This window comes from Streptomyces sp. BV286 (assembly GCF_019090165.1).
In the GTDB taxonomy this organism is placed as follows: domain Bacteria; phylum Actinomycetota; class Actinomycetes; order Streptomycetales; family Streptomycetaceae; genus Streptomyces.
This window is the reverse complement of sequence record NZ_JAHRIB010000100.1, coordinates 1-56,781: the sequence shown is the minus strand read 5'-3', so window position 1 is coordinate 56,781 and position 56,781 is coordinate 1. Positions and strand designations below refer to the sequence as shown.

Below are 56,781 nucleotides of genomic sequence, written 5' to 3'. Positions count from 1 at the left end.
CATGCAGACGCTGCCGGCGATGATCTACCTGATCCCGGCGATCCTGTTCTTCGGCACCGGCGCCCCCGCGGGCATCGTGGCCACCCTGATCTTCGCCCTGGCGCCCGGCGTCCGCATGACCGAGCTGGGCATCCGCCAGGTCGACAAGGAACTGGTCGAGGCCGCCGACGCGTTCGGCACGACTCCCGGGAACATCCTGCTGCGCGTCCAGCTGCCGCTGGCCCTGCCCACCGTCATGGCGGGCGTCAACCAGGTCATCATGCTGGGTCTGTCCATGGCCGCCATCGCGGGCATGGTCGGCACCGGCGGCCTCGGCGGCGACGTGAACGAGGCCATCGGCCAGCTGAACGTCGGCCTCGGCTCCGAGGCGGGCGTCGCCATCGTCATCCTCGCCATCTACCTGGACCGCATGACCAGCGCGCTGGGCACCCAGGTCTCACCGCTCGGCCGCCGTACCGCCGCCAAGCTGAGCGCCGCGCAGGGCCTGAAGATCTGGTCCTACCGCCCCAGGCCCACCGTGGCCGTGGTCGGCGTCGTCGTGCTCGCGCTCGTCGCGGGCGGAATGGGCATCTTCGGCTCCGGCGACAGCGAGACCGCAGCGTCCGACGCGGACAACGTCGGCCAGGGCAAGAAGATCAGCATCGGCTACATCCCCTGGGACGAGGGCGTGGCCTCCACCTTCCTCTGGAAGGAGATCCTGGAGCAGCGGGGCTACGAGGTCGACGTCAAGCAGTTCGACGCGGGCCCGCTCTACACCTCCCTCGCGCAGGGCGACATCGACTTCCAGACCGACTCCTGGCTGCCCACCACGCACGAGCAGTACTGGAAGAAGTACGGCAAGCAGCTCGACGACCTGGGCTCCTGGTACGGCCCGACGTCGCTGGAGCTGAGCGTGCCCACCTACATGAAGGGCATCGACTCCCTGGACGACCTCAAGGGCAAGGCCGGCGAGTTCGACGGCAAGATCACCGGCATCGAGTCGAGCGCCGGAATGATGGGCCTGCTCAAGACCAAGGTCCTCAAGGAGTACGGGCTCGACAAGGAGTACGAGGTCGTCGACAGCTCCACGCCGGCGATGCTGGCCGAGCTGAAGCGCGCGTACGCCAAGAAGGAGCCGTTCGTCGGCACGCTCTGGTCGCCGCACTGGGCGTACAGCGAGTACAAGCTGAAGAAGCTCGACGACCCCAAGGGCGCCTGGGGCAAGGGCGACGGCGTGCACACGCTCTCCCGCAAGGGCTTCACCGAGGAGAACCCGGTCGTCGGCAAGTGGCTGAAGAGCTTCAAGATGACCGAGAAGCAGCTCACCAGCCTTGAGGCGGAGATCAACAAGGCGGGCAAGGGCGCGCAGCAGGAAGCCGTGCGCACCTGGCTCAAGAGCAACCCCGGTGTCGTCGACAAGCTGGCCCCGGTCGCGAGCTCCTCGTCCGGCACCCCCGCAGAGGCCAAGCGCCCGGTCGACGTCGCCTGGTTCCCCTGGGACGAGGACATCGCCGTCACCTACCTGTGGAAGGACGTCCTGGCCCGGCGCGGCTACAAGCTGAACCTCAAGCAGATGGACGTCGGCCCGGTCTACACGGGCCTGGCCACCGGCGACATCGACCTCAACTTCGACGCGTGGCTGCCCTACGCGCAGAAGAACTACTGGGACAAGCACAAGGACAACCTGCGCGACCTCGGCACCTGGTACGAGCCGACCTCCCTGGAGATCGCCGTGCCCTCGTACGTGAAGGACGTCAAGTCCCTCGCCGACCTCAAGGGCAAGGGCGACCTCTTCGACGGGAAGATCATCGGCATCGAGCCGGGCACAGGCGAGATGAACCTCGCCAAGACGAAGGTCCTGCCCGGCTACGGACTGGACAAGGAGTACGAGGTCGTCGACGGCTCCACGCCCGCGATGCTGGCCGAGCTGAAGCGCGCGTACGCCAAGAAGGAACCCGTCGCCGTCACGCTCTGGTCGCCGCACTGGGCCTACAGCGACTACAAGCTGACGAAGCTCGCCGACCCGAAGAAGACGTTCGGTGAGGGCAACACGATCCGGACCATCTCCAGCAAGAAGTTCCCCGAGCAGTATCCGCAGCTCACCAAGTGGATCAGGAACTTCAAGATGAGCGAGGACGAACTCGGCACCCTGGAGGCCGAGATCAAGGACCGCGGGCAGGGCCACGAGGAAGAGGCCGTCGCCGCGTGGCTCAAGGAGCACCCGGACATGGTGGAACGCATGACCGGGCAGTAGCCGCTTCGCGGTGGTCGGGGCATACCCGCGCGCGTGGGGGCCGGTTTCGCGACCGGCCCCCACGCGCGCGTTCTTTTCGGGGCGATGTGGCGGGCGCATGAAACGGTTTGCCGAACACCCGTAGGGTGCAGAGAACACATCAGGAACCCGCGAGGCATCGGCGCGTGGCACCGGGAACCGCGCCGCCGTCGCACCTCATGCACCGACGACGCACAGGGGGGAGCCGAAGCGATGGACGAAAGCAAAGAGACCCTTCGAGTGGGCGCGGCCGTCAGGCGGCGCCGCCGGGCGCTGGAGCTCACTCTTGCCGTCGTCGCCGAGCGCAGTGGTCTGTCGGTGCCGTTCCTCAGCCAGGTCGAGAACGAACGGGCCCGGCCCAGCACCCGTTCGCTGGAGCGCATGGCCGATGCCCTCGGCACGACCCGCGTGGAGCTGCTCGCGGCAGCCGACCCGGCGCGCAGTGTCGACGTGGTGCGCGCCGACGACTCCGAGTTCACCCACGAGCCCCGCGTGCGCCCCCTGGTGCGCGGTCACCACCAATTGCACGCCATGGAGTTCTCCGGTGACCAGGACGCCGGCCGTGAGTTCCAGCACCGCAACGACGAGTTGATGTACGTGGCCGACGGTGCCGTCGAGGTCGAGGCGGAGGGCCGCGCGTACCGCCTGGGACGGGGCGACACCCTGTACCTGACCGGCGGAGTGCGTCACCGGTGGCGGGCCACCGAGGAGGACACCCGTGTCCTCGTCGTCGCCGTCGCCGACCACGTCGAGGCGGTGGACCATCCCGGCCGGTGAGCGGCGTGCCGGGGGCCCGCGCCCGCACCCCGGCCCGGGCGTGAGAGTGGTGTCGCTGGTCCCGTCGCTCACCGAGGCCGTCGCGGTGTCGGCGCCGGGCGCCCTCGTCGGGGCGACCGACTGGTGCAGCCACCCCGCCGGACTCGACGTCGTACGCGTCGGCGGCACCAAGAACCCGGACGTGGAGCGGATCGCCGCGCTCGCTCCCGACCTCGTCGTGGCCAACGAGGAGGAGAACCGGCAGCCCGACCTGACCGCGCTGCGGGACGCGGGCCTGGAGGTGCTCGTCACCGAGGTACGGGACGTGCCGGGTGCCTTCCGTGAACTGGAGCGGGTGCTCGCGGCGTGCGGGGCGCGCGGGCGGCCGCGCTGGCTGGACGAGGCCGAGGAGGCCTGGCTCGACCCGCCGTCACCCGCGGTCCGGCTGCGTGCGGCCGTACCGGTCTGGCGGCGGCCCTGGATGGTGCTCGGACGGGACACCTTCGCGGGTGACGTGCTCGCGCGGATGGGCGTCGACAACGCCTACGCGGCACACGCCGAACGCTATCCGCGGGTGTCCGCCGACGAACTGCGCGCGGCGGACCTGGACCTGGTCGTGCTGCCCGACGAGCCGTACCGCTTCACCCGCGACGACGGGCCCGAGGAGTTTCCGGGGGTGCCCTGTGCCCTCGTCGACGGGCGCCATCTCACGTGGTACGGGCCGTCGTTGGCGCAGGCACCGGACGTGCTCGCGAGGGCGCTGCGAGCAGCCGTCCGCTGACCAGGCCGCGGACCGTGTGCGTGGCGGCCACGGCCCAGGCGGCGAGCAGCAGGGTGTAGAGGGCGACCGTGAGTCCGTCGTAGACCACGAGCCCCGTGTGCCGTGCGAGTCCCTCGGCGCCGGTCACACACGTGCCCACGGGGAAGGTGAACGCCCACCAGGTCATCGTGAAGCCCATGCCCCGGCGCCGGGCCCGCAGCACCATCGCGCCCGCCAGCGCGAGCCAGAACAGCGCGAAACCCATGACCGGCACGCCGTAGAGCACCGCCAGGACCGCGAAGCCCTGCTCGTACGGGGCGGGCACGACGCCGGGAGCGACGACGGCGAACTTGTCGACGGCCGTCGTGGACTGCCCCAGCGGACCCAGTACCAGGAACAGCGACGGGGTGAGTGCGAGCGGCAGGGGGCCACCCGTGAGGAGACGCGCGAAGATCATCGGCAGCGTCACCAGGGTGGCCAGCAGGCTGAGGCCGAACATCGCCAGGCAGGCGAGAAGCAGGGTCTCGCGGGGCTGGCCGGCCGGCAGATGCGGCACGAGCAGCGGGCCGAGCGCGGCGGAGACCATCGGGGCGACCAGGGGGAGCAGCCAGACGGGGGTGACCTGGGAGGGGTCCACGCGATGGCGTACGACCATCAGGTACGGGACCGCCACGGCCGCTGTCAGGGCGATGAGGGTGCCGGTCGTGAACAGGACGGCGTCCAGGGCGACCGCCGCCGGTGTGCCGATCCAGTCCCGGCCGACCGTGAGGGCGCCGCCGCCGACGGCGAGCAGGGCCATCGCGAGGCAGCCGTAGAACGGGGCCGTCGCGGGGTCCAGGAGGTGGGCCCTCGCCTGGTCCCGGTGGTGGGTCCAGTGCGCGGCCCTGGCCACGAGCAGGGCGGTCAGCAGGGCCAGGGAGAGCGCCCAGAACGCCGTGCAGAGGGTCCGCAGGCCCGGGATGCCGATCGGGAGGCCGGCGCCCGCCGTGGCCACGATCGCGGTGCCCATGACGGTGGCGTACCAGTTGGGGCCGAGGTGGCGGACGGCCCGGGCCCGGGGGTGAGGGCTCCGGCCGATACGCGTGCCCGAGTGACCGGAGTGATCCGAGTGACCGAAGCGGTCGACGCGGTCGGTGTGGTCGGCGTGACCTGTGGGTGTGGGGAGGGGGCGGGCGGCGGTGACCATGACTTCACGGTGCCTGCCGGGCGGGGGCCTCACCAGGGAGTACGGGTCTATGGGGGGCATAAGGTGGGCTTATGAGTCGGGATGGCGGGGCGGGCGACCAGGGAGTTCGTGGAGCGGGGGCGGGCCCGGGCGGCGGGCTGGCGCACCGGGTGCCCGACCTGGGCGCGCTGGAGCTGCTGCTCGCCGTGGCGCGGCTCGGGAGTCTGGGGCGGGCGGCCCGGGAAGTCGGGATCACGCAGCCGGCCGCCAGCAGCCGGATCCGCTCCATGGAACGGCAGTTGGGCGTCGCCCTGGTGGACCGGTCGCCCAGGGGGTCGCGACTCACCGACGCGGGCGCGCTGGTGACGGACTGGGCCCGGCGGGTGGTGGAGGCGGCGGAGGCGTTCGACGCGGGCGCGCAGGCGTTGCGGGACCGGCGGGACTCCCGGCTGCGGGTCGCCGCGAGCATGACGATCGCCGAGTACCTGTTGCCCGGGTGGCTGATCGCGTTGCGGGCGCAGCGGCCGGACACGGCGGTGTCGCTGCTGGCAGGCAACTCGACGGTGGTCGCCGAGCGGGTGATCGGGGGTGAGGCGGACCTCGGTTTCGTGGAGGGGGTGTCCGTGGCGGGCGGGCTCGACTCGGTCGTGATCGGGCACGACCGGTTGATGGTGGTCACCGCGCCCGGGCATCCGTGGGCGCGCAGGCGGAAGGCGCTCGGGGCCGAGGAGCTCGCGGCGACGCCGTTGATCCTGCGGGAGAAGGGGTCGGGTACCCGGCAGGTGCTGGACGAGGCGCTCGGCGGGCTGGCCCGCCCGCTGATCGAGCTGTCCTCGACGACGGCGGTCAAGGCGTCCGTCGCGTCCGGGGCGGGGCCCGCGGTGCTGAGCGAGCTGGCGCTCGGCGAGGAGCTGTCCGCCCGGCGGCTCGTCTCGATTCCCGTGGACGGCGTCCGGCTGAGCCGCGACCTGCGGGCCGTCTGGCCGGCGGGGCACCGACCGACGGGACCCGCACGGGACCTGCTGACACTGACTCGCTCGTAGGCGCGGCCGGGGGCTGTCCGTACCGCGCCCATCGCCTGCCGAACCCGGAACCCACAACCCGGAACCCGGAACCCACAACCCGGAACCCGGAACCCGGAACCCACAACCCGGAACCCGTGAGCCGCGAGCCCTGGAAATTACGGTGGCGCCGAGTCCCGCTCCCGGCCCACCATGCGGGGCATGACTCCAACCGCTCCGCCGGCCGCAGGCGTCCGTACGCCGTGGGAGGAACTCCCCGAGGCGGTGCGCCGGGCCGTCGCGGACGTGCTCGGCGCACCCGTCGTCGAGGCCGTCACCCAGACCGGCGGCTTCTCGCCGGGAGCGGCGGCCCGGGTCAGGACCGCCGAAGGGCGGCGGGGGTTCGTCAAGGCGGTGACCGGCGCGGTGAATCCGCACAGCGCTCCCATGCACCGGCGGGAGGCGAGGAACACCGCCGCACTGCCCGCGGACGTGCCCGCACCGCGACTCCTCGGGACCTACGACGACGGGACCTGGGTGGCGCTCGTCTTCGAGGACGTCGAGGGGCGCCAGCCGCATGTGCCGTGGAACGAGAGCGAGTTGGAGCTGGTGCTCGACGCCGTGACGGAGCTGAGCCGCGCGCTCACCCCGTCACCGGTGGCTGTTCCCCCGGTCTCCGAACGTCTCGCGGGCGCCTTCCTCGGCTGGCGGAAGATGCTCGACGCCGGTGACGAGGGGGAGGGCCTGGACCCCTGGATCGTACGGAACCTGTCCGCGCTCGCCGAACTGGCGTCGCCCTGGAGGGAGTTCGCCTCGGGTGACACCCTCGCCCACGGCGACCTCCGCGCGGACAACATCCTTCTCACGGACTCCGCCGCCCGGCGCGTCCTGTTCGTCGACTGGCCCCACGCCCAGCTCGCCGCCCCGTGGTTCGACCTCCTGGGGATGCTGCCGTGCGTCCGCGCGCAGGGCGGCCCGGATCCCGAAGAGACGTTCACCGCCCACCCGTTGGGCCGGGAGGCGGACCCGGACGGTGTCACGTCCGTCCTCGCCGCCCTCGCGGGCTACTTCGTGCACCAGTCGCGGCAGCCGGCGCCACCGGGCCTGCCGACCCTCAGGGCCTTCCAGGGAGCCCAGGGCGAGGCCGCCGTCGACTGGCTCAGGAAGCGGCTCGGACCAGCCCTGACATGACGCGCGGGTCCTCGCCCATCTCGGGATGCCACTGGACGCCCAGGACGAAGCCGGCGTCGGGAAGCTCGATGGCCTCCACGGTGCCGTCCCCCGCGAACGCCGAGGCGAAGAGCCCGGTGCCGAGGCGGTCCACGGCCTGGTGGTGGTAGGTCGGCACGGACTCCTCCTCCGGCACCAGCGCGGCGTACAGGGACCCGGGCACCGGCTTCACCGCATGCCGGTCGAAGACCCCCACGGCCCTGGTGTGCCCGTCGATGTGCTGGACGAGCGTCCCGCCGAGCGCGACGTTCAGGAGCTGCATCCCGCGGCAGACACCGAGGAGCGGGGTGCCGCGGGTCAGCGCGGCATCGATCAGCGCGAGTTCCCAGGTGTCCCGCCGACGTGCCTCGGGGCCCGTCCGGGGGTCGCGCTCGGCGTCGTACCGCGACGGATCCACGTCGGGGCCGCCCGCGATCACGAGCCCGTCGAGGCGGGCGACGGCCGCCGCGGCGAACGAGGGATCGTCCGGCGGCAGCATCGCGGCGAGCCCGCCCGAGGCCTGCACCAGCCGGGGATACCCGGCAGGCAGCAGCGCCGCCTCCAGCTCCCACACGCCCCAGCGCGCGGAATCCAGATACGTGCTGACTCCGATCAGCGGCCTGCCGCCCACCCTGTTCTCCTTCTGCCGGTTCAGTTGCGTTCCAACTCTGCCTCGGCCGCGGCGAGCGCGGCGAACTCCTCCTCCGGTGCCTTCGCCACCAGGTGCTTGCGGCTGTAGAGACCGAAGTAGGCGAGCGCGACCACGTACACCAGGAGCGCGATGACCGCCGCCGTCACGTCCACCAGGAACGTCGCCACCAGCGCGGAGCAGGCCAGGACCAGCGCCACCGAGGAGGTCAGCACACCGCCGGGCGTACGGTAGGGCCGCTCCAGATCCGGCTCGCGGCGGCGCAGCACGATGTGGGACAGCGACATGAGCGCGTACGAGATGGTGGCGCCGAACACCGCGATGTTCAGCATGCGGGCGCCGTCGCCCGTCGCCGCGGCCAGCGAGAAGCCGATCGCGCCCGGTACCAGCAGACCCAGGTACGGGGCCTTGCGGCCGCTCGTCAGGGACAGGAAGCGGGGCAGGTAGCCGGCCCGGGAGAGGGCGAAGAGCTGGCGCGAGCCCGCGTAGATCAGCGAGAAGAACGAGGCCACCAGGCCCGCGAGGCCCGCGTAGTTGACGACGCGGCTCAGCGCGGTCGCCTCGCCGTCCGGCTGGAGGGCCTCGACGAGCGGGTTGCCGGCCTCCTGGATCGCGGCCGAGCCGCGCGCCCCGGCGGCGGCGAAGAAGGTCAGCAGGGCCAGGACGATCAGGATGCCCATCGACCAGCGGATCGCCCTCGGCAGCGAACGGGCCGGGTCCTTCGTCTCCTCGGCCGCCAGCGGTACGCCCTCGACCCCGAGGAAGAACCACATGCCGAACGGGAAGGCGGCCCAGATGCCGAGCAGGCCCATGGGAAGCCACGAACTGGAGCCGAAGGCGCTCGGATCCACCGCGATGTCGTCGAGCCGCGAGGCGTCGAAGTCCGGGAACGCGCCGACCGCGAACACCAGCAGCGCCACCACCGCGATCCCGGTGACGACGAAGCTGAAGCGCAGCGCCTCGCCGACCCCCCACAGGTGGATGCCGATGAAGATCACGAAGCAGGCCAGGTACACGGGCCACCCGGAGGTGAGACCGAACAGGCCCAGCGACTCGACGTAGTCGCCGATGAAGATGGCGATGGCGGCGGGCGCGAGGACGTACTCGATGAGGATCGCCGTGCCGGTCAGGAAGCCGCCCCAGGGGCCGAGCGCCCGGCGCGCGAAGCCGTAGCCGCCGCCCGCCGTCGGTAGGACGGAGGAGAGCTCGGCGAGCGCGAAGACCATGCACGTGTACATCAGGCCCATGAGGACCATGGCGATCGCGAGGCCGCCGAAGCCGCCCTCGGCGAGGCCGAAGTTCCAGCCCGAGTAGTCGCCGGAGACGACGTACGCGACGCCGAGACCGGTCAGCAGCACCCATCCGGCGCTGCCTCTGCGCAGGGTTCTGCGCTCCAGATAGTCGTCCGCCTCTCCGGCGGCACGAGGCTTGGTGGAATCCACGGACATGGACGGCTCCCCACGGGGCGGCGATACGCAATGGAACGGATCCATACCTTTGCGGGCTGCGTGGCCAGAAAGCAACACCTGTGCGCTACGTGACCGTTAAACGGTCCTCACAGCGGCCGCCCGACAGGGGGCGGTGTCACGTGAGGAAGCCGCGCAGCAGGGCGGCCGTGCCCGCGCAGTGCTCGCGCATCATCTCCCGCGCCCCGTCCGCGTCACCGTCGAGCACCGCCTCCACCAGGGCGGCGTGCTGGCGCTGCGAGTGCTCCAGGTTCCGCACGAGCAGCGGGATGCAGTCCAGGAGGTCGTTGACGGACGCCCGTACGCCCGCGTACTGGGCGCTCAGCGTCGGTGAACCGCACAGCTCGGTGAGCGTGAGGTGCAGCATGGTGTCGAGGCGCCGGTAGTCGGCGAGCGGGGCCTCGCGCGTGCGCGTGAGGGCGTCCCGCAGTCGTGTGGCCTGCTCGTCGTCCAGCCCGTGCTGGGCGCACAGCCCGGCCGCACCCACCTCCAGCACCTCCCGGAAGCGGAGCACGTCCTCGACGTCGACCGCCCCGATGCGCCGGCGCAGCTCGTCCTCGCCGGGCGTCACGGTCCGCGGCAGCACGAACGTGCCCCCGTACCGGCCGCGCCGTGCCTCGACCAGGCCCTGGTCCTGGAGGACCTTCAGCACCTCGCGCAGTGTCACCCGGCTGATGCCCAGGCGGTCGGCCAGCTCCCGCTCCGACGGCAGCCGCTCGCCGCCCGGCACCAGGCCGAGCCGCACGACCTGGAGGATCTGCTCCAGGGCCTCCTCGAAGCCGTTGCCCGCCCGCACCGGACGCAGCACCGGCGTCAGGCGGTCGTCGACCTGCGGAGCCTGTCGGTCCGCGTTCGTCTGCGACATCTGGCCGTACCCCCTTCCCAAGCAATGGTTCTCCGCAATACCTTATGGCTCTCGGCTGACCCAAGGAGGCCTTTCCCGTGGCAGACCGCACACCATCCCTCAGTGTCGAAGAACTGCACACCCTCGTCGCGAGCGGCGAGATCGACACGGTCGTCCTGGCGTTCCCCGACATGCAGGGGCGGCTCCAGGGCAAGCGGTTCGCCGCGCGCTTCTTCCTCGACGAGGTCCTCGACCACGGTACGGAGGGCTGCAACTACCTCCTCGCGGTCGACACCGACATGAACACCGTCGACGGCTACGAGATGTCGTCCTGGGAGCGCGGCTACGGCGACTTCGCCATGCATCCGGACCTGAGCACCCTGCGCCGCGTCCCCTGGAACGCGGGGACGGCGATGCTCGTCGCCGACCTCGCCTGGAACAACGGCTCGCCCGTCGTCGCCGCGCCCCGCCAGATCCTCCGCCGCCAGCTGGAGCGGCTCGCCGAGCACGGCTTCACCGCCCAGGTGGGGACCGAGCTGGAGTTCATCGTCTTCAAGGACACCTACGAGCAGGCCTGGGACGCCAACTACCGGGGCCTGACACCGGCGAACCAGTACAACATCGACTACTCGGTGCTCGGCACCGGCCGCATCGAGCCCCTGCTGCGCCGCATCCGCAACGAGATGACCCGGGCGGGCCTGACCGTCGAGTCCGCCAAGGGCGAGTGCAATCCCGGCCAGCACGAGATCGTCTTCAAGTACGACGAGGCCCTGGTCACCTGCGACCAGCACGCCGTCTACAAGACGGGCGCCAAGGAGATCGCCGCCCAGGAGGGCGTCTCGCTCACCTTCATGGCGAAGTACAACGAGCGCGAGGGCAACTCCTGCCACATCCATCTCTCGCTCACCGACGCCGACGGCGCCAACGTGATGGCGGGTGACGGCGAGGGCGGAATGTCGCAGGTCATGCGGCACTTCCTCGCCGGACAGCTCGTCGCGCTCCGCGACTTCTCCCTGCTGTACGCGCCCAACATCAACTCCTACAAGCGGTTCCAGCAGGGCTCGTTCGCGCCGACGGCCGTGGCCTGGGGGTACGACAACCGCACCTGCGCGCTGCGCGTGGTCGGCCACGGGCGCTCGATGCGGTTCGAGAACCGGCTGCCCGGTGGGGACGTCAACCCGCACCTGGCCGTCGCCGGCCTGGTCGCGGCCGGCCTGTACGGCATCGAGCACAAGCTGGAGCTGCCGGAGGCGTGCACGGGCAACGCCTACACCGCGGGGTACGAACACGTGCCGACCACCCTGCGCGAGGCCGCCGAGCTCTGGGAGAACAGTCCCGTCGCCAAGGCCGCCTTCGGTGACGAGGTCGTCGCCCACTACCGCAACATGGCGCGCGTCGAACTGGACGCCTTCGACGCCGCGGTGACCGACTGGGAGCTCCGCCGCTCCTTCGAACGCATGTGAAAGGTCCTCCGTTGTCGCACACGCCCTCCCCGTCCGGAGAACACGAGCTGCTGGTGCTCGATCCGGCCACCGAAGAAGTCGTCGCCACCGTCCGCGGCGCCGACGCGGCGGACGTCGACGCGGCCGTCGCACGGGCCACGAAGGCCCAGGTCCGCTGGGCCGCCCTCGCACCCGGCGAGCGGGCCCGGCTGCTGCGCCGGTTCGCCGTCGTCGTCGACGAACACCTCGAAGAGCTGGCCCAGCTGGAGGTCCGCGAAGCGGGACACGTCGTCGGCAACGCCCGCTGGGAGGCGGGCAACGTCCGGGACCTCCTCGACTACGCGGCCGGGGGAGTGGAGCGGCTCACCGGGCGCCAGATCCCGGTGCCGGGCGGCCTCGACGTGACGATCCTCGAACCGCTGGGCGTCGTCGGGGTCATCGCGCCCTGGAACTTCCCGATGCCGATCGCGGCATGGGGCACGGCTCCGGCGCTCGCCGCGGGCAACGCGGTGATCCTCAAGCCCGCCGAGACGACCCCGCTGACCGCCCTTCGGCTGGCCGAGCTCGGCCTCGCGGCGGGCCTGCCGGAACACCTCTTCCAGGTGCTCCCCGGGGCGGGCGCGGTCACCGGCAACGCGCTGGTCGAACACCCCGGAGTCGCGAAGATCGTCTTCACGGGTTCGACGACCGTGGGCAAACAGGTGCTCGCCAAGGGCTCGGCGCTCCTCAAGCGCGTCACCCTCGAACTCGGCGGCAAGAGCCCCAACATCGTCTTCGCCGACGCCGACATCGAGGCCGCCGCCGCGTCCGCCCCCATGTCGTTCCTCGACAACTCCGGCCAGGACTGCTGCGCCCGCACCCGCATCCTCGTCCAGCGCTCGGCGTACGACCGCTTCCTCGAACTCCTCGCCCCCGCGATCGAGTCCGTCGTCGTCGGCGACCCGGCCGACGAGAAGACCACCATGGGCCCGCTGATCTCGGCGGCCCAGCGGGACCGCGTACGGTCGTACGTCACCGACGACCTGGCCGGAATCCGGGGCACCGCCCCCGAAGGCCCCGGATTCTGGTTCCCGCCCACCGTCCTGACCGGAATCGAGCCCCACGCGCGCGTGGCCGTCGAGGAGGTCTTCGGGCCGGTCGCCGTGGTCCTCCCCTTCGAGGACGAGGCCGACGCCGTCCGCCTCGCCAACGCCACGGACTACGGCCTGGCCGGCTCCATCTGGACACGCGACGTGGGCCGCGCCCTGCGCGTGTCGAGCGCCGTCCGCGCCGGGAACCTGTCCGTCAACTCGCACGCCGGGGTCCGCTACTGGACCCCCTTCGGCGGCTTCAAGCAGTCGGGCATCGGCCGTGAGCTCGGCCCCGACGCCCTGACCGCCTTCACCGAGACCAAGAACGTCTTCATCAGTACGGAGGGCCCCGCACAGTGACCGAATCGACCGACGCCATCGTCTGCCGCCGCCTGGTCGGCCGTACCGCTGTCATCACGGGTGCCGGGAGCGGCATCGGCCTCGCCACCGCCCGCCGGCTCGCCTCCGAGGGCGCCCATGTCGTCTTCGGTGACGTCGACGAGACCCGGGGCAAGGCCGCCGCCGACGAACTCGGCGGGATCTTCGTCAAGGTCGACGTCACCGACGCCGAACAGGTCGAGGCGCTCTTCAGGGCCGCGAACGACACGTACGGATCCGTCGACATCGCCTTCAACAACGCGGGCATCTCCCCGCCCGACGACGACTCGATCCTGGAGACCGGCCTGGAGGCGTGGAAGCGCGTCCAGGAGGTCAACCTCACCTCGGTGTTCCTGTGCTGCAAGGCCGCGATCCCCTACATGCGGCGACAGGGCAGGGGGTCGATCATCAACACCGCCTCGTTCGTGGCCCGGATGGGCGCCGCGACCTCCCAGATCTCGTACACCGCGTCCAAGGGCGGCGTCCTCGCCATGTCCCGAGAGCTGGGCGTGCAGTTCGCCCGCGAAGGGATCCGGGTCAACGCCCTGTGCCCCGGGCCGGTCAACACCCCCCTGCTCCAGGAGCTGTTCGCCAAGGACCCCGAGCGGGCCGCGCGCCGTCTCGTGCACATCCCGCTCGGGCGGTTCGCGGAGGCCGACGAGATCGCCGCTGCCGTCGCCTTCCTCGCGAGCGACGACTCGTCGTTCGTGAACGCCACGGACTTCCTGGTGGACGGGGGGATCTCGGGCGCGTACGTCACGCCCCAGTAACCCCCAGCAGGCAGCAGGCGACCCCGCACCGGGACCGCACGCCGGCACACGGTCCCGCGCCCCCTCGGGGCGCGGGTACCGCACCGGTGTTCGTCGAAGCCCCCTAGAGTGCCTGGATGAGCATGACGCCTCCGCCCGGCTGGTACCGGGACCCCTCGGGCCCGCACGTGGAGCGCTGGTGGGACGGGACCGCCTGGACCGAGCACCGGCGTACTCCCGAGGTGCCGCAACCCCAACCGCCGCAGGGACAGCCGCAGTTCGCGCCGATGGCGCAGACGGTGGTGACAGCGCCCGGCGGCGGCTCCGGGCGGGCGAGGACGATCGCCCTCACCACCGCCGGGGCCGTCCTCGTCGCCGCCATCGTCACGGGCGCCGTGATCCTGAACGGGGACGACGGCGACCCCGAGGCACGGACCGCGCCGACGCCCACGGCATCCGCGCCGACGAGCGGGCCGCCCTCACCCTCTCCCTCGGAGTCCACCTCGGAACCCTCCGCCGACGACCCCGCCGTCGTCGTGGACGAGCTCAACGGCATCACCCTGCCGCTGCTCGACGGATGGGCCAGACCCGAGAACGTCACCGACACGGACGTCGTGATGACCACACCGGGAACGTACGACTGCCCGGGCGACGACGGCCTCTGCCGCCACGGCACCGTCATCTCGCGCACGGTGACCGCGAACGACGAGAAGTCCCCCGAGGCCCTCGCCAAGGACGACATATCCGAAGCGGCCGACCGGGCGTTCGACCGCAACAAGGTCGACGAGCGCCCGTACCACGGCATCACGTCCCACCGGCTCGTCGAGCAGGGGCCGGTCGCGGTCGCGGGGCGCACCGGCTACTTCGTGCGCTGGCGCGTCAGGACCGAGGCGGGGCCCGGAGGGTACGTCCAGTCGACGGCGTTCCCGTCCAGCGTCGGCTCGGAGTCGCTGGTCATGGTGCGGTACGTCTTCGACGCGGGCGAGGAGGGGCCGCCGCTCGCCGACATGGACCGGATCACCAAGGGGATCCGGCCGGTCGGGGACGAGGGCACGGGTGGCGGAGTGGGCAGCAGCATCGGGCCCACCCGATAGCGCGACCGCCCCCGGCCCCCGCTCCGCTCGTCGCCTGTCGCGCCGCTAGAGGAACGTGTGGCCCTCGCCGCGATACGTCGGCACGGTCGCCGTCACCGTGTCGCCCTCGACGAGGTGCAGCACGGCGAACCGCTCGCACAGCTCTCCGGCCTTCGCGTGCCGGAACCACACCTTGTCGCCGATCAGCAGGTCGTCGGCGGGCGAGCCGAGCAGCGGCGTCTGCACCTCTCCGGCACCCTCCTGGGCGTCGTACCGCAGGCCCTCGGGAAGGTACGGCACGGGCAGCCGGTCGGGGCCCGGGGCGCCCGACGCCGGATAGCCGCCGCCGAGGACGGTCACGACACCGACCCCGGGCCGGCGCACGACGGGCTGCGCGAAGAGCGCGGCCGGACGCCCGCTGAACGACGTGTAGTTGTCGAAGAGACGCGGCACGTACAGCCCCGACCCGGCCGCGATCTCGGTCACCGAGTCCTCGGCCGCGGTGTGCTGGACACTGCCCGTGCCGCCCCCGTTGACGAACTCCAGGTCCGGCGCGACGGCGCGAACGGCCCGCACGACGTCCGCCCGGCGCTGCGCCAGCTCCTTGCGGGCCGTGGCCTGCATCAGCCTGATCGCACGCGAGCGCAGCGGGCGCCCCCGCAGGGCGTCGCCCACACCGGCGATGTGCCCCTCGTACGCCATGATCCCGACGAGCCGGAAACCGGGCCGGCGGGCCACCGCACGGGCCATCTCGGCGACCTGGGCCGCGGAGTGCAGGGGCGAACGACGGGCACCGACCCGCACCCGGCCGCCGAGCATCCTGAGCGCGGTGTCCAACTCCAGGCAGACGCGCACCACTTCGCGGCCGCCGTCCCGGGCGTCGTCGATGAGCTTCAGCTGCGCCGGGTCGTCGACCATGACGGTCACGGCGGCGGCGAGCTTGGGATCGCCCGCGAGCTCCGCGTACGCCGTCCGGTCGGCGGACGGATAGGCGAGCAGTACGTCGTCGAAGCCGGAGCGGGCCAGCCACAGCGACTCGGCGAGCGTGAACGACATGATCCCCGCGAAGCCCTCCCGGGCCAGCACGCGTTCGAGCAGGTTCCGGCAGCGCACGGACTTGCTCGCGACGCGTACGGGCTTGCCCGCAGCCCTCCGGACGAGATCGTCCGCGTTGGCGTCGAATGCCTCCAGGTCCACGATCGCGACGGGTGCGTCTAGGTGAGCGGTGGCCCGGTCGTAGCGGGCCCGGTCTGCGGCGCGGGCAGTCATGGGCGAAGCCTGCCAGACCTGATTACCGCAGGGTAGGGGGACGTTCCGGGCAGATGCCGCGGGCCCGCGGACTGGTTCCCCCTCGCACAGCGTCAACCCGTAGAGTGACGCGCACGCAAGCGGGGAACGGATCCGGAGGGGTTCCTTCGGCGAGTCGGTCGCCCGGGGGCGAGGAAACAGGGGGGTGCATGAGTACGGAAGCGCGCCGTGCCTCCATCCCTCCGCGCCCGTCGACGCCACCGGGACCGCCCGGGGCGCAGAGCGACCGGGAGCCGTCGCCCGAGCCCGGCGACCCGAACAAGCGGCCGCACCCTGAGCGCGAGAGCGGGCCGGCCGCCGAGGGGCCACGGAGCCCCGGCGCCCCGCAGGGGCACGGTCCCGCCGGACCCGCCAGGCCCCGGGGCGCCTCGTACGGATCCGGTGGCGCGGGCTTCGGCGCGGGTGCTCCGGACAGGAACCACCCCGGCACCACGGCTCCGCAGCCGGCCGAGGAGTGGACCACCGCGGCGCCGCCCGGGCGCGAGCGCGGGAACACCGTCGCGAGGCCGGGAACGGCAGCGGCCCGGCCCGGTCAGGCCGCGGCGGGAACGCCGCCACGACACCCTGCCGGAGCGCCGCCGCGACCGCGTACGTCCGACGGAGCCGGTCCCCGGGACACGCCCCCGGCCGCCTCACCCCGCTTCCCGAACCTCCGCCCCGCCGGAGACCGACGCCAGACGCCCGGGACGCCTCCGCCTCCCGCGGCCTCGGCCCGCTTCCCGGACACACCGCCCGGCGGATCGCGCATCCTCCCCGGCACGGACGGGCCGACGCCTCCCCGGCGTACGACGACCGAACCGCACGCCTCGACGGGAGGCCCGGCGAGACCGGGTGTCCCGCCGCGTCCGGCCACCGCGCCGGGGGCGGCTCCGGCGCGCACCGCTCAGGGCGATTCCCCGCCGCGCCCGGCGGCCGAGCGGCATGCCTCCAGGGGCAGCGCCGAGGGTGAGCGCATCCCGCCGCGGCCGATGCGTGAGCCGTACGGCTCCTCGGGGAGCGCCCCAGGTGCCCGGATCCCCTCGCGTCCGGTGAGCGGCCCGGGGCCGAACCCGGGGACGGCTCCGAGGCGGGACGATCAGCGGCACTTCCCCCCGCGGCCCACGAGTGAACCGGGCGCCGCCACCCGGGGCACCCGGGGGCCGGATGTTCCGCCGCGCCCCGCGGGCGCGCCCCGCTCCTCCATGACGGACGGCGAGAAGGGGCAGTCTCCTGCCCGTCCCGCCGCCGAACCCCGGACGACCGGCGGCAACGCCCCGCAGCGGCCCGGCACAGGCACCGGCACCGGCCTGCCCCTGCGCCCCTTCGCCCCGCCGCGACCGGGCACCACGGCGTCCCGCCCCGGCACCGACGCACGGCGGGCCGCACCGCCTTCCGGCCCGGGTACCGAGGAGCGGCGGGCCGCACCGCCGTCGGGCCCAGGCCCCGGCCCCGGTGCAGGCGCTGGAGAGCGGCACGTCACGCCGTCGTCCGGCTCGGGCGCCGGCGAACGGCGCGTCGGCACACCGGCCGGTTCCGGTGCGGGGGAGCGCCGCGTCGCGCCGCCGTCCAGCCCTGGCGCCGGCGAGCGCCGCGTCGCGTCACCGGCCGGTCCCGGTACCGGGGAACGACCGGCCGTCAGGCCACCGCTGCCACCCCGCCCGAGCACCTTCCACCCCTCCGCCCGGCGCACCGCGGTCTCCACGGACGCCCCGCCGGAGACCACCACCAGGCTCCGGCCCGTCCCCGCCGACCCGCCCGCGGCACCGAGCACGTCACCGTCCGGCATGCCGATGACCGGCCCCGGCGAGCCCTTCTCGGGCCCCGCCCGGCACATCCCCGAGCCTCTGGACCCGACACACCGGCACCACGTGCCCCTCGCGCCCCCGGACACGTACGACGAGGAGAACCCGCCCCCGCAGCCGGTGGCCCCCAGGCGGCGCGGCAGCGTCGTGGCCGCCGCGGCCTGTGTGGTGCTGGGCCTCGGTCTCATCGGTGGTGCGGTGACGGGCAGTTGGCTCACCGGCGACAGTTCGGGGGCGTCGGGGAAGCCGGACGCGTTCACGGCGGCCGGCGACCTGTGGCACAGCATCCCCGTCGACGAGCTCTTCCCGCCCACGGTCGACGGCGAGGGCGCGGGCCCCGGCAGCGCCGACCGCACCTGGACCCGGATCGCCGTGGCCCCCGACAGCGGCTGCAAGGACGCCTTCGACCCGCTCCTGCGCAAGGCCCTCGCCCCCGCGGGCTGCCTGCGCCTGCTGCGCGCCACCTACACGGACGCGACCCGCAGCCATGTCACCACGGTCGGCCTGCTGTTCACGAAGGCGGACTCCGCCGCGATGGGCGTCCTGCACCGCCGGTTCGAGGAGCAGGGGCTCGACCGCCGACGCGACCTCATGCCCCGCCCGTACGCGGCGAAGGGCACCGTCGCCGCGGGCTTCGGCGACGCGCAGCGCGCGTCCTGGACGCTGTCGGTCCTGACGGACGCCCCCGTGGTCGCGTACGCGGTGTCCGGCTTCGCCGACGGCCGCGCCGTCGGCGAACCGCAGCCCGCCGAGGACGCGATGAAGGCCGACGCCACCACGACCCCCGCCCAGGCCGGACTCGGCCACGACGCGCAGGGCCTCGCCGACCGCGTCGAGCGAAGCCTCCGCAAGACCGTCAACTCGGCCACGGAGAAGCCGTCATGACCCGGAAGCTCCTTCGCGCGAAGGGATTCCTGGTCGCCGTGACGGCCGCCGGCCTCGCGCTTGTGCCCTCCACAGCCGCTCACGCCGACGAGATCCGTGCGAAGCAGTGGGCCCTGGAGGCCATGCACACGCAGGAGGCCTGGCGGACGACCAAGGGCGAGGGCATCACCGTCGCCGTCCTCGACACGGGCGTCGACGACGAGCATCCCGACCTGGCGGGCAACGTCCTCGCAGGCAAGGACATGGTCGGTTTCGGCGCCGGTCGCGGCGACCGTCCGTGGGCACGCCACGGCACGGCGATGGCCGGCATCATCGCGGGCCACGGGCACGGCGCGGGCAACGCCGACGGAGTCATGGGCATAGCCCCCGAGGCGAAGATCCTCCCCGTCCGCGTGATCCTTGAAGACGGCGACTCGGCCCGCGGCAAGGCCCGCAACACCCGCGGAAACGCCCTCGCCGAGGGCATCCGGTGGGCCGCCGACCAAGGCGCCGACGTCATCAACCTCTCCCTCGGCGACGACTCCAAGTCCGCCCATCCGGAGGCCACCGAGGACGCCGCCGTCCAGTACGCCCTCAAGAAGGGCGCCGTCGTGGTCGCCTCGGCCGGGAACGGCGGCGAGAAGGGCGACCACATCTCGTACCCGGCGGCCTACCCGGGTGTGATCGCCGCGACCGCCGTCGACCGCTACGGCACCCGCGCCTCGTTCTCCACCCGCCGCTGGTACGCCACGGTCAGCGCCCCCGGCGTCGACGTCGTCATCGCCGACCCCGACCGCAAGTACTACGAGGGCTGGGGCACCAGCGCCGCCTCGGCCTTCGTCTCCGGCGCGGTCGCCCTCGTCAAGGCGGCCCACCCCGGCCTGTCCCCGGCCCAGATCAAGCAACTCCTGGAGGACACGGCCCGAAACGCCCCCGACGGCGGCCGCGACGACTCCCGGGGCTTCGGCTTCGTGGACCCCGAGGCGGCCATCAAGAAGGCCGCCGGGCTGAAGCCGCAGGGTCTCACCGCGGTGGCCGACGCCGACAGGTACTTCGGCAAGGGCCCGGACACCGCCGAGGAGGACGAGCCCTCGACCGGCTGGGCCGGCCCTCTGGCGGGCAGCGTCGGCGGCGTGCTCCTCGTCGCCGCGGTCATCCTCTGGAGAGGCAGCAGACGGCCCCGTCACCCCGACGCCGACTGAGGGCACGGGTCTCCGGGACGACTCCGGCGGCCGCGGTCCGTCGCATGTCCCGCCTGCCCGCCCCGTGGCGCGTCAGGCTCCCGCGAACACGGACACGGCAGCCCTCGCGGCCCCCTCCACCAGGGAAATCCCCTTCTCCTTGGTGGAGTTGCCGTCGGACAGCACCGCGACGAGGTACTCGCGCCCGTCCACGGACACCCGGCCGACGCTGTTGATGACCCACAACCCGGTCGCACTGCGCGGCAACCAGCCGTTCTTCAGGGCGGACCCGGCCTCGCCCGCGGCCGACACCCCCCAGTCCTGCCCCGCGGCGATGTCCCCCATCAGCCCCCGCAGATACGCCCGGGAGCCCTCGTCGAGCGCCGACTCGTCGCCGAACACCTGCCGCAGCAGGACGAGTTGATCGGCGGCCGTGGTCCGGGTCAGCCCCCACAGCGGCCCGTCCCCGCCCTTGGTGCCGCCGAGCCCCAAGCGTTCGTTCGCCTCCGCCAGCCCCTCGGCCCGCCCGATCGCCTTCCACAGCGCCGTGGCGGACGCGTTGTCACTGTCGCGGATCATCGCGGCGGCGTACGTCCTCTCCTGCGCGGTGAGCCCACGACCCGCGTCCTGGGCCCGCAACAGCAGGGCGGCCAGGATGTCGACCTTCACGATGCTCGCGGTGTCGAACGCCCCGTCCCCGTACCCCGCGCTCTCCCCGGACTCCGTGTCCAGCACCGCCACCGACACCCGCGCCCCTGCCTCGACAGGAACAGCCCCCACCGCTCGGGCGAGCAGCGCATCCAGGTCGGCCGTGGGAGCCGGAGCAGGGGCCGAGGTCCGGGCAGGACCGGGTGCGGACGTGCCTGCCGTCGCCGATTCCACTGCCGCCTCCCACGCTCCGGGTGCCGCCGAGGAGGATACGAGCTCCCCGGAGTCGTGCGCCTGCGCCGTCACGTACACCGCCCCCGCGGCCATGGTGCCCAGGAGGACGACGGAGGCGACCGCCGCGTGGGCGAAGGGCCTGTGGCGGGACGGGCGGTCGACGCGCCCACCGGCTCTGTGCGGGAACATGGCGCGATCGTGGGGCCCGCCCCTGTGCGCCGCGTCGGCCGCGCGTGAACAGAGGATCGGAGACCGCTGAGAAATCGGTGAGACCTGCCGACGTCCCCCCTCCGGCACACACCGGGCGTGCGGCCGGCCGACGGCGGCCCACCGGCGGAGCCGGCCGGACGCCACCGATAGGGTCGGTTCCCGTGGCGAACAAGAACATCCCCGACTCCGGCTTCTCCGACGACGACGGCTCCGCCGACCCCCGGCTGAGCGCGGCGCTCGCGGCCTGGGCCGAGGACAGGTCCGCGCACGGTCCCGTCCTGGCGGCGCTCAGGGACGCGCGACTCCTCGTCCCCGTCGTCGCCGTGCTCGGCGAGGTCGAGGAGGACGAGAACGGGCTGCGCCACGAGAAGACCAGCGACATGGCGGTGCCCACCCTCAAGGCGGGCGACCGCACCGCGCTGCCCGCCTTCACCTCCACCGAGACACTGGCCCGCTGGGACCCGGCGGCCCGCCCCGTCGCCGTACCCCTGCACCAGGCTCTCCAGGCCGCCGCGCACGAGAAGGCCGACACGGTCGTGCTCGACCTGGCAGGACCGGTCGCGTACGAACTGACCGGACCGGCCCTGCTGGCGCTCGCCGAGGGGCGTACGACGACGGACCCGCTGGCCGACCCGGCCGTGGTCGCCGCGGTACGCGCCGCGGTCGCCGCCGAGCCCGCGGTACGCCGTGCCCATCTCGGCCCCGGGCAGGCCGACGGCACCCTCGCCCTGGTACTGGACCCGTCCGCCGCCCCGGCCGAGACCGCCCAGGCGGTCGCCCGGCGCCTCGCGGACGACGACACACTGAGGGCCCGCCTGGTGCGCGGCCTCGACCTGGCACTCCTGCCGGCCGAGGCGACGCCACCGGGCGAGCCCCTGTACGTACGTCGGTAGACGCGGACGCCGACGGATCCGTACGCCGGCGGTTCCCCGGAGCCCGATGGGCGCGCCGTGCGCGCGCCCGGGAGCCACAGGGCGAGGAGGGTGGAGAGGTCAGCCGAAGACCGGGCCCGTGTACTTCTCGCCCGGGCCCTGACCCGGCTCGTCGGGGACGAGCGACGCCTCGCGGAACGCCAGCTGCAGCGACTTCAGACCGTCGCGCAGCGGAGCCGCGTGGAAGGAGCTGATCTCGGTCGTGCTCGCGTCGAGCAGTCCGGCCAGGGCGTGGACCAGCTTGCGGGCCTCGTCGAGGTCCTTGTACTTGTCGCCCTCCTCGGTCAGACCGAGCTTCACGGCGGCGGCGCTCATCAGGTTGACGGCGACCGTGACCAGGACCTCGACCGCGGGGACCTCCGCGATGTCGCGGGTCATGTCGTCGAAACCGGGGGACTCAGGAGGGGTGTCACTCATGCCCCACACGATAGGCCCAGGCCCGGCGGCCCGGGCCCGCGGGAGACCGCGAACGGTGCGTGCACACCGATTAGCACCACCCCCGGGGAGCTGCTAACCTTGTGTAACGACCGGCCGGACACTCCTGTGCCCGGCCCGCAAGTGGAGGCTCCGATCTCCCACCCGACCATCCTCCGGGAAGGCGGGTCACCCGGTCAGGCGGCCACCATCGTTCCGTACGGACGATGGAGCTGCTGGATATGCGCCCCGCGGTTGACCGTGGCGGTGCTCCGGTAATCCTTGGAGCCACCGCCTGTGTCCCGTCCGGGGCATTTTTCATGCGCCTCGGTGGTTGGTCCAGTGAAAAGACGTACGCGAGCTGTCTGCCAGACAGCCGTGTGGTGCTATCCGAGGAGGATCCATCAGCGCCGAGCCCCGCATCAACGACCGGATTCGCGTTCCCGAGGTGCGACTTGTCGGTCCCAGCGGCGAGCAGGTCGGGATTGTTCCGCTTGCCAAGGCCCTGGAGCTTGCACAGGAGTACGACCTCGACCTGGTCGAGGTCGCCGCGACCGCGCGACCGCCGGTCTGCAAGCTCATGGACTACGGCAAGTTCAAGTACGAGTCGGCCATGAAGGCCCGTGAGGCGCGCAAGAACCAGGCGCACACGGTCATCAAGGAGATGAAGCTCCGGCCGAAGATCGACCCGCACGACTATGACACCAAGAAGGGTCACGTCGTCCGGTTCCTCAAGCAGGGCGACAAGGTCAAGATCACGATCATGTTCCGTGGTCGCGAGCAGTCCCGGCCGGAACTCGGCTACCGACTGCTGCAGCGTCTCGCTTCGGACGTCGAGGACCTCGGGTTCGTCGAGTCCAACCCGAAGCAGGACGGCCGAAACATGATCATGGTTCTCGGTCCGCACAAGAAGAAGACCGAGGCGATGGCCGAGGCCCGCGAGGCCCAGGCGGCACGCAAGGCGGAGGCGAAGGCCAACCCGGGCAAGTCGCAGAACCACGCGGACGACGACATCCCCGAAGGGGAGATCGCCGACTCCGAGGTCGCCGAGGCCCCGGCCGAGGCTCCCGCCGAGGCCTGATCCCGGGGCGCGAGTCCCGGAGGGTTTCCGGACGCGAGTCCGGGGACGTCAACCGATACACATGACGTTCCGTTGTGCCCGGTTTAACGACCGGGCACAGGAGCGCCACCGACGAGGAGAGTACGGCGCCATGCCGAAGAACAAGTCGCACAGCGGTGCCAGCAAGCGCTTCAAGATCACCGGCTCCGGCAAGGTGCTTCGCGAGCGTGCCGGCAAGCGCCACCTGCTCGAGCACAAGTCGTCGCGCGTGACGCGCCGCCTCACCGGCAACGCCGAGATGGCCCCGGGCGACGCCAAGAAGATCAAGAAGCTTCTCGGCAAGTGACGTCCCGGCGCCCAGGCGCCGTACGTCAGAACCGGGACCCCATCGATTTCGGACCGTGTGACAACCACCACGGTCCCGCTACAAGGAGTTAAAAAGTGGCACGCGTCAAGCGGGCAGTCAACGCCCACAAGAAGCGCCGGGCGATCCTCGAGGCGGCCTCCGGCTACCGCGGTCAGCGTTCGCGCCTGTACCGCAAGGCCAAGGAGCAGGTCACCCACTCCCTGGTCTACAACTACAACGACCGCAAGAAGCGCAAGGGCGACTTCCGTCGGCTGTGGATCCAGCGCATCAACGCTGCGGCCCGCCAGAACGGCATGACGTACAACCGCCTCATCCAGGGTCTGAACGCCGCCAACATCGAGGTGGACCGCAAGATCCTCGCGGAGCTGGCCGTCAACGACGCCAACGCGTTCGCTGCGCTCGTCGAGGTCGCGCAGAAGGCGCTGCCGTCGGACGTCAACGCGCCGAAGGCTGCGTGACGCTGGCGCTGGCCTCGGCCGGATCCTGTGTGTGGGCTCGCTTGCCGTAAGGCTGCGGGCCCACATTTGTTTTCCTTGTCGCCGCGCGTACGGCCGGCCGGTCCGGCACCGCCGGAATCCGCCGCCGTGGCCGGGCGCCGCCGCGGCGGGAGTACGGGGCGCCCCCTCGGCGCGGCAAGCGGTACGCCCGACCCCCGCCCGTGAACCGAAGGTGAACCGATGTCCAGCGGCCCCGAGCTGATCTCCCCCCGCTCCGCGCGTGTCTCCGCCGCCCGGCGGCTGGCCAGGCGGAGCTTCCGGGGCAAGGAGCGCCTGTTCCTCGCCGAGGGCCCGCAGGCCGTGCGCGAGGCCGCCGGACACCACGGGGAGAGCGGCGCGACACTCGTCGAGCTGTTCGTGACGCCGGACGCCGCCGAGCGGTACGCCGACATCGTGGGGGAGGCCCGGGACGCGGGCGCCCGCGTGCACCTCGCCGCCGACGACGTGATCGCGGACATCTCGACGACCATCACCCCGCAGGGACTCGTCGGGGTCTGCCGGTTCCTGGACACACCGTTCGACGAGATCCTCAAGGCCGGGCCCAGGCTGGTCGCCGTCCTGGCACACGTGCGGGACCCCGGCAACGCGGGCACCGTCCTGCGGTGCGCCGACGCCGCCGGCGCCGACGCCGTCGTCCTCACCGACGCGTCCGTCGACCTCTACAACCCCAAGTCCGTGCGGGCGTCGGTCGGTTCGCTGTTCCACCTGCCCGTCGCGGTCGGCGTACCCGTCGAACAGGCCGTGCAGGGCCTCAAGGACGCCGGGGTACGGATCCTCGCCGCCGACGGCGCGGGCGAGGACGACCTGGACGACGAGCTCGACAACGGCACCATGGGCGGGCCGACCGCCTGGGTGTTCGGCAACGAGGCGTGGGGGCTCCCGGAGGAGACCCGTGCACTGGCTGACGCCGTCGTGCGCGTACCGATCCACGGCAGGGCGGAGAGCCTGAACCTCGCGACCGCGGCCGCCGTATGTCTCTACGCGTCGGCCCGCGCGCAGCGTGCCCCCCGCGCTCGTTCCTGAGGGGGTCCGTTCCGTCACTCCCAGCTAGTAGGGTGACGGGCTCGGGGAGGCGCCCCCAAGCTCTCGGCCGCGTTCGAGCAGGGAGGCACCCCCGATGCCAGAGGAGAGGTGGGGTACGGGGATGAGTGTCGGCACGAGCGGTGCGAAGAGCGCACTGCGGGCGCACGACGTACGGAGCGCTCCCGCGTCCCGGCACGCCGACCCCGCCGAGCTCGGCCTCGACCCCGACGAACTGCCCGACGGCCTCGTGATCGCCGACGAACGCGGCAGGGTCGTCTGCTTCAACGCCGCCGCCGCCCGGATCACCGCCACCCCCGCCGCCGACGCCCTCGGGCGGCATCTGGAGCGCGCCCTGCCGTTGGAGGACCTCGAAGGCCGCCGCTGGTGGCAGCTGACCGACCCCTACGGCGGCCTCGCGATCCGCGTCGGACAGCCCGAGCGCAATCTGCTGCTGCCGGGAGGCCGGGAGGTCCTCGTCTCGGCCCGGTACGTCCGGGTGCGGCCCACCGGCCCGGTCCGCCGGGTCGTCGTCTCGCTCCGCGACACCGAGGCCCGCCGCCGCACCGAGCGCAGTCACGCCGAGCTCATCGCCACGGTCGCCCACGAACTGCGCTCGCCGCTCACCTCCGTCAAGGGCTTCACCGCGACCCTGCTCGCCAAGTGGGAGCGCTTCACCGACGACCAGAAGAAACTGATGCTGGAGACGGTCGACGCCGACGCCAACCGCGTGACGCGCCTGATCGCCGAGCTCCTCGACATCTCCCGCATCGACTCCGGGCGCCTCGAAGTGCGCCGCCAGCCCGTCGACATAGGCGCCGCCGTCGGCCGCCACATCCAGGCGTACGTCGCCTCCGGCCAGTTGGCCGACCGCTTCCTGCTGCGCATCGGCCAGCCGCTGCCCGACCTTTGGGCCGACCCCGACAAGGTCGACCAGGTGCTCAGCAACCTGCTGGAAAATGCGGTGCGGCACGGCGAGGGAACCGTCACCATCGACGTAGAGCCCGCGCCGTCGCCCCGCGAAGGGGAGGACGCCGGCACGTCGGTCACGGTGAGCGACGAGGGCCCCGGCATCCCGGAGGAGTCCATGAACCGCGTCTTCACCCGCTTCTGGCGGGGCAGCAAGCGCGGCGGCACCGGCCTCGGGCTGTACATCGTCAAGGGCATCGTCGAAGCCCACGGCGGCACCATCACGGTGGGCCGCGCCCCCGAGGGCGGGGCACTGTTCCGATTTACGTTGCCCGTGAGCACCCCGGCGTATCTGCAGTGACGCCGAAGAGGCCCCACGGGCGCATTCGCACACCTCACCCCCGTTAGACTCGGCCTCTGGCACCTTTGCGTCCCCCCTTCAGGGACAGGGCGTCCCGAGAGTCGCGACGGGGACCTTTGGCCAACCAATCGGAAGCACGGGAAGAGATGTCGGCACCGAACAAGTCGTACGACCCTGTTGAGGTCGAGGCACTGAAACCGGAAGAGATCGAGCGCATGCGGGACGAGGCGCTCGCCGCCTTCGCCGCCGCCGGCGACCTCGACACGCTCCAGGAGGCCAAGGTCGCCCACACCGGCGGCGCCTCGCCGCTGGCCCTCGCCAACCGCGAGATCGGCGCACTGCCCCCGCACGCCAAGGCAGCCGCGGGCAAGCTCGTCGGCCAGGCCCGCGGCGCCGTGAACAAGGCGCTCGCGGCCCGCCAGGTCGAACTGGAGGCCGAGCGCGACGCCCGTGTGCTGGTCGAGGAGGCCGTGGACGTCACACTGCCCCACGACCGTGTACCGGCTGGTGCCCGGCACCCGCTGACCACCATGATGGAGCGGGTCGCGGACGTCTTCGTGTCCATGGGATACGAGATCGCGGAAGGGCCCGAGGTCGAGGCGGAGTGGTTCAACTTCGACGCCCTGAACTTCGGCCCGGACCACCCGGCCCGGCAGATGCAGGACACCTTCTTCGTCCAGGGCCCCGACGGCGGTGACCCGGACGGCGAGTCCGGTGTCGTGCTCCGCACGCACACCTCGCCCGTGCAGGCCCGCGCCCTGCTCGACCGGGAGCCGCCCGTCTACATCGTGTGCCCCGGCCGCGTGTACCGCACGGACGAGCTGGACGCCACGCATACGCCGGTCTTCCACCAGATCGAGCTGCTGGCCGTCGACGAGGGCCTGACCATGGCCGACCTCAAGGGCACCCTCGACCACATGGTCCGGTCGCTCTTCGGCGCGGACATGAAGACCCGGCTGCGACCGAACTTCTTCCCGTTCACCGAGCCGTCCGCCGAGATGGACATGCTCTGCTACGTCTGCAAGGGCGAGTCCGTCGGCAACCCCGACCGCCCCTGCCGCACCTGCTCCAGCGAGGGCTGGATCGAGCTCGGCGGCTGCGGCATGGTCAACCCGCGCGTGCTGACCGCCTGCGGCGTGGACCCCGAGAAGTACAGCGGATTCGCCTTCGGGTTCGGCATCGAGCGGATGCTGATGTTCCGCCACAACGTCGAAGACATGCGAGACATGGTCGAGGGTGACGTCCGGTTCACCCGGCCGTTCGGGATGGAGATCTGATGCGGGTCCCGCTTTCCTGGCTGCGGGAGTACGTCGACCTCCCCGCCACCGAGACCGGCCGCGACGTGCAGGCCAGGCTCGTCTCCGCCGGCCTGGAGGTCGAGCGGGTCGAGCGGCTCGGCGCCGACCTCAAGGGGCCGCTCGTCGTCGGCCGGGTGCTGACCATCGAGGAGCTGGAGGGCTTCAAGAAGCCGATCCGCTTCTGCACCGTCGACGTCGGCACCGCCAACGGCACGGGTGAGCCCCAGGAGATCGTCTGCGGCGCCCGCAACTTCGCCGTCGGCGACAAGGTCGTCGTGGTCCTGCCCGGCGCCGTGCTGCCCGGCGACTTCGCGATCGCCGCGCGCAAGACGTACGGCAAGACCTCGCACGGCATGATCTGCTCCGGCGACGAGCTGGGCATGGGCGACGACGGAAGCGGCGGCATCATCGTCCTGCCGCCCGAGTACGAGGTCGGCACGGACGCGATCGAGCTGCTCGAACTGGTCGACGAGGTCCTCGACATCGCGGTCACGCCCGACCGCGGTTACGCCCTGTCGATGCGTGGCGTCGCCCGCGAGGCCGCCACCGCCTACGGGCTGCCGCTGCGCGACCCGGCGCTGCTCGACGTGCCGGGACCGAACGCGTTCGGTCACCCCGTGGAGGTCTCCGACCGGCAGGGCTGCGACCGCTTCACCGCGCGCACCGTCACCGGTCTCGCGCCCGAGACGGGCTCCCCGATCTGGCTGCAGCGCCGCCTCCAGAAGGCCGGCATGCGCCCGATCTCGCTGGCCGTCGACATCACCAACTACGTGATGCTGGAGCTCGGCCAGCCGCTGCACGCGTACGACCGCTCCCGGATCCAGGGTGCGATCGGCGTGCGCCGGGCCGAGGCGGGCGAGAAGCTCACCACCCTCGACGGCACCAAGCGCACGCTGGACGCCGAGGACCTGGTGATCACCGACGACCGGGGGCCCATCGGCCTGGCCGGTGTCATGGGCGGCGCCAACACCGAGATCGACGACACCGAGGGCACCACCACCGAGGTCGTCATCGAGGCCGCGCACTTCGACCCGATCTCCATCGCCCGCACGGCCCGCCGCCACAAGCTGGCCTCGGAGGCGTCCAAGCGCTTCGAGCGGGGCGTCGACCCGGAGGCCGCCGCGGCCGCCGCCCAGCGCACGGTCGACCTGCTGGTCCTCCTCGCGGGCGGTACCGCCGACGCCGGTGTCACCCAGATCACCGCGCCGTCCGCGCCGCACACCATCACCATCCCGGCGAACCACCCGGACAAGGTCGCGGGCGTCGACTACGGCCGCGAGACCGTCGTACGCCGTCTCCAGCAGGTCGGCTGCGACGTCTACGGTCAGGACGAGCTGATCGTCACCGTCCCGTCCTGGCGGCCCGACCTGAGCGACCCGAACGACCTCGCCGAAGAGGTCATCCGCCTGGAGGGCTACGAGAACCTGCCCTCGACGCTGCCCAGGCCCCCCGCGGGCCTGGGGCTGACCGACCGGCAGCGGCTGCACCGCCGGGTCGGCCGGGCGCTGGCAGGCGCCGGGTACGTCGAGGCGCTGAACTACCCGTTCATCGGGACCGAGGTGCTCGACCAGCTCGGCGTGGAGGCCGACGACCCGCGCCGCACCCTCGTGCGGCTGGTCAACCCGCTCTCCGACGAAGAACCCGCGATGCGTACGACTCTGCTGCCGGGTCTTCTCGGCGCGCTGCGTCGCAACGACGGCCGCGGTTCGCACGACCTGGCGCTCTTCGAGACCGGTCTGGTCTTCCGGCCGACGGGGCAGGAGCGGAAGGCCGAGCGGCTGTCCGTCGACCGTCGTCCCACCGACGAGGAGATCGCCGGGGTCGACGCCGCGCTGCCGCGTCAGCCGCGTCGCGCCGCCGTCGTCCTGGCGGGAGCCCGCGAGCAGGCCGGCTGGTGGGGCAAGGGACGCCCGGCGGACTGGGCGGACGCCGTCGAGGCCGCTCGCACCGTCGCCCGTGAGGCCGGCGTCGAGCTGACCGTGCGCGGTGACCGGCACGCGCCCTGGCACCCGGGCCGCTGCGCCGCGCTGTACGCCACGGTGGACGGCGAGGAGACGCTCGTCGGTCACGCGGGTGAGCTGCACCCGCGTGTCATCAAGGCGCTGCACCTGCCGGAGCGCAGCTGCGCCATGGAGATCGAGCTGGACCTCCTGGAGCGGGCCGGCGCCGGCGCTCTCCAGGCGCCGCGCATCTCCGCCTTCCCCGTCGCCACGCAGGACGTCGCGCTGGTCGTCTCCCGGGACGTCCCGGCCGCCGACGTGGAGGCCGCGCTGCGCGAGGGCGCGGGTGAACTCCTCGAGTCCGTCCGGCTGTTCGACGTGTACGAGAGCGAGCAGCTCGGCGGGGACCGGAAGTCCCTGGCGTACGCGCTGCGCTTCCGGGCCGGCGACCGGACCCTGACCGTGGACGAGGCGTCCGCGGCGCGGGACACGGCGGTCGCCCTGGCGGGCGAGCGCACGGGGGCCGTCCTGCGGAGTTAGCTCCGCAGGCAGTGGCGGGGGACTGCGGGTTGTCGGTCGGGTGCGGGTGCATTTCGGCCGGGCGCGCAGTTCCCCGCGCCCCTTTCGGGGCTCCCGCCCTGAGTTCAGTGGAGTCGGCTTCGCCGGTGGTGGCGGGGGCTGCGCGCTGTCTGTAGTCACCTCACTCTTTTGGGTGACAAGTGCGGGTGATCCGGTCCGGCCGGGGCACGCGGTCGACAGAATCGACCCGGCCGAAGAGGCCGGTGCCTGCGCTGAACAGGGCCTAGGGGGGCCATCGGCATGATCCGTACCAAGGCTGGGGCTCCCCGCCGGGCCCGGCCCGGGGGGAGCCGTCGGACACGATGGCTGCAATCCGTCACCCGTGCGCTGAACCGGGCTCCGGCCCGCGGTCTCGGCCGCTCCCGCGCCGGCCGGCTGCGCCGCGGTGAGGTCCGCCGCATCGGCCGGGACCGACAGCGGCTGCGCCGCGTACTGGCGATGGGGCTGCCCACCGCCTGGGGCGCGGCGGCGATCACGTACAAGCTGGCCTGTCCGCTCGCCCAGGAGAACGCCCTCGGTGCGCGGATCGTCACCTGCGCCGTGTTCTTCACGGTCGGTACGGGCCTGATACTGCACGTCCGGCGGGGACTGCTGCGGGAGTTGCGACAGATCCGCAAGGTCGCGGGGGCCACCCAGGGTGTACTCCTGCGTCCGCTCCCGCCGTGCGTCGACGGACTGGGTGTCGCGGCCGCCCAGTTCTCCGCGGACCGCCGCGCCGGCGTCGGGGGCGACCTGTACGAGGTGATCGGCACGGAGCACGGCGTGCGGGTCGTGATGGGTGACGTCCGCGGGCACGGGCTGGCAGCCATCGGGACCGTCGCTGCCGTGCTCGGCAGCTTCCGTGAGGTCGTCCACGACGAGCCCGAACTCCCCGGTGTGCTGCGGAAACTGGAGCGCGCCATGGGCAGGCACCTCCGGGAGCGCGCGAAGGCCGAGCACCCCTCGTCGGGACTGGACCCCGACAACCCGGTCGCCGAGGAGTTCGTCACCGTGCTGCTCCTGGAGATCGGCCGCGACGGCGAGGTGCGTGCCCTGAACTGCGGTCACCCGTGGCCGTATCTGCTGCGCGGCCCCGGGGAGCCCGCTGACGTACGAGGGCGGGTGGAGCACCTCGCGGCCGACGACCCCCTGCCTCCCCTCGGGCCCTTCCCGCTCCCGGCCGAGCTGCCCGTCGTGCGCTACGGGCGTCTGCTGCCCGGCGAGGCGCTGTTCCTGCACACGGACGGTGTCGAGGACGCCCGTGACAGCCATGGCCGGTTCTTTCCCCTGACCACCGCGCTGACGGAAGCCGCCCGCACTCAGCCGGTCTCCCCTCAGGCCGTACTGCGCACCGTCTTCACCCGACTGCTCGGGCACGCGGGGGGACCACCCTCCGACGACGTGGCCGTGCTGGTCCTGCGCAACGACCGGGCGAGGGTGCCGAGACAACAGAGCGAACCCATGGCCCACCAGGTCAAGTGACGGTTCCGCGCCCACTGTTCGGCTCCCCGAAGGGCGCGGGGAACTGCGCGACCAGCCACAACCGACCCGCAGCCGACGGACAACCAGCAAGTGCCCGGCGCAACCCGGTGGAGCGAACCGGTTGAGCGATCCGGCGGAGCCGTCCGCCCTGCCACGGAGTGTCGGGCAGGCAGCTGGGCGGACGGCGTGAATCCGGGCCGCCGCACTGTACGAGGGGGAGCCGGCGGCCCGGCCGGCCTCTTGCGAGGCATTTCAGTCAACCGGGTCACAACTCTCCGCAACAGCGCGCGTACTGCCCGGATTCGGGCACTCCGTTCACACCCCGTGTGATGAGGGAGGCGCTACGTTGAACAGCACCGTCGGCACCCGAGCCACCGGATGGCCTTCATGCAGCCCAACACTCTGCTCGACGCGATCCTCGACGAGGCAGGGATCTCGCACGCGGGACTCGCCGCCCATGTGAACCAGGCGGGCCGGGCGCGCGGTCTCGCGCTCCGGTACGAACACACCGCCGTGGCTCGGTGGCTGAAGGGCCAGCGGCCCCGTGGCCAGGTGCCCGACCTGATCTGCGAGGTGCTCGCCTCCCGGCTCCAACGGCCCGTCACGCTCGACGACATCGGACTCGGGGTGCCCGGCGAGCCGGCCACCCCGCACGGCACGACACTCTCCGGTTTCGTCGAACGCGCGACCGCCCTGTGGCGCTCCGACGAACAGCAGAGACCGCACATCCTCGGCGCCCCCGCCGTCACCGGCACGCCCGCCGTGATGCCGGTGTGGGAGTGGGAGAACCCGCCGGAGGACGTGGACGTCTCGCGCGGCGGACGGCACCGCGTGAGCATGTCCGACATCGAGATGCTGCGCGCCGCCCGCGCCCACTACGAGCAGATGTACCGCAAGGCGGGAGGTGTCGCCACCCGTACCCGCATCGTCGGATTCCTCAACTCCGAGACCGCGCCGCTCCTCAGAGGCAGTTACACCGACGCCACCGGCCGTCAGCTCCACCGCGCCACCGGCGGCCTGGTGGCGATCGCCGGCATCTGCGCGTACGACTCCGACGCCCACGGTCTCGCCCAGCGCTACTTCCACCAGGCGCTCAGGCTCGCGAAGGCCAGCGGGGACAGGGGACTCGGGGCCTACGTCATCGCGCTCCTCGTCAACCAGGCGCTGTTCATGCGGGAGAACCGGCAGGCGGTGGCCTTCGCCGAGGCCGCGCTGCGCGCCGCGGGACGGCACATCACTCCGGCGCTCGCGTCGGACCTCTACGCGATGCAGGCGAAGGCGTACGCGCACCTCGGCGACGGCAGCAGCGCGCTGTCCTGCATCCGGCGCGCCGAGCAGGCCGCCGAGCGCATCCGGCGCGGGTACGAACCGGACGAGACCGGCTATGTCCAGCCGGGCCTGGTCAATGTGCAGGTGGCGGAGGCCTTGCTGAGTCTGGGCGACCTTGTAGCCGCGCGGGAGCACGCCGCTGCCGCCGTGGACAACCCGGCGCACGACCGGGGCAGGGTGCACCGGCTCGCCATGCTCAGCCAGATCGAGCTGCGCCAGGGCAACGCCGACAAGGCGGTCGTCACCGCGGTCGAAATGGCGGAGCGCGCCCGGGGAATGGAGTCCCAGCGCCTGCGCGACAGACTGCGCGCGGTACGCGAACACCTGGTCGCCAACGGGTGTGCGGGCACCACCGAGGCCGCCGAACTCATCGACGGAGCTCTGCGCGTACCGCTCTAGTGCCGTGGAACTAGGAAGTGGCCGTGGGGGAACACTCCGGGAAGAGACCCGGAGGATCGCGTGAGACGACACCCCCACCGCTGACGGAGGCCCGGAGCCCTCCGCGGTGGTACAACTCTGCGCCTACCGCTGCGCTGCGAGCGGCCCGCTGTGAGCCTGCTGTGCGGACGCTCCTGCTGCGATATTGCCATCTACTCGGCGGAAGGTGGCAGAACCGTGCAGTGGACGAAACTGAACGAACAAACTGTGTACGCAAACCGCTGGTTCAGCGTCAATCTCGCAGATGTCGAGCTGCCGGACGGTCGGCACCTCGATCACTTCCTGATACGGCTGCGGCCCGTCGCCGTGGCCACTGTGGTGAATGAGGCGAACGAGGTGCTGCTTCTGTGGCGGCACCGCTTCATCACCGACAGCTGGGGATGGGAGCTTCCCGCGGGCGTCGTCGAGGACGGTGAGGACATCGCCGTCGCGGCCGCCCGCGAACTGGAGGAGGAGACCGGGTGGCGACCGGGACCCCTGCGCCATCTGATGAGCGTCGAGCCCTCCAACGGGCTCACCGACGCCCGGCACCACATCTACTGGGCCGACGAAGGCGCGTACATCGGACACCCCGTGGACGACTTCGAGTCCGACCGTCGGGAATGGGTGCCCCTCAAGCTCGCCCCCGACATGGTCGCCCGCGGCGAGGTCCCGGCCGCCAACATGGCAGCCGCACTGCTCCTCCTGCATCACCTGAGGCTCGGGCAGGACGCTCTGCCCTGATCCTGCCCGCAGCGCCCACGGGCCTAGCGGCCCAGAGCCTGCCAGACCGCCACGGCGAGTGCGCCCACGGCCGTGACGACCGCGACCGCGCGCAGCGGCCAGCGGGTGTGTTCGAGTGAGACGACCCGGGTACTCAGGTCGTCGAGCTCCTTGGCGGTCTGTTCGGCGCGATGACTGAGCAGAGTCATGCCGCCCTCGACGCGGGCATGCGCCACATCGAGGCGACGGCGTAACTCCGCGAGTTCTCCATGGACCACGGGATGCTCCGGGTCGGCGGTCACGTGTCCGCTCCTTTCCGTAGTCGTCACATCCCCTACCTGCGCACGGAAAGTCAACTCGCCTGGTGGACGCGTGGGGAGCGTGTGCGAGGGGCATATGCGGGCCCGCCGCGCACACGGTGTGTGAATGCGGCGGGCCCGGCCCCCGAAAGAGAGCCGGGCCCGCGGAGGCCTGCCGGTCGTACGGACAGTAGTCACGAGCCCTGACGGGGCGCGGGGAACTGCGCGACCTGCGACTGACAACCCGCAGCCGGTCAACGGCCTTCGGGGGTCAGGGGTACGTGTAGAAGCCCGAGCCGGACTTGCGTCCGAGGCGTCCCGCGTCGACCATGCGCTGGAGCAGCGGCGGGGCCGCGTACAGGGGCTCCTTGTACTCCTCGTACATGGAGTACGCGACCGACGCGACGGTGTCGAGGCCGATCAGGTCGGACAGCTTGAGCGGCCCCATCGGGTGGGCGCAGCCCAGCTCCATGCCGTTGTCGATGTCCTCGCGGCTCGCCATGCCGGACTCGAACATCCGGATCGCGGAGAGGAGATAGGGGATCAGCAGCGCGTTGACGACGAAGCCCGAGCGGTCCTGCGCGCGGATCGCGTGCTTGCCGAGGATCTTCTCGACCAGGGACTGCGCCCGGCTGATGGTGCCCTCGGAGGTGGTGAGGGCCGGGATCAGCTCGACGAGCTTCTGCACCGGGGCCGGGTTGAAGAAGTGGATGCCGATGACCTGGTCGGGGCGCGAGGTGGCGACGGCGAGCTTCACCAGCGGGATGGAGGAGGTGTTCGAGGCGAGGATCGCGTCCTGCCGGAGCACCACCTGGTCGAGCACCTGGAAGATCTCCGTCTTCACCTGCTCGTTCTCGACGACCGCCTCGATCACCAGATCGCGGTCGGAGAACTCACCGAGGTCGGTGGTGAAGGACAGCCGTCCCTGCGTGGCGTCCCGCTCCTCCTCGGAGATCTTGCCGCGCTCGGCCGCCTTGGAGAGCGAGTTGTAGAGCCGGGTCCGGCCAATCTCCAACGCCTCACCAGTGGTCTCGGCGACCATCACGTCCAGACCGGCGCGGGCGCACACCTCGGCGATGCCCGCTCCCATCTGGCCGCAGCCCACCACTCCGACGCGTTCGATGTCGGTCACATCGTCCCTTTCGCTCACTGTTCACGGGCCCGGCAGGTTCCCGTTGTGCGGTGCCTGCCAACGCCACGCACGTTACTCCGGATCTGCACACGAACGACCGGCCGGGTCGGGCATGCTGTGCGGGGTAAACGGTCCGTGACCAGGCGGACCCACTCTGTTTGGGGTGTGCGGCATGGGGCGTATGTCACGACGGGGCTTCGCGGCGGCCGCGGCGGTCGGACTGTCGGGGCTCGCCACGGCGGGACTGGCCGTGGCGGCGGAGGTCTCCGGGGGCGGCGGCGGGGCCGACGCGCCCGCGCGCCGTGCTCGCACGGGTGCGCTGCGCGGGATGTGGCTGGCGACCGTCGCGAACCGTGACTGGCCCTCGAAGCCCGGCCTGACCGCGGCCCAGCAGCGCACCGAACTGCTCGCGCACCTCGACACGGCCGTCCGGCGCCGGCTGAACGCCGTGATCTTCCAGGTGCGCCCCACGGCCGACGCCCTGTGGCCCTCGCCGTACGAGCCCTGGGCCCAGTACCTCACCGGCGTACAGGGCAGGGCGCCCGGTTGGGACCCGCTCGGCACCGCCGTGAAGGAGGCCCACGCGCGCGGGCTCGAACTGCACGCCTGGTTCAACCCGTACCGCGTCGCCAACCACACCGACCCGACGAAGCTCGTCGCCTCGCACCCCGCCCGCAGGCACCCCGACTGGGTCGTGCCGTACGGCGGCAAGCTCTACTACAACCCGGGCCTGCCCGAGGTCCGCGCCTTCGTCCAGGACGCGATGCTCGACGCGGTGAAGAAGTACGCCGTGGACGCCGTCCACTGGGACGACTACTTCTATCCGTATCCGGTCGCGGGCCAGGTCTTCGACGACGACGCCGCGTACGCCGCACACGGCGGCCCGTTCCCGGACCGGGCGGCCTGGCGGCGCGACAACATCGACCGGCTGGTCCTGGAGACGGCCGCCCGGATCCGGCGGATCCGGCCCGGCACGAAGTTCGGCATCAGCCCCTTCGGGGTGTGGCGCAACGCCGTGACCGACCCGCTGGGCTCGGACACCCGGGCCGGCGTCCAGACGTACGACGACCTGCACGCCGACACCAGGAAGTGGGTCCGGGAGAACTGGATCGACTACATCTGCCCGCAGCTGTACTGGAACATCGGCTTCACCGCCGCCGACTACGCGAAGCTGATCCCCTGGTGGGCGCAGGTCGCGCGCGGCAGCGGCACCGAGCTGTACGTCGGCGAGGCGCTCTACAAGGCCGGCGACCCGGCGCAGCCCGCGGCCTGGCAGGACCCGGCGGAGCTGTCCAGGCACCTCACCCTCGCCAAGGGGTATCCGCAGGTGCGCGGGCACGTGTTCTTCTCGGCCAAGGAAGTGGCGGCCGACCGTGTCGGGGCCATGGCGAGGGTGGTCGCCGACCACTACCAGCAGCCGGCGAGGCACTCACGCTGACCTATCGGGCGGTGTCCTCGTGGTGCTGGACCACACAGTCGGGGCCGGGCGACATCAGGCTTTCGTGACCGTCCCCGAAGCGGACCCGGTAAGGGGGACTCCCCTTCGTCCCGAGCACCTCGATGACTTCCGCGACCCGGTCGTGCTGCCCGACGGTCCTGCCGTGCACCAGCAGATGGTCGCCTACGGTTGCTTGCATCCGGGGCCTCCTCGTTCCGCACGGGAGTGGCGATTGGTGGCCGCAATTCTACGGCGGGTGGCACGGGTTGTGACCGGCTCGTACGTGCCGCTCAGCCCCGTGCCCGCTGGGTGACGGCGATGCAGACGAGTACGGCGGCGGCCGTCAGCGGGGCCGCCGGCGTCAGGTGCTCGCCCAGGAGCAGCACCGACCACACCAGTGTGAGCAGCGGCTGCGCCAACTGCAACTGGCTGGCCTTGGGGATGCCGATCGCGGCCATGCCGCGGTACCAGACGACCAGGCCGAAGAACTGCGAGCCGACGGCGACCCACAGGAGGCCGGTCACGCTGTGCGCGGTCAGCGACACGGGCTCGTACGACAGCGCGATCGCGGCCGCCGGCACCGTGAGCGGCAGGCACAGCACCAGCGCCCAGGCGATGACCTGCCAGCCCGGCATCACGCGGGCCAGCCGGCCGCCCTCGGTGTAGCCCGCGGCGCAGACCAGCAGGGCTCCGAAGAGGTAGACGTCCGCGCCGGACAGGGCGCCGCCGCTCTGCTGCACGGTGAACGCGATCACCACGGCGGCGCCCGTGCACGCCGCGCCCCAGAACGTGCGGGAGGGCCGGGTGCCGACCCGCAGGGCCGAGAACACGGCGGTCGTCAGGGGGAGCAGTCCGACGACGACCGCGGCGTGCGCGGTGGTCGACGTCTCCAGAGCGAGCGTGGTGAGCATGGGGAAGCCGAGGACGACCCCGGCGCCGACGACGGCCAGCCCCGCCAGGTGGGCGCGGCCGGGCAGCGGGACGCGCAGGGCCAGGAGGCAGCCGCCCGCGACGACCGCGGCCAGGACGCTCCGCACGGCCACGAGCGACCAGGGGCCGAAGCCCTCCAGGCCCCACGCGGTGGCGGGGAAGGTGAGGGAGAAGGCGGTGACGCCGAGCGCGGCCAGGACGGTCCCGGTCCGGGGAGCGGGCTGGGCCGGGTGCCGGTCCGCGGCGGGCCCGTTCGTCCCCGCGCCGTCAGGCACGATGGGCACCGCTATCGAAGTCTGTGCGGTAGCGCTATTCTCTGCTCTCATGCATGAGCGTAGCAGTGTCGGTGAACTGGCGAACCAGCTGAAAAGCGAGCTGGACCGCTACTCTCCAGGTGGAAAGCTGCCGTCGAGTCGTGCGCTCGTCGAGAGGTTCCGGGTGAGTCCCGTGACCGTGTCCCGGGCGCTGGCCCAGCTCTCCGCCGAGGGGCTCGTGGTCACCCGGCCCGGGGCGGGGGCGTTCCGTGCCGAGCCCCGCGACGCCGCGCCCGCCGCGGGGGACACCTCCTGGCAGGAGGTCGCCCTCAGTGCGGACGCCGCGTCCGAACTCGTCCCCCGCACGGTGGACGCCTCGGGCGTGCTCGTCTCGCTGGCCGCCCCGGCGCCGGGGGTCGTCGAGTTCAACGGCGGCTATCTGCATCCCTCGCTGCAGCCGGAACGGGCGATGGCCGCGGCGCTGTCCCGGGCGGGCAGGCGCCCGGGAGCCTGGGGCCGTCCGCCGACGGACGGGCTGCCGGAGCTGCGGGAGTGGTTCGCGCGGGGCATCGGCGGCGCCATCACCGCCGCCGAGGTGCTGATCACGGCCGGCGGGCAGTCCGGGCTGACCACCGCGCTGCGCGCCCTCGCCCCGCCCGGCGCTCCGGTCCTCGTCGAGTCACCCACGTATCCCGGCATGCTGGCGATCGCCCGCGCGGCAGGACTGCGGCCCGTGCCCGTGCCCGTCGACCGGGACGGTGTGAAGCCGGCGCTGCTCGCCGACGCGTTCCGGGCGACCGGGGCCCGGGTCTTCGTCTGCCAGCCGCTGTTCCAGAACCCGACGGGCGCGGTGCTCGCGCCGCAGCGCCGGGGTGAGGTGCTGCGGATCGCCCGTGACGCGGGCGCCTTCGTCGTCGAGGACGACTTCGTACGCCGTCTCGTGCACGAGGACGCGGGCCCGATGCCGCGTCCGCTGGCCTCGGACGACCCCGACGGAGTCGTCGTGCACGTCTGCTCGCTGACCAAGGCGACCTCGCCGAGTTTCCGGGTGAGCGCCCTGGCCGCCCGGGGGCCCGTCCTGGAACGGCTGCGGGCGATCCAGGTCGTCGACACGTTCTTCGTACCGCGGCCGCTCCAGGAGGCGGCGCTGGAACTCGTCGGGTCGCCCGCGTGGCCGCGCCATCTGCGGGCCGTGTCGGCCGAGCTGCGCAACCGGCGCGACGCGATGGCCGCCGCCCTGCGGCTGCGCCTGCCGGAGCTTTCCCTGCCGCACATTCCGTCGGGCGGCTACCAGCTGTGGCTGCGCCTGCCCGACGGCACGGACGAGCCGGCCCTCCTCGCGGCCGCACTGCGCGCGGGCGTGGCCGTCACCCCCGGCCGCCCCTACTTCAGCGCAGAGCCCCCGGCGCCGCACCTGAGGCTGAGTTTCGCCGCGGTCGCCGGGACGGCGGAGATCACGGAAGGCGTACGGAGACTGCGTGTGGCATATGACGAGGTCAGCCGGGTCTGAGGCGGACCCGGCCCGAGCGGGCGCCGGACCTCGGGTGATCCACCGGCGGTGAGTATTCCGTGCACGCTGCCGATCGCCTCTTGACCTGCCAGGTTCCGGCCCTCACCATCGCCGCATGCATGTTCGGGTCACGCTGATCGCCGCCGCCCGCGGCAACTCGTTGCTCGCCGAGCGCTTCGACGACGACCGGCCACTGGACCAGGCGGGCTGGGGCGAGGTGCAGCGCGTCGCCCACGTCCTCGTGCCGTTGGCGGCGGCCGAGCTGCGGTACTGCTCGCCGACGCCGCGCAGCCGGGCCACCGGCGACGCGTTGGGCCTCGCGCCGCTCGTCCAGCCCGCTCTGCGGGACTGCGACATGGGCCGCTGGCGCGGGCTGACCCTGGGCGAGGCGATGGCCCGCGAACCCGAGGCCGTCGACGCCTGGCTGGCCGACCCGTACTCCGCGGCCCACGGCGGAGAGCCGCTGGCGGCGTTCGTGCAGCGCGTGGGCGGCTGGCTCGACACCCGCCCCGTCGACGACGGCGGCCGGATCGTCGCCGTGGCCGAGCCCGCCGTCGTACGCGCGGCGCTCGTCCACGCCCTGAAGTCCTATCCGTCGACGTACTGGAACCTCGACGTCCGACCGCTGTCGACGGCCACGCTCACCGGCCGGGCCGGGCGCTGGAACCTCCGGTTCGACGCTCAGTCCGAACGCGTGTAGTCCTCCCCTGCCGGGGGCGGCGCGCCGCCCCGCGTCCGCGCCGTGACGGACCGGACGCCGACGCGGTCCCGTGTGTAGTCCGTCGTGAGCAGCAGCTGCTTGGCGGGTCCGCCCACCCGCCACACCGTCCGCCACCGGTCCGCGTCGTGCACGGTGAACTCGCCCCGGTACAGGTCCGCCGCGCACGGATGGTCGGTGAGGTGCCGCCCCGAGCTCAGGTCCAGCCCGTGGAAGGGGCGGCCGTCGGCGAACCGCACGTCGGCCCGGCCGGCCCCGTCGCCCGGGAGGAACCTCAGGGTGCGCTCGGCGGGCCGGGCCACGCCCTGCCACACGAAGGTGCCGGACTCGCGGTGAACGAGCCCGGGCCCGCCGTCGTCCGGCGGCTCGAACACCGTGGTCCCGCCGAAGATGCCCGAAGCCCCGCTCGCGAGATCCCGCACCGAACGCTCCACGCGCCAGGTGCCGGCCAGGTACGCCAACACATCGCCCACCGGCCAGAATTCGGCCATCCCTTCCGCCTCCCCGGCCTCTCCTGTCCAACCCATTGACGCACTCCTGGCTCCTACCTATCTTGCCGTTCGAAGTATTGATCACCGTCCGGTATATCGAACAACTCGTTTGCCTCTCGGAGCCGCGGAGGATCCATGTCCCATGCCCGCACCCGCACTCGCCGGAGACTGACCCTCACGGCCGCCACCCTGCTGGCCGCCTCCTTCCTCGTCCCGGCCCCGGTGAACGCCGCCGCCGAGGACGCGACCGACTACGCGATCACCGTCGACCCGAAGACCCCGGGCGCGACGATCGACGACACGATGTACGGCGTCTTCTTCGAGGACATCAACCGGGCCGCGGACGGCGGGCTGTACGCGGAGCTCGTGCAGAACCGGTCCTTCGAGTACTCCACGGCCGACAACCGCTCGTACACGCCGCTCACCTCGTGGGTGACCGCCGGCACCGCGAAGACCGTGGACGACGCAGGCCGCCTGGGCGACCGCAACCGCACCTACCTCGCCCTGGACGGCGGCTCGTCCGTCACCAACTCCGGCTACAACACCGGGATTCCGGTCGAGAAGGGCAAGGTCTACGACTTCTCGGTGTGGGCCCGCGCGGAGGGTGCGGCCGCCCTCACGGTGACCCTGCAGGACGCCGACGGCGAACTCGCCCGGGCCCGGCGCGTCACCGCCCGCGGCGGCTGGGCCAAGTACACGGCACGCCTCACCGCGTCCCGCACCAGCGCCACAGGCCGCCTCACAGTGGCCGCGGGCGGCCCGGCCGCGCTCGACATGATCTCGCTCATCCCGCGCGACACGTACAAGGGCCACGGCCTGCGCAAGGACCTCGCGCAGAAGATCGCCGCCCTCGATCCCGCCTTCGTCCGCTTCCCGGGCGGCTGCCTGGTCAACACCGGCAGCATGGAGGGGTACGACGAGGCGTCCGGCTGGGAGCGTCAGCGCTCGTACCAGTGGAAGGACACCATCGGCCCCGTCGAGCAGCGCGCGACGAACGCCAACTTCTGGGGATACAACCAGAGTTACGGCCTCGGCTACCACGAGTACTTCCAGTTCTCCGAGGACATCGGGGCCATGCCGCTGCCCGTCGTGCCCGCCCTCGTCACCGGCTGCGGCCAGAACCGCGCCACCGACGACGACGCGCTCCTCGAGCGGCACATCCAGGACACCCTGGACCTCATCGAGTACGCCAACGGCCCGGTGACCAGCGAATGGGGCAGGAAGAGGGCGAAGGCGGGCCACCCGAAGCCCTTCCGCCTCACCCATCTCGCGGTCGGCAACGAGGAGAACCTGCCGAACGAGTACATCGACCGCTTCAAGCGGTTCCGGGCGGCCGTCGAGGCGAAGTACCCCGAGATCACCGTCATCTCCAACTCCGGCCCGGACGACAGCGGTTCGACGTTCGACACGGCCTGGAAGCTCAACCGGGAAGAGAACGTCGACATGGTCGACGAGCACTACTACAACAGCCCGGCCTGGTTCCTGCAGAACAACGACCGCTACGACTCGTACGACAGGAAGGGACCCAAGGTCTTCCTCGGCGAGTACGCCTCGCAGGGCAACACCTTCAAGAACGCCCTCTCCGAAGCCGCGTTCATGACCGGCCTGGAGCGCAACGCCGACATCGTGAAGCTCGCCTCGTACGCCCCGCTGCTCGCCAACGAGGACTACGTGCAGTGGCGCCCGGACCTGATCTGGTTCAACAACCACGCCTCCTGGAACTCGGCCAACTACGAGGTCCAGAAGCTCTTCATGCGCAACGTCGGCGACCGTGTCGTCCCGTCGAAGGCGACCGGCACGCCGTCGCTGAGCGGGCCCATCACCGGCGCGGTCGGCCTGTCGACCTGGGCGACGAGTGCCGCGTACGACGACGTCAGGGTGACCGGCGCGGACGGGACGGAACTCCTCGGCGACGACTTCTCCGGTGACGCCTCGAAGTGGACCCACACGGGCGGCGGCAGCTGGAGCGTCCAGGACGGGCAGTACGTGCAGAGCGACGCGGCCGCCGAGAACACCATGGTCTCCGCGGGCGACCCGGCCTGGCACGACTACGACGTGCACGTGAAGGCCACCAAGAAGTCCGGCAAGGAGGGCTTCCTCGTCGCCTTCGGCGTCAAGGACACCGGCAACTACTACTGGTGGAACCTGGGCGGCTGGAACAACACCCAGTCCGCCGTCGAACAGGCCGTGGACGGCGGCAAGTCGACGCTCGTCACCAAGGCCGGGTCGATCGAGACGGGCCGTGCCTACGACATCGACATCAAGGTGCGCGGCCGCCAGGTGACCCTCCTCCTCGACGGCAAGGAGTGGGGCAGCTTCACCGACGACAAGCCGGCCGAGCCGTTCCGGCAGGTGGTGACGAAGGACAGGAAGACCGGTGACCTCATCGTCAAGGTGGTCAACGCCCAGGCGGCGGACGCCCGTACGGCGATCGACCTCGGTGGCGCGAAGGTCCGGCCGAAGGCCGAGGTGACGACGCTCGCCGCCGCGCCCGACGCCGTGAACACCGAGACGGCCACGGCCGTCGCGCCGGTGACGTCCACGTTCACGGGAGTGGCGAAGAAGTTCACGTACACCTTCCCGGCGAACTCGGTGACGTTCCTGCGCATCAAGAAGGGCTGACCCGGCGGGCGGCGCGGGCTCCCCAAACGGGCCCGCGCCGCCCCCACTTCGGAGCGGCCCGCGCGCGAAAACACCTTGCGGAACCTCCGTCCCCGCTGTCACGATCCCTCGCATGATGAGTCGAAAGGCGGACACCGCCACCGTCCGGTGAGCGCGGTCCCGGGTCCCGCGCAGGGACCACCCCGAGGCGCGCACCCCGCGCGCCGCACCACCCTCCCTCAGCCCGCATCCCCCGCAGAGCGCGTGGCGTCGGCGCGTCTTCTGGCGCAGGAATGGCTCACGCACGGCCTGTCCACCCGCCCGGCCGACAGACCCCGGGCCGAGGCGGCCGTCACCGCCCTGTACCGCCTGATCGGCAGCCCCGCGCCCGAGTTCGTGTGGGTGCGGTCGCCGTGGGCGGCCCTGTCGATCGTCCTGGACGACCCCCTCTCCTTCCCTCCGGTTCGCATGGCCGGCGACTCCATGCCCCGACGGCCGGACGACTGGCCTGTGGCGGCACGCCTGGCGTCACAGGTGATGCACCTGCGCCGGCGCATGGACCACCGCACGGGACGCCGGTCGGCGTGGTGGGGCCGCAGGACACCGATGGCCGTGCGTACCGAGGACGCCCTTGCCTCGGGCGTGCCGGTGAGCGGTGTGGTCGAAGGTGTCGTCCACGACGCGCTGCACGCGACCCTGCACGACTGCGTCCGGGCCCCGCTGCGGGCGGAGTTCCTGCCCACGACCGGCGGCACGGACGGCGTGACCTGGTACGGCCAGCACGACGCCCACTGGATCGCCCACTACGACGTCCACGAACGCGTCGGCCTGACCGTCCACCGGCCCGCGGACCGGTCCCACCTCGACCACTGGGCCGAACTCGCCCGGTCCACCGGCTGGTGGTGGCCCGGCGAAGGCGTCTGCGTCATGGCCGAGCGCACCACCGAGGTACACACCGAACCCCTCCCGAACGCCTTCCACGGCGAGCTGAGACTGCACCGCGACGACGGCCCGGCCGTCCGGTACGGGGACGGCACCGCGACGCACGCACTGCACGGCACCCGGGTCCCGGCCTGGGTGATCAACGCCCCCACGGCCGACCGCATCCACGCCGAGCGGAACGTGGAGGTCCGGCGCAGCGCCATCGAACGGATCGGCTGGGGCGCCTACATCGAGCAGGCCGCCCTCCGGCACGTCGCCACCGCCGCCGACCCCGGCAACACGGGCTCGGACCTGCACCTCTACGACGTTCCCAGGGAGCTGTGGGGACGCCCGGCGCGCCTCCTGCTCGTCGTCAACGGCTCGGTGGAGCCCGACGGCAGCCACCGCCGCTACGGCCTGAGCGTGCCCTCCCACTTCGACGATCCGGTGGCGGCCGCGGGCTGGTCGTACGGCCTGTCGGGCGAGCAGTACGCCCAGCTCGTCCGCCGGACCTGACCCGTTCCCGCCCCGGTCCCGGAACCGTCCCGGCCATCCCGGTTCTTGCCCCTCCCGGCCCTTCCCACCACCAGAGGTGACACACATGCAGACGACCATGACCCTCGCCGACCTCACCGACCGCACCGGCCTCGACGTCCTCGGACATCTGGAACGCCAGGTCACCATCCCCGTCGTGGACGGGCTCCAGGCCCAGGGCGACCTGATCGTCGTCCCGTACGCGTTCCTCGCGCACAGCGTGGACCTGGACCCGGCCCTCTCGTCCACCCGCTGGCAGGACGTCCCCGCCGAGGGCGTCGAACTCCTCCGCAGCGCCGCCGGAGGGAACCCGCACACCCTCGTCGCCGACCCCGGCACCTGCCGGTTCACCACCGACGTCCGTGACCCCGTGGGGCTGGCTCTCGGCGCCCTCGAGACCACGGCCGTCGCCTACCTCGTCCACCCCGAACACGGCGGCACGGGCATCGCGCCCGGCCGCTACGTCGTACGACGCCAGCGCGAACGGGCCATGGACCGCTCGGGGTGGCGCGGGAACCGGATGGTCGCCGACTGACGCCCCGAGCGTCACGGACCGCGGGCAGGACGGCCGGACCGGTGACGCGGCCAGGTGTCCGCGTCGCCGGCGTCCGGCGCAACTCCGGGCGCCGGACGCTCAGTTCGCGTCGTCCCCCGGCCCGGTGGCCAGGGACCGCAGGGCATGCAGATGGCCCTTGAGGGTGCCGACGTAGACCGTGCCGTCCACGACCGTCGGCGAGCCCACCCGGTCACCGGCCGCGAACTTCCCGTGCGGGGCGCCGGTGGCCGCGTCCACGGAGTACAGGTGGTGGTCCCACGAGCCGAAGTGGACCAGCCCGTCGGCCACCGCCGCCGAGGACGCCACGGCCCCGTCGGCGCGCACCCGCCACCGCAGCTCACCGCTCACGGCGTCCACCGCGTAGAGGTGGTGGTCCCAGCTGCCGCAGTACACCAGGCCGTCGGCGACCGCGGGGGAGGCGGTCGCGTAGTGACCGGTGCGGTACTCCCATCGCCGTCGGCCGTCGCGGGCGCCCACCGCGTACAGGCTGCTTCCGCTGCTGAGGAAGACGGTCTCCCCGGACACCGCCGGCGCCGACGCCTCGTTCCACTCGTGGCCGGTGGTGAACCGCCAGCGCCTCTCCCCGGTGGCCGCGTCCACGGCATGGAGACCCCTGTTGTCGCGCTCCCCGCCGACGTGCGCGTACACCACGCCGTCGGCCACGGTCGGGCAGCCGAGCACCTCGCCGCCGGTCAGCTCCCATCGGCGCTCCCCGGTGGTGGCGTCGAGGGCCAGCAGACCGCCCCCGCCGCCGACGTGCACCACCCCGTCGGCCACGGCGGCCCGCGCGCTCACGGGCGCACCGGCGGCGGTCTTCCAGAGCTGCCGCCCCGTGAGCGCGTCCAGCGCGTACACGGAACCCGTCGCGTCGTCGCTGCCGAAGTGGACCACCGAGCCGGCCACCACCGGGGCCCGCGGACTGATCCGCTCATGACCGGTGACGAAGCTCCACCGCTGCTGCCCGGTGAGCGCGTCCAGCGCGTACAGCTTCGGTCCGCTGCTGACGTGCACGACGCCGTCCGCCACGGCCGGCCTCGACATACCCCCCTGGCCCGTGGAGAAGCGCCACCGCTCCCGCGACTCCGGCGATCCCATCCGCCCCACCCCGTCTCCGCCCCGTGGACCCGGTCGCGGCCCACCGGCATGATCCCCCACCGGTGGCGGGTAGAGAAGAAGGCGTTCAGGGCCCCGACCCGCCCTTCGACGAGGCAGGATTGCATAGATCTGCAGCGGAACGTATAGTCATGCCATCCAAGAGGAGGGTTCCATGGCGGTACGTGCGGCAGTGGCCGGAGCGAGTGGGTACGCGGGCGGGGAACTGCTGCGTCTGCTTCTGGTGCACCCCGAGATCGAGATCGGCGCCCTGACCGGCAACTCCAACGCGGGGCAGCGGCTCGGTGCCCTGCAACCGCATCTGCTGCCGCTGGCCGACCGCGTACTCCAGGAGACCACGGCCGAGGTCCTCGCGGGGCACGAGGTCGTCTTCCTGGCCCTGCCCCACGGGCAGTCCGCCGCCGTCGCCGAGCAGCTCGGCCCGGACGTCCTGGTCGTCGACATGGGCGCCGACTTCCGGCTGAAGGACGCCGCCGACTGGGAGAAGTTCTACGGCTCGGCGCACGCCGGGACCTGGCCCTACGGCCTCCCCGAACTGCCGGGTGCCCGCGCCGCGCTGGAGGGGTCCAAGCGTGTCGCGGTGCCCGGTTGCTATCCGACGGCCGCCTCGCTGGCGCTCTTCCCCGCGTACGCGGCCGGGCTCGCCGAGCCCGAGGCCGTGATCGTCGCCGCGTCCGGGACCTCGGGCGCCGGCAAGGCCGCCAAGCCGCACCTGCTCGGCAGCGAGGTCATGGGCTCCATGTCCCCGTACGGCGTCGGCGGTGGCCACCGGCACACCCCCGAGATGATCCAGAACCTCGGCGCGGCCGCCGGTGAGCCCGTCACCGTCTCCTTCACCCCGACCCTCGCCCCGATGCCGCGCGGCATCCTCGCCACGTGCACCGCGAAGGCCCGTGAGGGCGTCACCGCCGAATCCGTCCGGGCCGCGTACGAGAAGGCCTACGCCGACGAACCGTTCGTGCACCTGCTGCCCGAGGGCCAGTGGCCGGCGACCGCGTCCGTCTACGGGTCCAACGCCGTTCAGGTGCAGGTCGCGTACGACGGGGCCGCGGGGCGCATCATCGCGATCAGCGCCATCGACAACCTCACCAAGGGCACCGCGGGCGGTGCCGTCCAGAGCATGAACATCGCCCTCGGGCTCGACGAGGCCACCGGCCTCTCCACGATCGGAGTCGCACCGTGAGCGTCACCGCCGCCAAGGGGTTCACCGCCTCGGGCATCGCAGCAGGCATCAAGGAGAACGGCAACCCCGACCTGGCCCTCGTGGTCAACAACGGGCCCCGACTGGCCGCGGCGGGCGTCTTCACCTCCAACCGCGTGAAGGCCGCCCCGGTGCTCTGGTCCGAGCAGGTGCTGAAGGGCGGTCAGCTCTCCGCCGTGATCCTCAACTCCGGTGGCGCCAACGCCTGTACGGGCCCCAAGGGCTTCCAGGACACGCACGCCACCGCTGAGAAGGTCGCCGAGGTCCTCGGGCAGAACGCCGGCGAGGTGGCCGTCGCGTCGACCGGGCTCATCGGCCTGCTGCTCCCGATGGACAAGCTCCTGCCGGGCGTTGACAAGGCCGCGGCCGCCCTGTCCGAGCACGGCGGCGAGAAGGCCGCCATCGCCATCAAGACCACCGACACCGTCCACAAGACCTCGGTCGCCCAGGGCGACGGCTGGACCGTCGGCGGTATGGCCAAGGGCGCGGGCATGCTCGCCCCCGGCCTCGCCACGATGCTGGTCGTCCTCACCACGGACGCCGACGTCGACAGCGGCGCCCTGGACAAGGCCCTGCGCGCCGCCACCCGTACGACCTTCGACCGGGTCGACTCCGACGGCTGCATGTCGACGAACGACACCGTCCTGCTGCTCGCCTCCGGCGCCTCGGAAGTCACCCCGGAGTACGCGGAGTTCGCCGAGGCCGTACGGAAGGTCTGCGACGACCTCGGACAGCAGCTGATCCGGGACGCCGAGGGCGCCGGCAAGGACATCAAGGTCGAGGTCGTGAACGCGGCGAGCGAGGACGACGCCGTCGAGGTGGGCCGTTCCATCGCCCGCAACAACCTCCTCAAGTGCGCGATCCACGGCGAGGACCCCAACTGGGGCCGGGTGCTGTCCGCGATCGGCACGACGTCCGCCGCCTTCGAGCCCGACCTCCTGAACGTCGCGATCAACGGCGTCTGGGTCTGCAAGAACGGCTCCGTCGGCGAGGACCGCGACAAGGTCGACATGCGCTACCGGGAGGTCCACATCGTCGCCGACCTCGCCGCGGGCACCGAGACCGCCACCATCTGGACCAACGACCTCACCGCGGACTACGTCCACGAGAACAGCGCCTACTCGTCATGAGCACCACGCGGAAACACACCGCACTGCCCAAGGCCCAGATCCTCATCGAGGCACTGCCCTGGCTGACCCGGCACAACGGCAAGACGGTCGTCATCAAGTTCGGCGGCAACGCCATGATCGACGAGGACCTGAAGGCCGCGTTCGCGCAGGACGTCGTGTTCCTGCGCCAGGCCGGGCTCAAGCCCGTCGTCGTGCACGGCGGCGGACCGCAGATCAGCGCCGCCCTGGACCGGCACGGCATCGTCAGCGAGTTCAAGGCGGGCCTCAGGGTCACCACCGAGGACGCCATGGACGTCGTACGCATGGTGCTCGCCGGACAGGTCCAGCGCGAGCTGGTCGGGCTGCTCAACCAGCACGGACCGCTGGCCGTGGGACTCACCGGCGAGGACGCGCACACCATCACCGCCACCAGGCACCAGCCCGAGATCGACGGGGAGTTGGTCGACATCGGGCGGGTGGGCGAGATCACCGCGATCGACACGGGCGCGATCGAGGCACTGCTCGCCGACGGCCGGATCCCGGTCGTCTCGTCGATCGCCCGTAGCCAGGACGACGGACATGTCTACAACGTCAATGCTGATACGGCGGCTGCGGCACTCGCTGCGGCGCTGGGCGCCGAAACACTGATGGTCCTCACGGACGTCGAGGGCCTCTACGAGGACTGGCCGAACTCCGACGAGGTCATCAGCCGGCTCACCGCTAGGGAGCTGGAGAAGCTGCTGCCCGAGCTGGCCAGCGGCATGGTGCCGAAGATGCAGGGCTGTCTGCACGCCGTTCGCAACGGCGTGAACACCGCCCGTGTGATCGACGGCCGGGTCCAGCACTCGATCCTGCTGGAGATCTTCACCGACGAGGGCATCGGCACGATGGTCGTGCCCGATGCGGAGGGGGACGCATGACCGCCAACGAAGAGCTCACCCAGCGCTGGCAGGGCGCGCTCATGGACAACTACGGCACCCCCCGGCTGCCCCTCGTCCGCGGCGCCGGCACCAGGCTGTGGGACGCCGACGGCACCGAGTACCTCGACTTCGTCGGCGGGATCGCGGTGAACGCGCTCGGCCACGCCCACCCGGCGATCGTCGAGGCGGTGAGCCGGCAGATCGCCTCGCTCGGCCATGTCTCCAACCTCTTCGTCGCCGAGCCCCCCGTCCTGCTCGCCGAGCGGCTGCTCCAGCTCTTCGGGCGCGAGGGCCGCGTCTACTTCTGCAACTCGGGGGCCGAGGCCAACGAGGGCGCCTTCAAGATCGGCCGGCTGACCGGCCGCACCCACATGGTGGCGACCGACGGCGGCTTCCACGGCCGGACCATGGGCGCGCTGGCACTCACCGGCCAGCCGGGCAAGCGCGAGCCGTTCCTGCCGCTGCCGGGAGACGTCACCCACGTGCCGTACGGGGACCCGCAGGCGCTGGCCGCCGCCGTCACCGAGGACACCGCGCTGGTCGTCATCGAGCCGATCCAGGGCGAGAACGGCGTGGTCGTGCCGCCCGCCGGCTATCTGAAGGCGGCCCGTGCCATCACCGCCGCCACCGGCAGCCTTCTCGTCCTGGACGAGGTGCAGACCGGGGTGGGCCGCACCGGGCACTGGTTCGAGTACCAGGCGCACGAAGGCGTCCTGCCGGACATCGTCACCCTGGCCAAGGGCCTCGGCGGCGGCCTGCCGCTCGGCGCGACCGTCGCCTTCGGCCGCGCCGCCCAGCTCCTGCAGCCCGGTCACCACGGCACGACGTTCGGCGGCAACCCGGTGACGTGCGCCGCGGGCCTCGCCGTCCTCGACACGATCGGGACCGAGGGCCTGCTGGAGAACGTGAAGCGGGCCGGCGAGAAGCTGCGGGAGGGAATCGAGTCCCTCGGCCACCCGTTGATCGGCCATGTCCGGGGCTCGGGCCTCCTCCTGGGTATCGTGCTCACCGAGCCGCTGGCGCCCCGCGTGCAGCAGGCGGCTCAGGACGCCGGCCTCCTGGTGAACGCGCCCGCCCCCGATGTCGTACGGCTGATGCCGCCGCTGAACATCGGCGAGGACGAGGTGGACGCGTTCCTCCGGGCCCTCCCCGGTGTTCTCGACGCGGTGACCAACGGGGACGGACGAACCGGGGAATGAGACGACGATGAGTCAGGCGCAGGATCACGACCACGCGGGACCTGCCGTCCCGCAGACCCGTACCGCACGCCACCGCCGGATCGTGGACATCCTCAACCGGCAACCGGTGCGCTCCCAGAGCCAGTTGGCGAAACTGCTCGCCGACGACGGACTGAACGTCACGCAGGCGACGCTCTCCCGGGACCTGGACGAGCTGAACGCGGTGAAGATCCGCAACAACGACGGCGACCTGATCTACGCGGTACCGAGCGAGGGCGGTTTCCGGACCCCCCGCGCCCCGCTGGGGGAGTCGGCGAAGGAGGAGCGGATGCGCCGGCTGTCCGCGGAGCTGCTGATCTCCGCGGAGGCCTCCGCGAATCTCGTGGTCCTGCGGACCCCGCCCGGGGCCGCGCAGTTTCTCGCCTCGGCCATCGACCAGGCCGAGTTGCAGGACATCCTCGGGACGATCGCGGGTGACGACACGCTGATGCTGATCAGCCGGGACCCCTCCGGCGGTCAGGCACTGGCGGACCACCTGCTGCGGCTGGCCCAGAGCCACCACTGAGGGAGCGGCTGTCGCGCAGTTCCTCGCGCCCCTGGAAGTGGGGGTCGGCGGGGTACGTTCTGCCGCGGGTGCGTAGGGGTGAAGAACCGGGGCGCGGCCCCGTTCTTCAGGGGCGCGGGGAACTGCGCGACCGGCCACGACGCACCCGCACCCGCACCCGCATGCGCACGCCCACCCGAAAGCGGGACACCGGCCGGGCCGGGCCAAGCCGGCTCAGCCCAGCCGGTCGGCCAGACCTCCCGTGCATCTGACCTCGTCGCCCGCCGTGATGAGCAGCGCCTCGATGTCCGGCAGGGACTCCAGCCAGGCGAGCGCCTGCCGGGAGCCCATCGCGAAGGCCGCCGTCGCCCAGGCGTCCGCCCAGGTGATACGGGGGCCGACGACCGTCACCGCGACCAGGTCGGTGACCGCGGAGCGGCCCGTGCCCGGATCCACGATGTGCGTGCCGCGCTCCGCGGAGCCCGACGTGGCCACGGCCAGCCGGTCGACACCTGCCGCGGTGACCACGGCGGCCAGACCGCCCGGGCGCAACGGGTCCGACACGCCGACCCGCCAGGGCCGGTGCGGTCCCGGCACGCCGTACATCTGCACGTCGCCGCCGCCGTTCACGCTCACGCCGCTCGCCCCGGCCGCGAAGATCCGCTGGGCCGCCCGCTCGACGGACCAGCCCTTCACGATGCCGGTCGGGTCGATGACGCCCGCGTACTTCGTGCTGAACCAGCCGTCGCTCAACCGCTCGGCCTCGGCGCACAGTTCGAGCACCTCGGCGACCTGCGGGTCGCACTCGTCGACGGTCAGCAGGCCACGCGCCAGCCGGGAGATCTGACTGTCCTCGCGGTAGGTGCTGAACACCTCGTCCACCACGTGGAGTTGGGCGACGGCCTCATCCAGCGCGGCCCGCACGGCCCCGGGTTCACCGCCCCGCACGTCGAAGGAGAAGACCGTGCCCATCACCTCCTCCGCGTGACGCAACTCCGCGGGTGCCTCGGCCGGTTCGGCCGGGTCAGCCACCGGCCTGATCCAGGGCTGACTGCAGGGACTCCTTGTAGCCGCCGCTGGTGTAGGTGGCTCCGGAGACGGCGTCGATGTCGGCGGTGCCGGCCGCGACCGCGGCCTGGTTGAGCTTCGGCACCGCGTCGCCGCTGATCTGGCTGCTGCGCCCGCCGCTGGGCGACTGGACCGCCTCGGCCTTGGTGATCTTGCCGCCGGTCACGGTGATCCGGACCTGCACGGGACCGTAGTCGGTCGTGACGGCCGTACCGGTGAGGGTCTGCGCCTGGGCGGCGCCCGCCCCCGCACCCGATCCGCTCGCGTCGGCCGAACCGCCCTCCGAGCCGCTGCCGCCGTTCGCACCGCTCGCGTCGGCCGAGCCGCCGCCGGGCGCCGCGGCGCCCGCCTGGTCGAGGGCCGACTGGAGGGACTTCTTGTAGCCGCCGCTGGTGTAGGTGGCTCCGGAGACGGCGTCGATGTCGGCGGTGCCGACCGCGACCGCGGCCTGGTTCAGCTTCGGCACCGCATTGGTGCTGATCTCGGTGCTGCGCCCGCCGGTGGGCGACTGCACGGCAGCCGCCGAGGTGACCTTGCCGCCGGCCACGGTGACCCGGACCTGGACGTTGCCGTACTCGGTCTTGACGACGTCACCGGTGAGGGTCTGGACCTGGGCGCCGCCCGCGGCCTGCACCCCTCCGGACCCTTGCGGGGCGACCGACTGCTGCTGCTGTGGCGCGCCGTCGGCGGACGCGGCCGCCGGGTCGGACGAGGGCTTCAGCGTCAGCAGCAGGACGATCCCGGACACCGTGGCGGCACCGGCCAGCACGACTCGTCGCAGGGGATGGCTCTTCTTCATCGGTCCGGACTCCCGTTCCTCACAGCTCGAAGGACTCGTGGTGGATGCGGCGGGCCGGCACGCCCGCGCCGCGCAGTGCGGTGTACGCGCCCTCGGCGAAGCCGGGCGGCCCGCACAGGAACACGTCGTGCTCGTCGATGTCGGGCAGCTTGCGGCGCAGCGTCTCGGGGTTGATGTCCGGGCGCTCCCCGTCGGGGCTGTTCACCGCGTACATCAGCCGGGCACCGCGCTCGTCGGCGATGGCCGACAACTCGTCCCACAGCGCCAGGTCCTGGGTGCTGTTGGCCCGGTACAGCAGGGTGAGGTCGCCGCGCTCCGCGGGCAGCGTCTCGAACAGCGCCCGCATCGGGGTGATGCCCACACCGCCGGCCATCAGCAGCACCTTGCCCCGGCTGCGCCGGGACGCGGTCAGTGCCCCGTACGGACCCTCGGCCCACACCCGCGTGCCCCGCTTCAGCCCCTTCAGCGCGGTGCTGTGGTCGCCGAGCGCCTTGACGGTGATCCTGAGCAGACCGGGCCGGGGCGCCGCCGACAGCGAGTACGGGTGCGAGCTGAGCCGCATGCCCGGCGCCATGAACCGCCAGCGGAAGAACTGCCCGGGCTCGGCACCGATCCGGTGCAGCCGCTTCCCGCTGATCAGCACGGAGACGATGCCGGGCGCCTCCTCGACGACCTCCTCGACCCGCATCTGGTGCCGCAGGTTGAGGCGGATCGGGGTGATGACCCGGTACCACACCACCAGCGCGGTCACCGTGCCGTACAGCGCGTACCAGGCCGTGGTCGCGGCCGGCTCGACGGCGAAGTCGTTGCCGGTGGACAGCTGGTGCCAGAACGACAGGTACACGGCCGCGTACGTGAGCAGGTGGATGTGGTACCAGGTGTCGTACGGGATCCGCTTGCGCAGTCCGCCCACGGAGATCAGGCCGATGAACAGCAGCAGACCCGTGCCGATGGCCGCCTTGCCCATGTCGGGGAGGGTGGTCACCGAGTCGACGGTCTGCTGCACGAACCCCGTGTTGGCCTGGAGGGCGTAGCCGTACATCGTCAGTCCGATGTGGGCGAGGGTGAGGCAGAGCGTGTAGCGGCCGCTCATGGCGTGCCAGCGGGCGACGCGGTCCGACCCGACCCGGCGTTCCAGCGCGGGCACCCGGGCCATCTGCAGGACGACGAGGGCCATCAGGTATCCGGCGAGCAGACCCGTGATGCGGCCCGCGTTCAGGATCCGGCCCTTGTCGTCCGCGATGGCCGGGGTGTTGCTCCACCACAGCCAGACCACTCCGGCCGCGCCCGCCCATACGGCGATCAGCAGCGGGATGGCGGGGGAGCGGCGAGGGCGAATGCGGCGCATCGTCTGACGCCGCGCCGCGCGGCCGCCGGCGATCGTGCTCACAGTTCCTCCGTGTGGGACGCTGGGAAGGGGAGTGGCCCCTTGGCCCACTGGTACGTCCCGGGGCGGCCGTGTGTTCAACGGCCCGGAGGGCAAGCCGTGAACTGGTGCGACTCGCGGTAACACCGCGATGGCGCGAAGCGCTCCGCCGGGGCCGCGCGCAGGTCAGTAACGGACGATTGAGGTCGGTCCGCTGTCGGTCCCGATGGCGATGTGCGGCTTGCGCGCGGGCTCGGCCCAGTCCAGGATGCGGCGCATCGCGTCCTTGGACACGGACACGCAACCGGCGGTCGCCCCAGGTCCGTCGACGTGCAGGAAGATCCCCGCGCCCCGCCCCCGCACCGGCCGCGCGTAGTTGAAGCCGATGACGAGCGCGTGGGCGTACTGGGCGCGGTACGAGATCAGGTGTTCGGACTCGGCGGCGCGGCAGTCGGCCGGCCTGGGTTCGGTCCAGCGGTTGTAGGAGCGGGACGCGGTGTCCTGGCACCACCAGGACGCCTGCCGCACACGGCGGTAGGGCGTGGTCGTCCCCGCGGGCGCGCGCTCGATGCCGAAGGCGTACGGCAGGTCGTAGAGGCCGGTGGGGGTGGTGTTCGTGCCCTGCTCGCGGGAGCCGCCCTCGACGAGTCCCCGGGCGCCGAAGCGCGCGGGCGCGGAGCCGGCCTCCACCCAGCGTCCGCCACGGTGGTTCCACCAGGTGACCGTGCCGGTCGTCGAGGAGGTCCGGGAGGCTCGCGCGGTGACGAGCTGGCTGCCGCCGCCCGTGTCCGCCATCCGCTCGGGCAGCGGGGACCGGTCGGGGGGAGCCGGGACGGCTGCCAGGACGAGGAGGGAGGCGGACGCGAGGACGACGGCTCCGAGGCGCATGCTCAGACGCTACTGGGCGGCAGGGGGAGCGGCAGCCCGGGTAGGCCGTCCAGGCTCGTCCCCACGTGCTCCTTCTTCTGGAAGTACGCGTCCAGCGAGGCGTCGTCCTCCCGCCCGAAGCGCCTGGCGTGCAGGTCGCGGTCCTCGTCGTACGACATGGTGGGCACCGCGTATCCGCAGGTGTCGCGGACGAGTTCGGCCGTCACGACGATGATCGCCCGCAGGCCGTGCGGGGCCGGGTCGATGTCCGGGAAGCGTGCGAGGAGTCCGGGGAAGCGAGGGTCGTCGCGGAAGACCGGCTCGCCCCGGCCGTGCACGCGGACGATGGTGGGCGGGCCCTGGAAGGCGCACCACATCAGCGTGATGCGGCCGTTCTCCCGCAGGTGGGCGATCGTCTCGGCGTTGCTGCCGGCGAAGTCCAGGTAGGCGACGGTGAGTTCGTCCAGCACCACGAACGAACCGGTGAGGCCCTTGGGGGAGAGGTTGACCGTGCCGTCGCCCGACAGGGGCGCGGTCGCGGTGAAGAAGAGGGGCTGCGCCTCGATGAACGTACGGAGGCGGCCGTCTATGCGGTGATACGTCTTTCCCATGCCGGTGATTATGGGCGAAAACTCGTTCGCCTGTCTAAGTAATTGAGTCGCCCGCCGCTGGGGCGGGCTCCTTGCCGGCGCCCGGAGATCCCCGGGGCCCGTGGGCCTGGTGGCCTACGGGCCCCGGAGCCGCCCCGGCCGGCGTGCGGGGCGCCCGTGGGGGGACGTCGGTTACTTGTTCAGCGTGCAGGGGGCGAGGGAGTCGAGGCCCTGGGGCTTGGCCGCGGTGCGGCCGATGGCGGTGGCGATCCGGTTGATGGTCGCGACGCGCTTGT

The 56,781-nt window shown here is 72.3% G+C and carries 49 protein-coding genes and 2 pseudogenes (1 of these 51 only partly in view); 33 read left to right on the top strand and 18 right to left on the bottom strand.

Going from position 1 to position 56,781, the window contains the following annotated elements; all coding sequences use genetic code 11:
- The 3 genes from KUF83_RS13660 to KUF83_RS13650 all read left to right on the top strand — a co-directional run.
- Nucleotides 1–2,233: the 3' portion of an ABC transporter permease/substrate binding protein gene (locus KUF83_RS13660; protein WP_217454928.1), read on the top strand. Its footprint begins 383 nt before the window's first position; 2,233 of the gene's 2,616 nt are visible here — the last part of the coding sequence; its start codon lies beyond the left edge, outside the window; its stop codon occupies nucleotides 2,231–2,233.
- A 231-nt stretch (nucleotides 2,234–2,464) separates the two neighbouring features.
- A complete protein-coding gene (locus KUF83_RS13655; RefSeq protein ID WP_217454927.1) occupies nucleotides 2,465–3,028 on the top strand; it encodes a helix-turn-helix domain-containing protein in 564 nt (187 codons plus the stop codon).
- Nucleotides 3,029–3,068: 40 nt separating this feature from the next.
- A complete protein-coding gene (locus tag KUF83_RS13650) occupies nucleotides 3,069–3,788 on the top strand; it encodes a helical backbone metal receptor (protein ID WP_217455039.1) in 720 nt (239 codons plus the stop codon).
- Here KUF83_RS13650 and KUF83_RS13645 read toward each other — a convergent pair.
- Nucleotides 3,715–4,953 carry a TDT family transporter gene (locus tag KUF83_RS13645; protein ID WP_217454926.1) on the bottom strand — a complete coding sequence of 413 codons (1,239 nt, stop codon included), beginning with the start codon at nucleotides 4,951–4,953 and terminating at the stop codon, nucleotides 3,715–3,717. The two genes, KUF83_RS13650 and KUF83_RS13645, sit on opposite strands and share 74 nt — an antisense overlap.
- Before the next feature lie 71 nt (nucleotides 4,954–5,024).
- On the opposite strand from KUF83_RS13645, the gene KUF83_RS13640 reads away from it, so the two are divergent.
- Together KUF83_RS13640 and KUF83_RS13635 are read left to right on the top strand one after the other, a co-directional pair.
- The gene (locus KUF83_RS13640) at nucleotides 5,025–5,975 is read left to right on the top strand and encodes a LysR family transcriptional regulator (RefSeq protein WP_217454925.1); all 951 of its coding nucleotides are present in this window, start codon (nucleotides 5,025–5,027) and stop codon (nucleotides 5,973–5,975) included.
- A 180-nt stretch (nucleotides 5,976–6,155) separates the two neighbouring features.
- Nucleotides 6,156–7,124, top strand: a complete 969-nt coding sequence (locus tag KUF83_RS13635; RefSeq protein ID WP_217454924.1) for a phosphotransferase family protein — start codon at nucleotides 6,156–6,158, stop codon at nucleotides 7,122–7,124.
- On the opposite strand, the gene KUF83_RS13630 is transcribed toward KUF83_RS13635, so the two are convergent.
- The 3 genes from KUF83_RS13630 to KUF83_RS13620 all read right to left on the bottom strand — a co-directional run bounded on the left by KUF83_RS13630 (nucleotide 7,093) and on the right by KUF83_RS13620 (nucleotide 10,122).
- Complete coding sequence (locus tag KUF83_RS13630; protein ID WP_308402992.1) at nucleotides 7,093–7,773, bottom strand: gamma-glutamyl-gamma-aminobutyrate hydrolase family protein; 681 nt, start codon at nucleotides 7,771–7,773, stop codon at nucleotides 7,093–7,095. The genes KUF83_RS13635 and KUF83_RS13630 overlap by 32 nt on opposite strands.
- 20 nt (nucleotides 7,774–7,793) lie before the next feature.
- Nucleotides 7,794–9,239: an ethanolamine permease gene (gene eat, locus KUF83_RS13625; RefSeq protein WP_217454923.1), complete on the bottom strand. Its 1,446-nt coding sequence runs from the start codon at nucleotides 9,237–9,239 to the stop codon at nucleotides 7,794–7,796.
- A 136-nt stretch (nucleotides 9,240–9,375) separates the two neighbouring features.
- Entirely contained in the window at nucleotides 9,376–10,122 is a 747-nt protein-coding gene (locus KUF83_RS13620) for a FadR/GntR family transcriptional regulator (protein WP_217454922.1), read from the bottom strand.
- A gap of 77 nt (nucleotides 10,123–10,199) precedes the next feature.
- Here KUF83_RS13620 and KUF83_RS13615 point away from each other — a divergent pair, with 77 nt between their 5' ends.
- The 4 genes from KUF83_RS13615 (at nucleotide 10,200) to KUF83_RS13600 (ending at nucleotide 14,834) form a co-directional block, all read left to right on the top strand.
- Entirely contained in the window at nucleotides 10,200–11,564 is a 1,365-nt protein-coding gene (locus KUF83_RS13615) for a glutamine synthetase family protein (RefSeq protein WP_217454921.1), read from the top strand.
- 11 nt (nucleotides 11,565–11,575) lie between these two features.
- Nucleotides 11,576–12,973 (top strand): aldehyde dehydrogenase, encoded by a 1,398-nt coding sequence (locus KUF83_RS13610; protein ID WP_254643794.1) that lies wholly within the window; start codon nucleotides 11,576–11,578, stop codon nucleotides 12,971–12,973.
- The gene (locus KUF83_RS13605; protein ID WP_217454920.1) at nucleotides 12,970–13,761 is read left to right on the top strand and encodes a 3-oxoacyl-ACP reductase; all 792 of its coding nucleotides are present in this window, start codon (nucleotides 12,970–12,972) and stop codon (nucleotides 13,759–13,761) included. The genes KUF83_RS13610 and KUF83_RS13605 overlap by 4 nt, the downstream gene beginning before the upstream one ends.
- Before the next feature lie 122 nt (nucleotides 13,762–13,883).
- Nucleotides 13,884–14,834: a DUF2510 domain-containing protein gene (locus KUF83_RS13600; protein ID WP_217455036.1), complete on the top strand. Its 951-nt coding sequence runs from the start codon at nucleotides 13,884–13,886 to the stop codon at nucleotides 14,832–14,834.
- Nucleotides 14,835–14,879: 45 nt separating this feature from the next.
- On the opposite strand, the gene KUF83_RS13595 is transcribed toward KUF83_RS13600, so the two are convergent.
- A complete protein-coding gene (locus KUF83_RS13595; RefSeq protein WP_217454919.1) occupies nucleotides 14,880–16,082 on the bottom strand; it encodes an amino acid deaminase/aldolase in 1,203 nt (400 codons plus the stop codon).
- Between the two features lie 1,220 nt (nucleotides 16,083–17,302).
- Between KUF83_RS13595 and KUF83_RS41940 the strand changes: the two genes are divergently transcribed.
- Nucleotides 17,303–18,787, top strand: a complete 1,485-nt coding sequence (locus KUF83_RS41940; protein WP_254643793.1) for a hypothetical protein — start codon at nucleotides 17,303–17,305, stop codon at nucleotides 18,785–18,787.
- Complete coding sequence (gene mycP, locus KUF83_RS13585; RefSeq protein ID WP_217454918.1) at nucleotides 18,784–19,968, top strand: type VII secretion-associated serine protease mycosin; 1,185 nt, start codon at nucleotides 18,784–18,786, stop codon at nucleotides 19,966–19,968. The genes KUF83_RS41940 and mycP overlap by 4 nt, the downstream gene beginning before the upstream one ends.
- 72 nt (nucleotides 19,969–20,040) lie before the next feature.
- Here the strand turns inward: mycP and KUF83_RS13580 are convergent, their stop codons facing one another.
- Complete coding sequence (locus KUF83_RS13580; protein WP_217454917.1) at nucleotides 20,041–21,018, bottom strand: serine hydrolase; 978 nt, start codon at nucleotides 21,016–21,018, stop codon at nucleotides 20,041–20,043.
- 182 nt (nucleotides 21,019–21,200) lie between these two features.
- Between KUF83_RS13580 and KUF83_RS13575 the strand changes: the two genes are divergently transcribed.
- Nucleotides 21,201–21,932, top strand: a complete 732-nt coding sequence (locus KUF83_RS13575) for an SseB family protein (RefSeq protein WP_217454916.1) — start codon at nucleotides 21,201–21,203, stop codon at nucleotides 21,930–21,932.
- Nucleotides 21,933–22,031: 99 nt separating this feature from the next.
- Here the strand turns inward: KUF83_RS13575 and KUF83_RS13570 are convergent, their stop codons facing one another.
- On the bottom strand, nucleotides 22,032–22,388 hold the full coding sequence (locus KUF83_RS13570; protein ID WP_217454915.1) for a DUF1844 domain-containing protein: 357 nt from the start codon (nucleotides 22,386–22,388) through the stop codon (nucleotides 22,032–22,034).
- 375 nt (nucleotides 22,389–22,763) lie between these two features.
- Here KUF83_RS13570 and infC point away from each other — a divergent pair.
- The 10 genes and pseudogenes from infC (at nucleotide 22,764) to KUF83_RS13520 (ending at nucleotide 34,367) form a co-directional block, all read left to right on the top strand.
- Nucleotides 22,764–23,466: pseudogene (infC, locus tag KUF83_RS13565) on the top strand (translation initiation factor IF-3).
- Between the two features lie 130 nt (nucleotides 23,467–23,596).
- A complete protein-coding gene (gene rpmI / locus KUF83_RS13560) occupies nucleotides 23,597–23,791 on the top strand; it encodes a 50S ribosomal protein L35 (protein ID WP_019065473.1) in 195 nt (64 codons plus the stop codon).
- A 95-nt stretch (nucleotides 23,792–23,886) separates the two neighbouring features.
- Entirely contained in the window at nucleotides 23,887–24,270 is a 384-nt protein-coding gene (gene rplT, locus KUF83_RS13555; RefSeq protein WP_024494113.1) for a 50S ribosomal protein L20, read from the top strand.
- A gap of 219 nt (nucleotides 24,271–24,489) precedes the next feature.
- Nucleotides 24,490–25,332 carry an RNA methyltransferase gene (locus KUF83_RS13550; protein WP_217454914.1) on the top strand — a complete coding sequence of 281 codons (843 nt, stop codon included), beginning with the start codon at nucleotides 24,490–24,492 and terminating at the stop codon, nucleotides 25,330–25,332.
- Between the two features lie 121 nt (nucleotides 25,333–25,453).
- Complete coding sequence (locus KUF83_RS13545) at nucleotides 25,454–26,599, top strand: ATP-binding protein (RefSeq protein WP_217454913.1); 1,146 nt, start codon at nucleotides 25,454–25,456, stop codon at nucleotides 26,597–26,599.
- A gap of 146 nt (nucleotides 26,600–26,745) precedes the next feature.
- Nucleotides 26,746–27,876 carry a phenylalanine--tRNA ligase subunit alpha gene (pheS, locus tag KUF83_RS13540; protein ID WP_217454912.1) on the top strand — a complete coding sequence of 377 codons (1,131 nt, stop codon included), beginning with the start codon at nucleotides 26,746–26,748 and terminating at the stop codon, nucleotides 27,874–27,876.
- Entirely contained in the window at nucleotides 27,876–30,377 is a 2,502-nt protein-coding gene (pheT, locus tag KUF83_RS13535) for a phenylalanine--tRNA ligase subunit beta (protein ID WP_217454911.1), read from the top strand. The genes pheS and pheT overlap by 1 nt, the downstream gene beginning before the upstream one ends.
- Before the next feature lie 477 nt (nucleotides 30,378–30,854).
- The gene (locus KUF83_RS13530) at nucleotides 30,855–31,877 is read left to right on the top strand and encodes a PP2C family protein-serine/threonine phosphatase (protein ID WP_254643802.1); all 1,023 of its coding nucleotides are present in this window, start codon (nucleotides 30,855–30,857) and stop codon (nucleotides 31,875–31,877) included.
- 387 nt (nucleotides 31,878–32,264) lie between these two features.
- Entirely contained in the window at nucleotides 32,265–33,605 is a 1,341-nt protein-coding gene (locus KUF83_RS13525; protein ID WP_217454909.1) for a transcriptional regulator, read from the top strand.
- A gap of 216 nt (nucleotides 33,606–33,821) precedes the next feature.
- A complete protein-coding gene (locus KUF83_RS13520; RefSeq protein WP_217454908.1) occupies nucleotides 33,822–34,367 on the top strand; it encodes an NUDIX hydrolase in 546 nt (181 codons plus the stop codon).
- A gap of 23 nt (nucleotides 34,368–34,390) precedes the next feature.
- Here the strand turns inward: KUF83_RS13520 and KUF83_RS13515 are convergent, their stop codons facing one another.
- Entirely contained in the window at nucleotides 34,391–34,648 is a 258-nt protein-coding gene (locus KUF83_RS13515; protein WP_217454907.1) for a hypothetical protein, read from the bottom strand.
- A gap of 268 nt (nucleotides 34,649–34,916) precedes the next feature.
- Nucleotides 34,917–35,777: a 3-hydroxybutyryl-CoA dehydrogenase gene (locus tag KUF83_RS13510; protein ID WP_217454906.1), complete on the bottom strand. Its 861-nt coding sequence runs from the start codon at nucleotides 35,775–35,777 to the stop codon at nucleotides 34,917–34,919.
- Between the two features lie 172 nt (nucleotides 35,778–35,949).
- Here KUF83_RS13510 and KUF83_RS13505 point away from each other — a divergent pair, with 172 nt between their 5' ends.
- On the top strand, nucleotides 35,950–37,215 hold the full coding sequence (locus KUF83_RS13505; protein WP_217454905.1) for a glycoside hydrolase family 10 protein: 1,266 nt from the start codon (nucleotides 35,950–35,952) through the stop codon (nucleotides 37,213–37,215).
- Nucleotide 37,216: 1 nt separating this feature from the next.
- On the opposite strand, the gene KUF83_RS13500 is transcribed toward KUF83_RS13505, so the two are convergent.
- Both KUF83_RS13500 and KUF83_RS13495 read right to left on the bottom strand, forming a co-directional pair.
- Nucleotides 37,217–37,414, bottom strand: a complete 198-nt coding sequence (locus KUF83_RS13500) for a DUF1918 domain-containing protein (RefSeq protein WP_217454904.1) — start codon at nucleotides 37,412–37,414, stop codon at nucleotides 37,217–37,219.
- Nucleotides 37,415–37,505: 91 nt separating this feature from the next.
- On the bottom strand, nucleotides 37,506–38,471 hold the full coding sequence (locus KUF83_RS13495) for a DMT family transporter (protein ID WP_217454903.1): 966 nt from the start codon (nucleotides 38,469–38,471) through the stop codon (nucleotides 37,506–37,508).
- Between KUF83_RS13495 and KUF83_RS13490 the strand changes: the two genes are divergently transcribed.
- Complete coding sequence (locus KUF83_RS13490) at nucleotides 38,470–39,909, top strand: PLP-dependent aminotransferase family protein (RefSeq protein ID WP_217454902.1); 1,440 nt, start codon at nucleotides 38,470–38,472, stop codon at nucleotides 39,907–39,909. The genes KUF83_RS13495 and KUF83_RS13490 overlap by 2 nt on opposite strands.
- 115 nt (nucleotides 39,910–40,024) lie before the next feature.
- Nucleotides 40,025–40,609 (top strand): histidine phosphatase family protein, encoded by a 585-nt coding sequence (locus tag KUF83_RS13485; protein ID WP_217454901.1) that lies wholly within the window; start codon nucleotides 40,025–40,027, stop codon nucleotides 40,607–40,609.
- 65 nt (nucleotides 40,610–40,674) lie between these two features.
- Here the strand turns inward: KUF83_RS13485 and KUF83_RS13480 are convergent.
- Nucleotides 40,675–41,118 (bottom strand): annotated as a pseudogene (locus KUF83_RS13480) (DUF6314 family protein); the annotation flags it as partial.
- 135 nt (nucleotides 41,119–41,253) lie between these two features.
- Between KUF83_RS13480 and KUF83_RS13475 the strand changes: the two are divergent.
- The 3 genes from KUF83_RS13475 to KUF83_RS13465 all read left to right on the top strand — a co-directional run bounded on the left by KUF83_RS13475 (nucleotide 41,254) and on the right by KUF83_RS13465 (nucleotide 45,709).
- Nucleotides 41,254–43,740, top strand: coding sequence for an alpha-L-arabinofuranosidase C-terminal domain-containing protein (locus KUF83_RS13475; protein ID WP_217454899.1), 2,487 nt, complete (start codon nucleotides 41,254–41,256; stop codon nucleotides 43,738–43,740).
- Between the two features lie 243 nt (nucleotides 43,741–43,983).
- Complete coding sequence (locus KUF83_RS13470) at nucleotides 43,984–45,156, top strand: DUF6745 domain-containing protein (RefSeq protein ID WP_308402991.1); 1,173 nt, start codon at nucleotides 43,984–43,986, stop codon at nucleotides 45,154–45,156.
- Nucleotides 45,157–45,241: 85 nt separating this feature from the next.
- Nucleotides 45,242–45,709 (top strand): hypothetical protein, encoded by a 468-nt coding sequence (locus KUF83_RS13465; RefSeq protein WP_254643791.1) that lies wholly within the window; start codon nucleotides 45,242–45,244, stop codon nucleotides 45,707–45,709.
- A gap of 99 nt (nucleotides 45,710–45,808) precedes the next feature.
- Here KUF83_RS13465 and KUF83_RS13460 read toward each other — a convergent pair whose 3' ends face one another.
- The gene (locus KUF83_RS13460; RefSeq protein WP_217454897.1) at nucleotides 45,809–46,825 is read right to left on the bottom strand and encodes a PQQ-binding-like beta-propeller repeat protein; all 1,017 of its coding nucleotides are present in this window, start codon (nucleotides 46,823–46,825) and stop codon (nucleotides 45,809–45,811) included.
- A 172-nt stretch (nucleotides 46,826–46,997) separates the two neighbouring features.
- On the opposite strand from KUF83_RS13460, the gene argC reads away from it, so the two are divergent.
- Genes argC through KUF83_RS13435 form a run of 5 tightly spaced genes read left to right on the top strand, consistent with a single transcriptional unit; the run spans nucleotide 46,998 to nucleotide 51,816 of the window.
- Nucleotides 46,998–48,026, top strand: coding sequence for an N-acetyl-gamma-glutamyl-phosphate reductase (argC, locus tag KUF83_RS13455; RefSeq protein WP_217454896.1), 1,029 nt, complete (start codon nucleotides 46,998–47,000; stop codon nucleotides 48,024–48,026).
- Complete coding sequence (gene argJ, locus KUF83_RS13450; RefSeq protein WP_217454895.1) at nucleotides 48,023–49,174, top strand: bifunctional glutamate N-acetyltransferase/amino-acid acetyltransferase ArgJ; 1,152 nt, start codon at nucleotides 48,023–48,025, stop codon at nucleotides 49,172–49,174. The genes argC and argJ overlap by 4 nt, the downstream gene beginning before the upstream one ends.
- On the top strand, nucleotides 49,171–50,073 hold the full coding sequence (gene argB, locus KUF83_RS13445; protein WP_217454894.1) for an acetylglutamate kinase: 903 nt from the start codon (nucleotides 49,171–49,173) through the stop codon (nucleotides 50,071–50,073). Before argJ ends, argB begins: the two co-directional genes overlap by 4 nt.
- Nucleotides 50,070–51,272 (top strand): acetylornithine transaminase, encoded by a 1,203-nt coding sequence (locus tag KUF83_RS13440; protein ID WP_217454893.1) that lies wholly within the window; start codon nucleotides 50,070–50,072, stop codon nucleotides 51,270–51,272. Before argB ends, KUF83_RS13440 begins: the two co-directional genes overlap by 4 nt.
- Nucleotides 51,273–51,279: 7 nt before the next feature.
- Nucleotides 51,280–51,816: an arginine repressor gene (locus KUF83_RS13435; RefSeq protein WP_217454892.1), complete on the top strand. Its 537-nt coding sequence runs from the start codon at nucleotides 51,280–51,282 to the stop codon at nucleotides 51,814–51,816.
- 213 nt (nucleotides 51,817–52,029) lie between these two features.
- Here the strand turns inward: KUF83_RS13435 and KUF83_RS13430 are convergent, their stop codons facing one another.
- From KUF83_RS13430 to KUF83_RS13410, 5 genes are all read right to left on the bottom strand, one after another.
- Nucleotides 52,030–52,827 carry an FAD:protein FMN transferase gene (locus tag KUF83_RS13430; RefSeq protein ID WP_217454891.1) on the bottom strand — a complete coding sequence of 266 codons (798 nt, stop codon included), beginning with the start codon at nucleotides 52,825–52,827 and terminating at the stop codon, nucleotides 52,030–52,032.
- Nucleotides 52,820–53,662: an FMN-binding protein gene (locus tag KUF83_RS13425; RefSeq protein WP_217454890.1), complete on the bottom strand. Its 843-nt coding sequence runs from the start codon at nucleotides 53,660–53,662 to the stop codon at nucleotides 52,820–52,822. The genes KUF83_RS13430 and KUF83_RS13425 overlap by 8 nt, the downstream gene beginning before the upstream one ends.
- Before the next feature lie 19 nt (nucleotides 53,663–53,681).
- Complete coding sequence (locus KUF83_RS13420; protein ID WP_217455032.1) at nucleotides 53,682–55,010, bottom strand: ferric reductase-like transmembrane domain-containing protein; 1,329 nt, start codon at nucleotides 55,008–55,010, stop codon at nucleotides 53,682–53,684.
- A gap of 204 nt (nucleotides 55,011–55,214) precedes the next feature.
- Nucleotides 55,215–55,916 carry a L,D-transpeptidase gene (locus tag KUF83_RS13415; RefSeq protein ID WP_217454889.1) on the bottom strand — a complete coding sequence of 234 codons (702 nt, stop codon included), beginning with the start codon at nucleotides 55,914–55,916 and terminating at the stop codon, nucleotides 55,215–55,217.
- Nucleotides 55,917–55,918: 2 nt separating this feature from the next.
- On the bottom strand, nucleotides 55,919–56,506 hold the full coding sequence (locus KUF83_RS13410; protein WP_217454888.1) for a pyridoxamine 5'-phosphate oxidase family protein: 588 nt from the start codon (nucleotides 56,504–56,506) through the stop codon (nucleotides 55,919–55,921).
- Nucleotides 56,507–56,781: the final 275 nt, after the last annotated feature.

Excerpts from the sequence above, each read along its gene's own strand:
- KUF83_RS13485 (WP_217454901.1), top strand. The coding sequence starts at position 40,025 with ATGCATGTTCGGGTCACGCTGATCGCCGCCGCCCGCGGCAACTCGTTG.
- KUF83_RS13655 (WP_217454927.1), top strand. The coding sequence starts at position 2,465 with ATGGACGAAAGCAAAGAGACCCTTCGAGTGGGCGCGGCCGTCAGGCGG.
- KUF83_RS13570 (WP_217454915.1), bottom strand. The coding sequence starts at position 22,388 with ATGAGTGACACCCCTCCTGAGTCCCCCGGTTTCGACGACATGACCCGC.
- KUF83_RS13620 (WP_217454922.1), bottom strand. The coding sequence starts at position 10,122 with ATGTCGCAGACGAACGCGGACCGACAGGCTCCGCAGGTCGACGACCGC.
- KUF83_RS13505 (WP_217454905.1), top strand. The coding sequence starts at position 35,950 with ATGGGGCGTATGTCACGACGGGGCTTCGCGGCGGCCGCGGCGGTCGGA.
- KUF83_RS13550 (WP_217454914.1), top strand. The coding sequence starts at position 24,490 with ATGTCCAGCGGCCCCGAGCTGATCTCCCCCCGCTCCGCGCGTGTCTCC.
- KUF83_RS13490 (WP_217454902.1), top strand. The coding sequence starts at position 38,470 with ATGCATGAGCGTAGCAGTGTCGGTGAACTGGCGAACCAGCTGAAAAGC.
- KUF83_RS13415 (WP_217454889.1), bottom strand. The coding sequence starts at position 55,916 with ATGCGCCTCGGAGCCGTCGTCCTCGCGTCCGCCTCCCTCCTCGTCCTG.
- KUF83_RS13410 (WP_217454888.1), bottom strand. The coding sequence starts at position 56,506 with ATGGGAAAGACGTATCACCGCATAGACGGCCGCCTCCGTACGTTCATC.
- KUF83_RS13475 (WP_217454899.1), top strand. The coding sequence starts at position 41,254 with ATGTCCCATGCCCGCACCCGCACTCGCCGGAGACTGACCCTCACGGCC.
- argB (WP_217454894.1), top strand. The coding sequence starts at position 49,171 with ATGAGCACCACGCGGAAACACACCGCACTGCCCAAGGCCCAGATCCTC.
- KUF83_RS13525 (WP_217454909.1), top strand. The coding sequence starts at position 32,265 with ATGCAGCCCAACACTCTGCTCGACGCGATCCTCGACGAGGCAGGGATC.
- KUF83_RS41940 (WP_254643793.1), top strand. The coding sequence starts at position 17,303 with ATGACGGACGGCGAGAAGGGGCAGTCTCCTGCCCGTCCCGCCGCCGAA.
- KUF83_RS13500 (WP_217454904.1), bottom strand. The coding sequence starts at position 37,414 with ATGCAAGCAACCGTAGGCGACCATCTGCTGGTGCACGGCAGGACCGTC.
- KUF83_RS13635 (WP_217454924.1), top strand. The coding sequence starts at position 6,156 with ATGACTCCAACCGCTCCGCCGGCCGCAGGCGTCCGTACGCCGTGGGAG.
- KUF83_RS13465 (WP_254643791.1), top strand. The coding sequence starts at position 45,242 with ATGCAGACGACCATGACCCTCGCCGACCTCACCGACCGCACCGGCCTC.
- KUF83_RS13420 (WP_217455032.1), bottom strand. The coding sequence starts at position 55,010 with ATGCGCCGCATTCGCCCTCGCCGCTCCCCCGCCATCCCGCTGCTGATC.
- mycP (WP_217454918.1), top strand. The coding sequence starts at position 18,784 with ATGACCCGGAAGCTCCTTCGCGCGAAGGGATTCCTGGTCGCCGTGACG.
- KUF83_RS13435 (WP_217454892.1), top strand. The coding sequence starts at position 51,280 with ATGAGTCAGGCGCAGGATCACGACCACGCGGGACCTGCCGTCCCGCAG.
- rpmI (WP_019065473.1), top strand. The coding sequence starts at position 23,597 with ATGCCGAAGAACAAGTCGCACAGCGGTGCCAGCAAGCGCTTCAAGATC.
- eat (WP_217454923.1), bottom strand. The coding sequence starts at position 9,239 with ATGTCCGTGGATTCCACCAAGCCTCGTGCCGCCGGAGAGGCGGACGAC.
- pheS (WP_217454912.1), top strand. The coding sequence starts at position 26,746 with ATGTCGGCACCGAACAAGTCGTACGACCCTGTTGAGGTCGAGGCACTG.
- argC (WP_217454896.1), top strand. The coding sequence starts at position 46,998 with ATGGCGGTACGTGCGGCAGTGGCCGGAGCGAGTGGGTACGCGGGCGGG.
- KUF83_RS13495 (WP_217454903.1), bottom strand. The coding sequence starts at position 38,471 with ATGAGAGCAGAGAATAGCGCTACCGCACAGACTTCGATAGCGGTGCCC.
- KUF83_RS13530 (WP_254643802.1), top strand. The coding sequence starts at position 30,855 with ATGGGGCTGCCCACCGCCTGGGGCGCGGCGGCGATCACGTACAAGCTG.
- KUF83_RS13460 (WP_217454897.1), bottom strand. The coding sequence starts at position 46,825 with ATGGGATCGCCGGAGTCGCGGGAGCGGTGGCGCTTCTCCACGGGCCAG.
- pheT (WP_217454911.1), top strand. The coding sequence starts at position 27,876 with ATGCGGGTCCCGCTTTCCTGGCTGCGGGAGTACGTCGACCTCCCCGCC.
- KUF83_RS13425 (WP_217454890.1), bottom strand. The coding sequence starts at position 53,662 with ATGAAGAAGAGCCATCCCCTGCGACGAGTCGTGCTGGCCGGTGCCGCC.
- KUF83_RS13595 (WP_217454919.1), bottom strand. The coding sequence starts at position 16,082 with ATGACTGCCCGCGCCGCAGACCGGGCCCGCTACGACCGGGCCACCGCT.
- KUF83_RS13580 (WP_217454917.1), bottom strand. The coding sequence starts at position 21,018 with ATGTTCCCGCACAGAGCCGGTGGGCGCGTCGACCGCCCGTCCCGCCAC.
- KUF83_RS13600 (WP_217455036.1), top strand. The coding sequence starts at position 13,884 with ATGACGCCTCCGCCCGGCTGGTACCGGGACCCCTCGGGCCCGCACGTG.
- KUF83_RS13440 (WP_217454893.1), top strand. The coding sequence starts at position 50,070 with ATGACCGCCAACGAAGAGCTCACCCAGCGCTGGCAGGGCGCGCTCATG.
- KUF83_RS13645 (WP_217454926.1), bottom strand. The coding sequence starts at position 4,953 with ATGGTCACCGCCGCCCGCCCCCTCCCCACACCCACAGGTCACGCCGAC.
- KUF83_RS13640 (WP_217454925.1), top strand. The coding sequence starts at position 5,025 with ATGAGTCGGGATGGCGGGGCGGGCGACCAGGGAGTTCGTGGAGCGGGG.
- KUF83_RS13545 (WP_217454913.1), top strand. The coding sequence starts at position 25,454 with ATGAGTGTCGGCACGAGCGGTGCGAAGAGCGCACTGCGGGCGCACGAC.